Origin of the sequence: Pseudomonas xantholysinigenes (assembly GCF_014268885.2) — a bacterium.
Lineage (GTDB): Bacteria > Pseudomonadota > Gammaproteobacteria > Pseudomonadales > Pseudomonadaceae > Aquipseudomonas > Aquipseudomonas xantholysinigenes.
The window spans coordinates 3,130,114-3,187,784 of the sequence record NZ_CP077095.1; the positions used below are offsets into that span (position 1 = coordinate 3,130,114).

Below are 57,671 nucleotides of genomic sequence, written 5' to 3' on the forward strand. Positions count from 1 at the left end.
ATGCTGGCGTAGGTGGGCAGCAGCCCGAGCAGGAAGGTCGAGCCGGCCATCATCACCAGCACCGTGACCAGGGTCTTGCGCCGGCCGATCTTGTCGGCCAGCGGCCCGAAGAACAAACCACCCAGGGGGCGGATGAAGAAGCTCAAGGCGAACGCCGCGAAACTGGCCAGCAAGCTGGTGGTCGGGTCGTCGGAAACGAAGAAGGCCTTGCCGATGTACAAGGCCAGGAAGCCGTAGACGCCGTAGTCGTACCACTCGATCAAGTGGCCCGAGGTGGCGCCGAGGAACGCCCGGCGCCGCTGGCGCAGGGTATTGGAAGATGACATGCCCATCTAGGGAACTCCTGTCGTGAAACTGTCCATGAAATGCAGCGCGTCAGCGATCGCCCAACGGCGTGTCCGGCGCCTGCAACCACTGGCGCAGGCGGGTTTTCAAGACCTTGCCGTAGCTGTTCTTGGGCAACTCGTCGCAGAACAGGTACTTCTTCGGCTTCTTGAACGAGGCCATGCGCGCCAGGAACCAATGGTTCAGCACCTGGGCATCGAGGCTACCGGGCGCACGTGACACCACGAAGGCCACCACCGACTCGCCCCATTCGGCGTCGGCTTCGCCCACCACGCAGGCCTCGAACACCTCGGGGTGCTGCATCAACACCTCCTCGACCTCGCGCGGATAGATGTTGCTGCCGCCAGAGATGATCACATCCTTGCTGCGGTCGGTGAGTGTGAGGTAGCCCAGGGCATCCAGGCAACCGATATCGCCGGTGCGCAACCAGCCATCCACCAGGGTGGCCGCGGTGGCCTGCGGGTTGGCCCAATAGCCCTGCATCACCGCTGCACCGCGCACGGCGATCTCACCCGCGACGCCGGGCGCCTGGGGTTGACCGTCGGCATCCAGCACGCGCACCTCGACGCACGACTGGGCCCGACCCACCGAGGCGGCGCGGCTCGCCCAGTCGGGCTGGGCACGGTCGGCAATGACCGCGCGGGGCAAGGCGGTGATGGTCATCGGGCACTCGCCCTGGCCGTAGATCTGCACCAGGCGTGGGCCGAAGGTGTCGAGGGCTTCGCTCAGGTCGGCGAGGTACATAGGCCCACCGCCGTAGACAATGGTCTTGATGCCATCGCCGGCGTAGCCCTGGCGACGGGCCTGCTCGACCATGCGCTTGACCATGGTCGGTGCCGCGAACAGGCTGACCTGGCCCAGCTGCCGCGCCAGGCCGAACAACTCCTCGGCCTGAAATCCGTGTGACACGGGCACCACATGGCGGGCGCCGCAGCGCACATGAATGAAGTTGTACAGGCCAGCGCCATGGGACATCGGCGCGGCGTAGACCACCGCGTCATCGGCCGACACCGGGTCGACATCCAGCGGATAGCACAGCGACATGGCCATCAGGTTGCCATGAGAGAGCATCACGCCCTTGGAGCGCCCGGTGGTGCCAGAGGTGTAGAACAGCCAGGCCAGGTCGCTGTCCTGGCGTGGGAACGGGGCCTGCAGCTCATCGCCGGATACCGGGGCGTCCTGCGTGGGCGCCACCAGTTCGCGGCACTCGCCTGGCAGTTCGGTGAAAACATCGCCGGTATCGGTGTAGACCAGCCGCGCCCCGGCGTTCTCGGCAATCCAGGCGGCCTCCAGGGCGTGCAGCTTGCTGTTGATCGGCACGGCCACTGCCCCGCTCCACCAAATGGCGTAGAGCAGTTCGAGGTAAGCGCAGCTGTTTTTCATCAGCAACGCGACCCGGTCGCCCGGGCCTATGCCGTGGGTATCGCGCAGCGCCTGGGCCCGCGCCCTGACCCGTGAAGCGAAGGCCTGGTAGTCGGCGACCTGGCGGGTCCCCTCGAACAGCGCCGGGCGCTGGGGCCAGCGTTGCGCGGCATCAAGCAGCCAGTGGGCAATGTTCATGGGCTAGACCCGCACCGCCTGCAACACGCTGGCATAGTTGGCCACGGCCATCCCGCCCATGTTGAACAGCAAGCCGAACTCCGCGCCTGGTACCCCCAGACCGATGGGGTTGCCAGTCAGCTGGGCAAAGCCCAGGGCATGCATCGACACCCCCGTGGCCCCGACCGGATGGCCCTTGGCCTTGAGCCCACCGGACAGGTTCACCGGCAAGCGCCCGCCCTGGCGCACGGTGCCATCGTCCAGCGCCCGATGCCCTTCGCCGCGCGGCGCCAGGCCCATGGCCTCGTAGATCAGCAGCTCGGCGATGGTGAAGCAGTCGTGCACCTCGGCGAAGCTCAGGTCGTTCAGGGTCACGCCCGCCTCGCGCAGGGCCCCATGGATCGCCCGCTGCGGCCCCTCGAAGGCCAGCACGTCGCGTCGCGCCAGCGGCAGGAAATCATTCACCTGGGTCATCGCGCGGATCGCCACCTGCCGACGCAGGGTGCGAGCACGCTTGGGCGAAGCGAGAATGATCGCCGCCGCGCCGTCGCTGATCAGCGAGCAATCGGTCAGGCGCAACGGCGCCGCGATCAGCGGGTTGCTCGGCGACACGTTGTTGCAGTGTTCGAAATCCATCACCCGGTGCATCTGCGCCAATGGGTTGGCCATGGCATTGGCGTGGTTCTTCACCGCAATCGCCGCCATCGACGCCAGCGGGCTGTGATAGCGCTCGGTATATTGCTGCGCCACCTGGCCGAACAACTGGGGAAAGCTCAGCCCGGTTTCATCCAGGCCGTGCTGGTAGCCAGCCCCGGCCAGGGCCTGGGTGACTTCAGCGGTGCTGTTGCTGGTCATTTTCTCCGCGCCGACCACCAGCACCAGTTCGGCGGCGCCGCTGCGGATGGCATTGATGCCCGCCTGGATTGCCGCCGCACCAGAGGCGCAGGCGTTTTCACAGCGGCTGGCGGGTTTGAAGCGCAGTTGCGGGTCGGCCTGCAGCATCAGCGAAGCGGGGAAGCCATCGGGCACCAGGCCCGAGTTGAAATGACCGAGGTACAGTGCGTCGATCTCGGCGGCGTCGATCCCGGCGTCCTTGAGCGCATCGCGGGTGACTTGCACGACCAGGTCTTCGAGATTTTGCCCATCCAGGCGACCGAACGGGCTGTGAGCAGCGGCGACGATGGAGACTGAATCATGAAACATGGTGATTTTCTTCTGTCCTTGAAGCGAGTATTCCCTACAATGGCGCAGCGCCCGAACCCCATGCTAGTTGGGGCAACTACGTACGCGAATACGTAGTGAGTCATACGCGGCATGACCCCAAGTACCGAGGCAGGATGCCCGATGACCGTAGACAGCCTTCCCTTGCAGGACCTCGAGCGCATGGCGTTCCAGGCCTCCCCCGCGCCGCAGATGGTCACTGCCCATCGGCGCATGCTCGATTGCAACCAGGCGTTCGTGCGGTTGTTCGGCTACCAGCGGGACGAACTGCGCGGCAACCTGACCCTGCTGCTGTACCCCTCCCATGCCGATTACCAGAGCATTGGCGAGCGCAGCGAGCATTGGCTCAAAGCCGGGCCGGGCGCGTTCTATACCGATGAGCGTTTCATGCAGCATCGCAACGGCGAGGTGTTCTGGGCCCGGGCCCATGGTTTCACCCTGACCCTGGATGATCCATTCAAACTGATGGTGTGGCATTTCGAGCGCATCGACCGCCAGCCCGCGCCCACGGTGCAACTGACGGCGCGGGAGCGGGAAATATCCTTGCATATCGTCAACGGCCTGACCTGCAAGGAAGTGGCACGCCAACTCGGGATTTCTCATCGCACGGTGGAAGTGCATCGGGCGCGGTTGATGAAGAAATTGCAGGCCAAGAACAGCGCGGAGCTGGTGTCGAAGATCATTTTCATCAGCTGATCAGGCCCGCCCCCACAAGATTCGCACCAGATTGAGAGATCTTGGCAGCAGCAAACACACCAGGCTCAAGCCAGGCCCTGTCGCTGTGGGAGTAGGCTTGCCCGCGAAGCAAGGCAGGGGCGATTTGTTCCTTACAAACCAACGGCTCTAACCCGCCTGTTTCATCGATCACACTGATGATTACTATCAACCCACTCAGCTGTTGAGCCCGGCAGACCGGCTCTTATAATCGCGTCCACTTTCCCCCCCTCCCCATCGCCTGCTCCAGGCGACTTTCCCTTTTGGAAACCCAGACCATGCCCAACCACTCTCCCCACAGCCCTCCCGAACATAGCCAACAAAGCCTCAAGCAACAGTGGCTGGCGATCCTCTCGGTCGCCGTGGGTGCCTTCGCCCTGGTGACCAGCGAGTTCCTGCCGGTGGGCGTGCTCAACGATGTCGCCGGCGACCTGGGCATCAGCGCGGGTCACGCAGGCCTGATGGTGACCCTGCCCGGCATCATGGCTGCCCTCGCCGCGCCGCTGCTGTCGGTGGGCATCGGCACCCTGGACCGGCGCTACCTGCTCAGCGCCCTGACACTTATCATGATCATCGCCAACTCGGTGGTGGCCTATGCCACCGACTTCAACCTGCTGCTGGTCGGTCGCGTGCTGCTGGGCATCAGCATCGGCGGTTTCTGGGCCACCGCCATTGCCCTGAGTGGCCGCCTGGCCCCCAAGGGCGTGGGTGTCGCCCAGGCCACCTCGATCATCATGGTCGGCGTGACCCTGGCCACCGTGCTGGGCGTGCCCGTGGGCACCTGGCTCAGTGGCCTGATGGGCTGGCGCATGACCTTCCTGGTCACCGCACTGCTGGGTGTACCGGTGTTGCTGGCCCAGGTGCTGCTGCTGCCCCGCCTGACCCCGGACAAGGCGATCCACGTCAGGGACCTGCCGGCGCTGTTCGTCAACCCCCTGGCCCGGGTCGGCCTGATCGCCGTGCTGCTGATCGGCCTGGCACACTTTGCCGCCTACACCTACGTCGCGCCGTTCTTCAAGCACAACGCCAGCTTCGATGGGCCGACCATTGGCTCGCTGCTGTTGCTGTATGGCGTGGCCGGGGTGATCGGCAACCTGTTCGCCGGCTTCGCCGCCAACCAGAGCGTGCGTCACACGCTGATGCTGGTGGCGTTGCTGATCGGTGTCGGCACGGCCCTGTTCCCCTACTTCGCCACCAGCCTGACCGGCGCCGCCATGTTGATCGCGCTGTGGGGCTTCGCCTTCGGCGCCTTCCCGGCCTGCGCCAGCATCTGGATGTTCGTCGTCGCGCCCAAGGATGTCGAACGCGGCATGCCGCTGTTCGTCGCCATGTTCCAGGTGATCATCGCCCTGGGCTCGTTCTTCGGTGGGCAGATCGTCGACCAACTGGGCAGCGCGGTGTTGTTCAGCCTGGCCACCGCCCTGGTGGGCTGCGGTTTCGTCACAGTGCTGGTGCTGGGGCGCAATGTCAGCAATCGTCTGGTGGCCGAACCGTCCTGAACGGCCAGGATGAACTTGGTGCTACTGGCTAGATCTGCCCCAGCCAGTAGCCCACATCCACCTCATCGATCTGCTCGGGCCGCAGGAACCGCTCGGCATACTCGCGGTACACGCCACTGCCGAGGAACAGCCGCAACAGCTGGGCGTCGATATGGTTGTCGCGGGCCATGAACACCAGGATCTTCACCGACTCGGACAAGGTCTTCGGTGCTTTGTAGGGACGGTCCGCTGCAGTCAGTGCCTCGAAGATATCGGCAATCGCCATCACTCGTTCGGCTATGCCCAACTGCGCCTCGCCCAGCCGCCGCGGGTAGCCGTTGCCATCCATCTTCTCGTGGTGGTTACCGGCGATCGCCGGCACTCGACGCAACTGCCGCGGAAACGGCAGCGAGGTGAGCATGATGATGGTCTGTACGATGTGTTCGTTGACCTTGAAGCGCTCCTCGTCATTGAGGGTGCCCCGGCGAATCGCCAGGTTGTACAGCTCGCCATGGTTGCTGGCATGGCTCGGCAGACGCATGTCGAAGCCCCAGGTGTTGCGGGGATCGTCCCTGGCCACCGGCGGCTTGCGCTCGCCCCAGGGCACGCGGTGTTCAGGGCGGTCCGCGAGCAAGTGCTCCTCGACAGGCAGCGGCGCGCTTACCTGGCCGGCAAAGCGGCTCTCCTCGTCACGGGAGATCCCCAGGCGGTTATCGAAGTGCCGCCACCAGCGGCGCTGACCAATACGCTGCAAGCGGGCGACATCGTCGTCGGCCATGAACTCGCCACCGATATTGGCCTCGGCGACGAAGGCGAATTCCTCGTGCAGCTCGGCGCGGCATTGCGCCAGCGCCTGCTGCAGCGCAGGCTGCGCCTCGCCATTGGCCAGCCCTTGCCAGTAGGCGATCTCGGCGTCGCGCCAGAGCACCTCGAAACGCATGCGCACTTCGTGGATGCGGTTGTACAGGGTCTCCAGCTTGGTGGCCTTGTCCACCACGTATTCGGGGCTGGTGACCTTGCCGCAGTCATGCAGCCAGGCCGCCACGCGGAATTCGTAGCGCTCGGCCTCGCTCATGGTGAAATCGGCGTAGGGGCCACGGTCGGCCTGCACGGCCTTGTCCAGCAGCATCTGCGCCAATTGCGGCACGCGCTCGCAATGGCCACCGGTGTAGGGGCTCTTGGCGTCAATGGCGTCGGCCAGCAACTTGATCATGCCGTCCAGCAGGCGCTGCTGCGCCTCCACCAGCTGGCGGGTCTCGATCGCCACGGCAGCGGCACCGGACAGCTCTTCGACGAAACGGCGGAACGGCTGGCTCAACTCACCTGAGCCACCCTGGGTGTTTTCAAGCTGCAAGACCAGAATGCCGAGCAACTGCTCGCTGCGATCGTTGAGCACCACGGCCAGGCTCTGCCCTTGCAAGGCCAGGGCCTGGGTCACGCTGGCCGCCAGGTCCTCGCTGGCCTCGACCCGCAGTTGCGTGGGGTAGGCTTCGCCTCGACAGCCTGCGGCCAGGTGCAAGTCGCCCCGGTCGGCATCGAACAGGTACACCGCCCCCGCACTGACGCCGGCGGCGTCCACCAGGTGGCGCAGCACGCCGTCGAGCATGCGCTCGAGCTGGGTCTCGCGGCTGAGCGTGAGGGTGATCGCCTGGAAGCTGCGGATCGTGCCGGACATGCGGCTGAGCACGCGGCTCAGTTCGCGTACCTCGCTGACCCGCGAGGTCACGCCCACCTCGCGGCTGAAATCGAAATCGGCCAGGCCTCGCACCTGTTCGGCCAGCAACCGCAACGGGCGGCCGATGCGTTGCCCGAGCAGCCCGCCGAGCAACAACAGCAGCGCCATCAGCGCCGCCGTCCACAGCAACTGGTCGAACAATACCTTGCGCGCGCCGGCCAGCAGCTCGTGGGCCGGCACCGCAATCAGCACCTGCAGGTTCTGCCCGGCCAAGGCCAGCGGCACGCGCATGCCGTACCAGGTCTGCCCATCCACCTGGTACGGCTGGGGCCGCCCGCCCGCAGGCAGCACCGCCTGGATCTGCTGCAAGCTCGGCACCCCAAGCTCGGCGATATGCGTCAGGCGCACCGCCTCGCCCTCGCGCACCACCACCCGCTGCAGGTCCGGATACGCCACCACGCTGCCCTGGTCATCGACCACGGCGATCTCGGTGCCGGGGGTGATACGCAGGTCGCGACTTTCGCTGGCCAGGTCGTTGACCGAGACATCCATGCCGATCACCGCCGCGCCATCGGCACTGCGCAGGGCCATGGTCAGGCCGATCTCACGGGTGGTGAAAAACACGTAAGGCCGGGTAAGCACGGTACTCGCTTGCCGGGAGGCTTCGACGAACCACGGGCGCAAGCGCGGATCGTAGCGGTAGTCCGGCTTGACCTGGGTCTTGAGCAAGACTTGGGCTCGGTCATAGAAGCGCCACTCGCCAAGCGGGGCGCCGGCGGCGTCGTGGCTGACACTTTGCACGAGGAAGACCGTGTCCGGTGGCGCTTCGAGCCGCTGCAGCAACTGTGGGTCGCGCAAGCGCCGCACCAGCAGGAAGTCACCGTTGGGGTAGCCCACATAGGTGGCGCTGAGCATGCGGTTGGCGTTGAGGCATTCGACCAGCTGCGGCAACTGCTCCAGGCGTTGCGCAAGGTTGCCGGCGACCGGGTCGACCGCCAGCAGGCGCAGGCTGCTCTGCGCCGGATCGACCAGGCGGCGAGCGCGCTCCTCGATGGTCTTGCCGACCTGCTGGGCAGCGTCGCCCGCAGCCGCCACCAAGGTCTGGCGCACGCCCAGATAGCCTTGCCAGGCCAACGCCGCACCGAGCACCAGCATGCCGAGCATGATCGCCAGTGCCACCAGCAGTTGCAGCGAGATGCTGCGCCCTCGGTTGTTCATGGCTGTTCGCCCCACGCCTGCAGCACGACGCACCGAGGTGCCAGCCAGGCTGCACGATCAATCAACACGCAACCCATCCCAGGTACTCTCTGTGTGGCGGTTTCAACAGTGTAATCAGCCAATGCGATCGTGCTTGGCCGAAATGCGTCGTCGGCAGCCAGGCCACGCCGAATAGTTGCATAGCGCCACACATCATCCAGCACCTGCCGACGACCATATATCGGAAGCGAGCAGCCACCCCAAGCTATCATTTTGCCACCTGCCACTGCCTGCCCTACGCTGGAGCTTGAGCCGTACCTGAAAACGCCTCTGCGGGGTAGCGTCCATGCACGCAAGCAAAGGGTTTGCCCTCCTTTTTCTCTGTGTTTGCTGCATCGCCACTGCGCGGGAGACACCACCGCAGGTCTGGTCGGCCACCAGCGCCACCGAACCGAGCATCCAGTACCTGGGCGTGGGCGGCTGGCTCATGCACTGGCGCGGTGAAGGCGTGATGCTCGCCCCCTCCTTCAGCAACCCGGCAACGCTGTTCGAGGGTGTACCGCCGCTGTGGGTCAAGGCCGACAAGCAGCGCATCAATACCTACATGCGCCGCGCCCCCGCGGACGACGTCACCCTGCTGCTGGTCGGCCACGGCCATTACGACCACCTGCTCGACGTGCCTTGGGTGATGCACTGGTACGCGCGCAACGCCGAAGTCTACGGCTCGGATACCGTGGTCCACATGCTCCGTGCGTTCAAGGATCCCCGCCAAGTCGGCCAACACAATTGGCTCGACCCTGCCCGGGTCAGGAGCGCCCGAGGCTACATGGCAACCGTGCCCGGCTGCGCGGGCCGTAAACCACCTGCCCGACCCGGTTACTGGATCACCTCCAAGGGCGGGCATATCCGCGTCATGCCGATCGAGAGCATGCACGCGTCGCATCTACTGGGTCATACCTTCGCCCAGGGCGACTACCACGCCGACTTGCGCACGCCGCCCAGCAGCGTGTTCGGCTGGAAGCAAGGCCAATCCATGGCCTGGTTGATCGACCTGCTCAATGAGGACGGCAAGCCGGCCTACCGTATTCAATACCAGGACAGTGCCGCCTCCTCCCCATGCGGCATTCTGCCAACGCCGCCGGACGCCACGCCGGTCGATGTGCTGGTGCTCGGCGTGGGCTCCTGGCGCCATGCCAGGCTCTACCCGCAACGGGTACTGGCCGCGACCCAGCCACGGATGGTGCTGCTCGGTCACTGGGAAAACTTCCTAGGCAACGACCCCGACGCCCCTGAGCCGATGAAAGGGCAGGAAGTCGCCGAGATGCAAGCTACCGTCGAAGACCTTGCACGCCAGCAGACACCACCGGCCACGGTGTATCTACCCAGCCCGTTCACGCGCATAGCCCTGCCTGCACCGCTAACCCTCCCCGCCGACCGATAGCTGCCATGGCATTCGAGCAGACCCGACTGGCGTTCCCGGCACACTGGCGAAGGAGTCAGCCATGAATGACAGCGTCCCTCCACCTGCAAACCCGACACCCCCTGCCAACCCGTCGCCGCCCAATCACTCCGCCGACCTGATCAAGATTCGGCGCACGAAGCTGGATCAGGACGGTGCCTGCATCGCCGACAAACTGCGGGGTAATGGGGCGGACGTCTGGGGACTGGCGTTGTCCGGCGGCGGCATTCGCAGCGCAACGTTCAGCCTGGGTTTGTTGCGCGAGCTTGCCAAACATAAGCTACTCAATCGCTTCGACGTGCTCTCGACGGTCTCGGGCGGGAGCTACGTGGGCAGCATGCTGGGACGCCTCTACGACCGCACCCGCCAACAGCCGTCACAGCACAGCGGCAGGGCGGCCGCCGACCGGGTGCAGGAAGCGGTGGCGCAGGCCGATCGTCGCTGGTTCGGCTGGTGGATGCGCACCAACGGCCGCTACCTTGCGCCAGCAGGGTTCCTCGACCGACTGTTTGCCATCACGCTCTACCTGCGCAACCTGCTGGCGTTGCACTTCGAGTTCGGTCTGCTGGCCGTCCTGCTCGGTGGCGTGCTGGCAGCATTCGACCTGCTTGTGTGGGGGACCCTCAGCGAAGTGGGCACTCGAGCGGCCACCCCTGCCCTGTTCGACGGGTTGAGCCTCCTGCGACCCTGGCTCCCGACCGCTTGGCTGATACTGCTACTGGTGATTCCAGTGGCACTGCACCTGGTGTTCACCTACTGGGACTCACAGTGGATACAGCGGCGGCTTCGCTGCTATTGCGCCGCGAAAGTCGCAGGCGCCGGGGTACTGCTGGCCGCAGCCTGGCAACTCGGCCAGACATTGCGGCACTTCGACCCCGGCCCTGGCACCGAAGGCCTGGACATCTTGCTGCCCACGTTTGCCGGGGTAGTCGTCGTACTATCCTTCACCTCGTTGTCGCACTGCTACCTGGCCTTGAAGGCCTTGCTCGAAAAGAATGAACAACAGCTTGGCAGCGGCAAACCGGAAATGGATGCGATGGCCGAGCTGCGCAACCGTTTGACCTTGTACTTGATGTACTGCCTGAGGTTCAGTCTGCTGGTCCTGGTACTGGGCATCGCCGAACGCCTGGCCTGGCTGCTGGCTTTCCAGACCCGGAGCTTCGAGACAGTCGACCTGGGGATCACTTTGGCGGTCGTATCGGCCGTCGCCCAGGCGCTGATGCTCAACCTCCGGACGGCCAAAGGGCAGCAGCAAGACGGCAAGGCACCCAGTCGCCTGCTGCCGCTCGTGCTGCAGCTGGTGGGCTACCTGCTCACCGCCGCGTTGCTCGTCTGGTGGCTGTCGCTGGTCCTGAAAATCATCTTCACCCCGGTCTTTCCCGAACTGGTCAGATCCGACGGCTCGTCGCCGGACCTCATTGCGCCGCAGTTTGCCGCAGGCTGGTTGGCGCTGCTGTACCTGTGCATACCTCCAGCACTCTACGTGGCCGCGACCGGAACCAACCTGGGGTTTCTCAACCTTTCGTCCCTGCATACCTTCTACAAGGCACGACTGGTGCGCAGCTACCTCGGGGCGGCCAACGACTGGCGTTTCAGCGAGGAGCGCAGCGTCTCGGCCCTCGACCCCGTCGACCCGCACGACCAGACCACCAGCAAAATACGCAATGTCGGCCGGGTAGCCCCCAACGACGATGTCGCCCTTGCGGATTACGCGCCGCATGAAGCCGGCGGGCCGGTCCACATCATCAACACCTGCGTGAACCAGACCGCGGATCCCAAAGGCCGGTTGTTCAATCGCGACCGCAAGGGGCTGCTGCTGAGCGTGCGTGCCGGCGGAGGCTCGCGCCTGAGCCAGGAAGGCTGGCGCCAGGAATTCACCGGTATCGGCCGGCTCAGCCTGGGTGCCTGGATGGCGATCTCGGGCGCGGCGGCGGCGCCTGGGCTTGGCTATCGCACACAACGCGGCCTGGCGGCGCTGCTCACTTTCGCAGGTGTGCGGCTAGGCTATTGGCTGACGCAACATGAACGGGGCGGCGCCGAGATCGCGGGCAGCATCATTGGCCGAAGGTTCGCAAAGTCCAACGCGCTGCTGTCGGAGTTGTCCGCAACATTCGACGCGGGCCCCAAGGACAACTGGTTCATCACCGATGGCGGGCACTTCGAAAATACCGGGGTCTACCCGCTGTTGCTCGAACGGGCACGTGTCATTGTTCTCGCCGATTGCGGCGCCGATCCAGGCTTCTCGTTCGAGGACGTCGAGAACCTGGTTCGCAAGGCACGCATCGACATGGGTGTCAGCATCACGTTCCGCCGTCCCCATGACGCCGCGTTCTGGGGTTCGAGCATTCCCCGTGAACTCATGGATAAATGGCGCGAGTGCAGGAAGTACTTCGGCACGCTGCAGGATCTGGCCAAGGACGACAACGAAACCTGCCTGGCGCTAGCCACCATCGATTACCCGGACGATACCTCCCCCCGGCCGGCCATTCTCATCCTGGTCAAACCGAACATCTGCCGCTCCGTGCCAATGGATGTGGCCAACTACAAGCGCCAGAACCCGGTGTTCCCGCAAGAAACCACGGGCGACCAGTTCTTCAGCGAAAGCCAGTGGGAATCCTATTTCGCCTTGGGAAGCGACCTGGGCAAGCACCTCTCGAACGAACTGTTCACACTGCTCAAGCTGCACCTGAAATTGCTGTTCGACCTGGGCCCCAGCAAGATCACCTCGCATCCAAGCGTACCCGGCAAGCCACTGGCCGACCAAGCCTCGCGAAGCATCTGGGGACGTCAGGTCGGCACTGTCGGCGCGACCGTCGGCGCCGGTGTCGTGCTGTCGCTGGCAGTCGCGGGCTGGCAAGCCTATGACGGTTACCGCGCATCGCTGAACGCGCGCCTCGCCGGCGAGCGCCAGGCGCTGCAGGAAATCTCGCGGCTCTGGGGCCAGCTGCCTCGCGGCGAGCAGCGCGCGGACAGCGCCAGCACGGCCAACCGGCTTGCCGTCGAGCTGCTGCGCAACGCGGACGCGTATTGCATGAAGGGCGAGGCTGGCTGGCTCATCCAATCCGAGTTGGGCAAGCGAGTGATCCAGGATGTGGTCGCGACCTGCTCGGCACTGAAGCAGAACATGGGACGCGCCTGCCAGGCACTGGTCGAGGCCCGAGCGGGGCTGGAATCGCTGGATGCGGGAGCTTGCCTGGTCCAGGCGCCACCGCGTTCACCCGCGGTGTACTGGGGGCACGATTACAGTGTGCAGGGCCTTTGGGAAAGGTTGCACCCCTGCGCATTTCGGCGCAATGAGATGGTAGAACGTAACCAGAGCTTCAGCGAAACCTACTGGATCGTGGCAGATGACTCGCACTCAGCGAAGGAGTTGGCTGAGCTACAGGCTGGATGCCGTGATCCGGAGAGAGAAAAATCCGACGACGCTGCCCAACAGCTACCTGGCACCATCACCATGGCAAGCAGCAGCGAAGCCGAACCGACGGCGGCACCTGCACCTGCACCTGCACCTGCACCTGCACCTGCACCTGCACCTGCACCTGCACCGAGCTATCAGATCGAGGCCAGCGACATCTGCAAGGACACGACCATCTACATGCAGATCTACGGACCTGAAATGCGCGATGAGGTACGCGCATTCAGGCCATGGTGGCATGGCAAGTGGAAAGCCAGCGTGCCCCCCATCGAGGACGTGACCGCCACGGCCTACCGTGCTGCGCGGCCCGCACCGGCGCAGGTCCAGACCACGACCGTGCGTTACCACGATTCGCAAGGGGCCGCCTGCGCGGACGCCATCGTCAAGCGGGTGAACCAGGAGTCAGGCGTCAGCTGGCGCCTGGAGCCACTGTCCAGCGCCTTCAAAGGTTCCAAAGGCGTGATCGAGGTCTGGTTCAGCAAGCATGACGAAGTGGCGCGGGACCTGCCGGCAGAACCGCAAAAATAATGACCGCCGGGAAGGTGAAGGAACTTTCATGTTGGCCAAAGCCCCCGGTCAGCCGGGGCGCAAGCAGGGCAAGCCACCGTCCCCCAGGGCGGCTTGCCTTGAGCCGACGCACCGGCTTGCGTAGCATCGCCGCCCCGAACAACGCCCGTGCCTCTTCTGGAGCGGGCAGGCGCGACCTCACGAGCCCCCATGCCCCAACCCATCCCCCTCAAGGACCACGAAACGGAAAAGCACCTGGTCAACCGCCGGCTACTGGCCTGCGCCATCCTGGTGATATCCCTGTGCGCGGTGCTGGTGGGGCGTCTCTATGTGCTGCAGGTGCTGCAACACGACCAACAGAGCGCGGTGTCGGAAAACAACCGCGTGCACGTGCTGCCGATCCCGCCCGAACGCGGGCTGATCTACGACCGCAACGGTGTGGTGCTGGCCGATAACAAGCCCAGCTTCAATCTGACCATGACCCGCGAGCGCGCGGGCGACTCGGCCAAGGTGCTGGACAGCCTGGCGCAGATCCTCGGCCTGGGCGACGACGACCGGCATCAGTTCGACAAGGACCTGCGCCGTGGTCGCAAGCCGTTCGAACCGGTCACCTTGATGGTCGGCCTGAGCGAGGAACAGATCGCCCTGATCGCCGTCAACCAGTTCCGCCTGCCGGGGCTGGAGGTCGAGCCGCAGTTCATTCGCGAATACCCGCTGGCCGAGCACTTCGCCCATTCGGTGGGCTATGTCGGGCGGATCAACGAAAAAGAAGCCAAGACCCTCGACAACACCGAGTACCGCGGCACCCAGTCGATCGGCAAGACCGGCATCGAACGCTTCTACGAAAAGGAGCTGCACGGCCAGGTGGGCTACGAAGAAGTCGAGACCAACGCCCAGGGCCGGGTGATGCGGGTGCTGCGCCACCACGACCCGGTACCGGGCAAGGACATCGTGCTGAGCCTCGACGCCCACCTGCAGCAGGCCGCTGAAAAGGCCCTGGGCGAGCGCCGCGGCGCGGTGGTGGTGCTCGACCCGGCCAACGGCGACGTGCTGGCGATGGTCAGCAACCCCAGCTTCGACCCCAACCTGTTCGTCAAGGGCATCAGCTACAAGCAGTATTCGGCACTGCGCGACTCCATCGACCGACCGCTGTTCAACCGCGTGCTGCGCGGCCTGTACGCGCCGGGTTCGACGGTCAAGCCGGAGGTGGCCATCGCCGGCCTGGACAGCGGCGTGATCACCCCCGGCAGCCGGGTGTTCGACCCCGGCTACTACGAGCTGCCCAACTACGACCACAAGTACCGCAACTGGAACCGCACGGGTGATGGCTGGGTGGACATGTACAGCGCGATCATGCGCTCCAACGACACCTACTTCTACGACCTGGCGCACAAGCTGGGCATCGACCGCCTGCACGACTACATGGCCGAGTTCGGCCTGGGCCAGAAAGTCTCGCTGGACATGTTCGAGGAAGCCCCCGGGTTGATGCCGTCCCAGGCCTGGAAGCGTGCCACCCGGCGCCAGGCCTGGTTCCCCGGCGAGACGCTGATCCTCGGCATCGGCCAGGGCTACATGCAAGTCACCCCGCTGCAACTGGCCCAGGCCACCAGCCTGCTGGCCAGCAAGGGCGCCTGGCACCGCCCGCACCTGGCCATGACCGTCGGCGGCGACAAGCCGGTCGACCCCAACCCGATGCCGGACATCGTGCTGCACGACAGGCACGCCTGGGACCAGGTCAGCCTGGGCATGCAGATGGTCATGCATGACCCGCGCGGCATCGCCCGCGCCGCCGCCGCCGGCGCCCAGTACCGCATCGCCGGCAAGAGCGGCACCGCGCAGGTGGTGGCCATCAAGCAGGGCGAGCGCTACAACCGCGACAAGACCCTCGAGCGGCATCGCGACAACGCCCTGTTCGTCGGCTTCGCCCCGGCCGAGCATCCGGCGCTGGTGGTGGCGGTGATGATCGAGAACGGCGAGGCCGGTGGCCGGGTGGCCGGGCCGGTGGTGCGCGAGGTGATGGATGCCTACCTGCTGGATGAGCAAGGGCACCTGAAAGCGCAGTATGCCGGTGCGACGCAGGCCCATGCCGTGCCGCACACCTAAATAAAAACACATAAGAATATAAATTCTTATTCTTTTTTATCGATCAACAAACCCTCTATAACGTCTGTAACTGTGCAGCCGCCAACACCCGGCCAACTGTTCGCAGCGCAACACTTGTTCAACAGGCAACGCCCACCAGGCTACAGCGGTCGCCAGCTGAAGACCGCAACCTGTTGATCCATAAAGCAATAACAACCCGGCACGACGATTGCTCAAGCAAAGTCCCCCGCTCACCAAGAACCGGAGACCTGCCCATGAGCACCCCGTTGAACGTCGTTGCCCTGTCCGGCGGCACTGCCCGCCCCTCGCGCACCCTGGCCCTCACCGAAGCGATCCTCGCCGAACTGGGCCAGCACCTGCACATCAAGCCGCAGCTGATCGAACTGGGCGATATCGCCCGGCCGCTGGGCGCCGCGCTGTGGCGTGGCGAGCTGCCCGACAGCGTGGAGCAGCAACTGCGCCTGGTGGAAAAGGCCGACCTGCTGGTGGTGGCGACGCCGGTCTACCGTGGCAGCTTTCCTGGCCACTTCAAGCACCTGTTCGACCTGATCGGCCAGGACGCCCTGGTCGACACCCCGGTGTTGCTCGCCGCCACCGGCGGCAGTGAACGCCACGCCCTGGTGCTCGATCACCAACTGCGTCCGCTGTTCAGCTTTTTGCAGGCGCTGACCCTGCCGATCGGCGTCTACGCCAGCCAAGCCGAGCTGGCCGACTACCGCGTCAGCAGCGACGCCCTCGGCGCGCGCATTCGCCTGGCCGCCGAACGCGCCGTGCCGCTGTTCGCCGCCCACCACGCGCTGCGCAAGAGCGCCTGAGGAGCGATCATGAACGCACCTGTGACCCCAACCCGACGCCCGCCACTGGTCGTTGCCCGTGAACTGGCCGGGCAGTTCGCCGCCAGCGCCGTGGAACGCGACGAACGCGGCGGCACCCCCAAGGCCGAGCGCGACGCCTTGCGCGCCAGCGGCCTGCTGTCGTTGGCCATTCCCCAGGCCCAGGGTGGCCAGGGCGCCAGCTGGCGCGACACCTTCGAAGTGGTGCGCACCTTCGCCCGCGTCGACAGTTCCATCGCCCATGTGTTCGGCTTTCACCACCTGATGCTGGCCACCGTGCGCCTGTTCTCCCGCCCCGAACAGTGGCAACCCTGGTTCGAGCAGACCGCCCGCAAACAATGGTTCTGGGGCAACGCCCTCAACCCGCTGGACACCCGCACCCTGGTCAAGCATTTCGACGGCTGGTGCGAGTTCTCCGGCAAGAAAAGCTTCTGCTCCGGTGCCAGCGACTCGGAAATGCTGATCGCCTCGGCAGTGGATGAGCGCGCCGGCGGCAAGCTGCTGATCGCCGCCATCCCCAGCGGACGCACCGGCATCACCCTGCACGACGACTGGCGCAACATCGGCCAGCGCCAGACCGACAGCGGCAGCGCCAGCTTCGAACGGGTCCGGGTCGAACACGACGAGTTGCTGCTCGACCCTGGCCCGCTGAGCACGCCATTCGCCGCCCTGCGCCCGCTGATCGCCCAGTTGCACTTCGCCAACCTGTTCCTCGGCATCGCCGAGGGCGCCTTCGACGAAGCCCGCCAATACACGCTCAAGGAAAGCCGGCCATGGTTCCGCTCCAACGCCGCCAGCAGCGCCGAGGACCCTTATGTGCTGCGCCACTATGGCGAGTTCTGGGTCGGCCTGGAGAGCGTGCGCCTGTTGATCGAGCACGCCCTCGAGCAGTTGGACGCCGCCTGGGCCCATGAGCATGCCCTGGGTGCCGAGGCGCGCGGCGACCTGGCCCTGGCCATCGGCACCGCCAAGGTCGCGGCCACCCGTCACGGCCTGGATATCTGTAACCGCCTGTTCGAGGTGACCGGCGCCCGCGCCACCCATGCCTCGCTGCGCTTCGACCGCCACTGGCGCAACCTGAGGACGCAAACCCTGCACGACCCGGTGGACTACCGCATCCATGAACTCGGCGAATGGGCCCTCGGCGGCAAGCGTCCCGTCCCCTCTTTCTACTCCTAAGGACTGCCCATGCAACTGCTGACCCTCCCCCCGTCGCCGTCATTGGCCACCTCGATCAGGGCCACCGCTCAGGTCTTCGAAGACCCCAGGTCGCAGGCACTGCTCGCCCACCTGCAGCAGGTCGCGCCCAGCGAAGCCAGCGTGCTGATCATCGGCGAGACCGGCACAGGCAAGGAGCTGGTCGCGCGCCACATCCACAACCTCAGCGGCCGGCGCAACGGCCCGTTCGTCGCGGTCAATTGCGGCGCGTTCTCTGAGTCGCTGGTCGAGGCCGAGCTGTTCGGCCATGAAAAAGGCGCCTTCACCGGCGCCCTGGCGGCCAAGGCCGGCTGGTTCGAGGAGGCCAACGGCGGCACGCTGTTCCTCGACGAGATCGGCGACCTGCCGCTGCCCATCCAGGTCAAGCTGCTACGCGTACTGCAAGAGCGCGAGGTGGTACGCCTGGGCTCGCGCAAAAGCCTGCCGATCAATGTGCGAGTGCTGGCGGCGACCAACGTGCAACTGGAGAAAGCCATCAACGCCGGGCACTTCCGCGAGGACCTCTACTACCGGCTGAATGTGGTGAGCCTGCGCCTGCACCCGCTGCGCGATCGCCCCGGCGACATCCTGCCACTGGCCCGGCATTTCATTCGTAGCTACAGCGAGCGCCTGGGCTATGGCGCCGTGGAGCTCAGCGCTGGCGCCCAGGCCAAGCTGGTCGACTACGCTTGGGCGGGCAATATCCGCGAACTGGAGAACGTGATCCACCACAGCCTGCTGACCTGCGCCGCTGGCGTGATCCACGCCCAGGACCTGCGCCTGTCCAACCTGCGCCTGGAACGCCAGCACACGCCCGCCGGCACCGGCAACACCGTCGAAGACCTGCTGCAACAAGCTTTCAGCCGGCTGTACGAGGAACAACCGGGCGATCTCTACGAAAAGGTCGAACAGGCGCTGCTACGTTCGGCATATCAGTTCTGCCACTACAACCAGGTGCATACCGCGCAGTTGCTCGGGCTGTCACGCAATGTCACGCGCACCCGGCTGATCGCCATTGGCGAGCTGGTGGTGAACAAGCGTCGGGCAGAAGTACCGCCCGCCCTGGATAGCCGGGTGGTGCGCTTGTCGATTTGAATCCGTGCCTGCGCAACCCGGCAGTAATCAGCCCGCCAGGCGCCGGAACACCAGCCCCGAGGCCCCGCACAGCAACGCACACAGCAGCATTACCGTGGTGACATCGCCCACCGAGGTTTCACCGCGTCCGTCCAGGCCGGCGAGGACACTGAGCAGCACCCCCGCCAGGCTCACCGCCATGGCCATGGTCAACTGCACCGACATCGCCGACAACGAACTGGCCGCCGCCGAGCGCTCACCGGGCACGTCCTGGTAGCTGGCAGCGCCCAAGGTAGAAAACTGCAACGAACGCACCAGGCCCGCAGCGAACAGCACCAGCGCCATCAGCCAGAGCGCGGTGTCCTGGTCGAAGGCCGCGCAGGCGGCGATCCCCAGGCCGCTCAACGCCGCGTTGCCGCTCAACACCCGGCGATAGCCGTAACGGCGCACCAGCGGCACCGCCAACAGTTTCATCAGCAACGCGCCGACACCGCCGCTGACCACCAGCCAACCGGCCGCCAGCGGGCTCATGCCCAGGCAGTTCTGCAGCAACAGCACCAGCAGGAAGGGCTGCGCGGCGGAGCCCAGGCGAAACAGCCCACCACCAGCCTGGGCCACGCCAAAGCTGCGCAGGCGCAGCAGCGTCAGGTCGAGCAACGGCGCGGGATGGCCGCGGGCATGCAGCAGGTAGCCCAACGCGCAGGCCACGCCGCCGGCCACCAGCGCCAGCGCCCAGGGCCAAGGCAGTTGGCCCAGGCCCAACGATTCCAGGCCGAACACCAGCAGCGCCAGGGCGCCGCCGCTGAGCAACAGGCCACGCAGGTCCAGTGGCGGTACCGGGCGTGCCGGGTAATCCGGCACATGGCGCAGGATCAGCCAGCTGCCCAGCAGGCAGATCGGCAGGTTGATCAGGAAGATCCAATGCCACGACAACACCGTCACCAGCAGCCCGCCCAGCAAGGGCCCGACCAAGGGCCCGAGCAGCGCTGGCAAGGCCAGCCAAGACATGGCCTGCAGCAGTTGCTGTCGGCTCGACCAACGCAGGATGATCACCTGCCCCACCGGGGTCATCAGCGCCCCCGCCGCCCCTTGCAGCATGCGCCCCAGGCACAGTTGCCAGAGCGATCCGGCCAGGGCGCAGGCCAGCGACGCCAGAGTGAACAGCGCCATGGCCACGAGCATCACCCGGCGTGGCCGAAAACGCTCGGCGGCCCAGCCGCTGAGCGGCACGCACAACGCCAGGGCGAGCATGTACAGCGACACCACCAGGTTCATGCGCAGCCCGGGCTCGCCGAAGTCGCGGGCCATCTGCGGCAAGGCGGTCAAAACAGCCGTGCCATCGACCAACTCCATGAACAGCGCCGCACCAACGATCACCGGCACCTTGGGGCTTTGCGCCTGGCCGGCGAAGGGCGCCGGCTGGGCGGTCAAAACAGCCCCGAGACAGGTGGCCGGGTGCCCTTGAGCTGCCAGGCACCGACTACCGCCGCCTTCCACTGGCGCGGGTTGTGATTGGCCACGGTACGGGCGTTGCGCCAATGGCGATCGAGGTTGTGCTGGCGGCCGGTGGTGGAGGCGCCACCGACCTCGAACAAGGTCTCGGCGGCCTTGAGCGCCAACTCGGCGACCAGGTATTGCGCCTGGGCCACTTCGATGGCGGCCTGTTCCACCGCAGGTTCGGCCAATTGCGCGGCCCAGGCCTGGTCGATACTGGCCGCGGCCTTGAGCACCAGCGCCTCGGCGCCATAGGCGCGGGCGGCGATATCGCCCACCGCCAGCGCCACGTACGGGTCATCCACCGAGCGACTGGCCGTGCTGTGCTTGATTGGCCGGGCATGCTCGCGGGCGAATCGCGTCGCGTCATCCAGCGCATTGCGGGCGATACCGGCCAGCACGGTGGCGAGGAACAGTTGCAGGAATGGCGTGACAAGGGTGCGCTTGCCCTCCTCCACGGTGCGCGTGCGGATCTCGCTGGCCTCGACCCGCACATTACGCAAGTGGGTGGTACCGCTGGCCGTGAGGCGCTGGCCCATGGCATCGAAGTCGTCGACCAGCTCCAGGCCTTCGCGATCACGCGGCAGCACGAACGACACCGGCTGCTCGTCCTCGTCCAGGGCCACGGCGCTGACATAGTCGGCAAACAGCGCGCCGGTGCTGTAGAACTTGCTGCCGTTGGCGCGATAGTGCCGGCCTTCGCGCACCAGGCGCGCGGCGATGACACCGTTGGCGCCGCCCAGCTCCCAGCCGGCGTTGCCGATCACCGCGCCGTCGAGGTAGCGCGCGAACCAGCGTTCGCGTTCCTGCTCGGCGCCCTCGCCCTGCGCCAGCAGCAGCCCTTCGACGAAAGCGAAACCCGGGCGCAGGGCCTGGGCGATGTTGGAATCGACCGCGGCGATCTGCAGCAGCAGCTCGATCACATCGCTGACACTACCGCCGGGGCCGCCGTACCGCCTGGGAATGCGCACGGTGTAAAGCCCGGCGGCGGCGAGTCGGGCGATGGCTTCGTGAGGCAGCTGGCGTTCACGTTCGCGCTGGGCGGCGCCCGCGCCGATGTCGGGTAGCAATGCCGAGATGCGCGCCTTTAGCGCATTGAGGTCGGGGGCTGGCGGTTGGTTGGGAAAACGTTGGAAGGTGGTCATGTTCTGTCCATTGGCTGGAGAAGGAAAATACGCTGGGGTTGGTCAAGGGGGCGGTCGAAAAGGGGCGCCCAGTGGCCCCAGATTCCGAGCCACCCTCGAAATTGCAGGGGGCTGCTGCGCAGCCCTTTCGCGACGCAAGGCTGCTCCCACAGCGGGACTGTTCCCTGTACGACAACGCATCCCCCACAGGGATCGCGCTTGGTGGTCATACTGCGATCCTGCTGGCCCAGGCCGGCCGCGCCGCGGGCAGGTGCGGTACCGCCTCCAGCAGCGCCCGGGTATAGGCATGCCGCGGCTGGCTCAGCACCTGGCGCGCCGGGCCTTGCTCCACCACCCGTCCGCCCTGCATCACCAGCACCTGGTCACTGACCTGCTCGACCACGCCAAGGTCATGGGAAATGAACAGGCAGGCCAGGTTCAGTTCGGCCTTGAGCTCGGCGAGCAACGCCAGGATCCGCGCCTGCACCGACACATCCAGCGCCGATACCGGCTCGTCCAGCACCAGCACCTTGGGCTTCATGGCCAAGGCGCGGGCAATGGCGATGCGTTGCCGCTGGCCACCGGATAACTCCAGCGGCCGGCGGTCGAGCAAGGCCACCGGCAACTGCACCCGCTCCAGCAGCGCGGCCGCCTCGGTCCGTCGCAACCCGCGAGGCACGCCGACCTGAGCCAGGGCCTCGGCCAGCACCCTGAGCACGGTGTAGCGCGGGTCGAACGAGGCCAGTGGATCCTGGAACACCACCTGGATACCTTGCCGAGCCTGCCGGCGCTGCGCCGCCGAGAGCGCCAGCCAGTCTTGCCCGGCCAAGCGTACCTGGCCTTGCTCTGGACGCTCCAGGCCGAGCAGGATACGGCCCAGGGTGCTCTTGCCGGACCCGGACTCGCCCACCACGCCCAGGGTCTGTCCGGCCCGCAGCTGCAGCGACACATCGTGCAGCACAGGTCGCGGTTGGCCATCGGGCCCGACAAACGCCTTGCTCAGGCCTTGCGCCTCCAGCACCACCGGTCGTTCCTCCACCGCGTCCTCCACCAGCGCCAGCACAGGCGCCGCCGGGCGCTGGAAATGCACCACCCGCGCCGCGCTCAGCAGGCGTTGGGTATAGGGGTCCTGCGGGTCCTGCAGGATCTGTTCGGCACTGCCCTGCTCCACCACTCGGCCATGTCGCATCACTAGCACCCGGTCGGCCAGGCGCGCGACCACCGCCAGGTCGTGGCTGACCATCAGCAGGCTGTTGTCGCGCTCGCGCAGCTGCTCCAGCAGGTCGAGAATCTGCGCCTGCACCGTGGCGTCGAGCGCGGTGGTCGGCTCGTCGGCGATCAACAGGCGCGGCTGGCAGGCGATCGCCGAGGCGATCAGCGCGCGCTGGCGCAGGCCACCGGACAACTGCCACGGATACTGTTGCGCGCGAACCTCGGGCTCGGGTACCCCCACCTCGCGCAACAGCGCCAGGACCCGCTGGCGCCGCTGTTCGGCCTCCAATGCGGTATGCAGCCGCAGTGGTTCCTCGACTTCGGCGCCGACTCGGCGCAACGGGTCGAGCGAGCCAAGGGCGTCCTGCATGACGAAGCCGATACGCCCGCCCCTGAGCCGCTGCCAGGCGGCTTCGGACAGCCCCTGCAAATCCTGGCCGGCAAACGCCAGGTGGCGGGCGCGGACCTGGGCGCCGGCCCCGGTCAGCCCCACCAGGGTCCGGGCGGTCACGCTCTTGCCCGAACCCGACTCACCGACCAGGGCCAGGCATTGGCCAGCCTGCACTTGCAGGTCGACGCCATGCACCACCGGCACGCCGTGGAAACTCACCCGCAGGTCCTGGATATCCACCAGCGGTGCCGGGATGTTCTCGAAGATGCTCATAGGCTTCTGCCCTCGCTACGGCGCAGCCAGTCACGGCCAATGACGCTGATGGCAATGACGGTCAGGGTGATCGCCAACGCGGGCCAGGCCATCAGCCAGGGCGCGTTGGCCATGAAGTTGCGTGCCACGGCCATCATCGCGCCCCATTCCGGCGCCGGTGGCGGCGCGCCGAAACCAAGGAAGCTGAGCACCGCGGCGGCGGTGATTGCGCCACCCAGGCCCAGGCAAGCCAGGATCAGCACCGGTTGCACGGCATTGGGCAGCACATGCCAGGCAACCACTGCCAGTGGCCGCCGGCCCAGGGTCACCGCGGCCTCGACGAAGCCGGCGTGGCGGATGCTCAGGGTCTGCGCGCGGACCAGCCGAGCATAGCGCGGCACCGAGGCGACGCCCACGGCCAGGATCAGGTTGCTGGTGCCCTGGCCGAACAGGGTGATGATCACCAGCGCCAGCAGCAGGTCGGGAAACGCCAGCAGCACATCGACGGCGCGCATCAGCAGGTTGTCCAGCCAGGCCGGTGCGAGACCGGCGAGCAACCCCAGCAGCGTGCCTGCGCCCAGGCCGACCAGGGTGGCGGCCAGGCCGATGAACAGCGATGGCCGGGCGCCATGGATCAGGCGGCTGAGGACATCGCGGCCATTTTCATCGGTGCCCAGCCAAAACGCCGGGCTTGGGGGCTGGTAGGCCAGGCGCGCGTCGGCGGCCAGGGGGTCGACGGGCGATAGCCAGTTGGGGAAGGCAACTGCCAGCAGCAGTAGGCCCAGAGTGGTCCAGGCCAATAACAGGCCCGGGCGCAATTGCAAACCCTGCCTGCTGATCAAGGTGGTGGGTGTCGAAATGATCGCGTTCATAACGGTCCTTCTGGGTTGCCTGTTCCGGCCTCTTCGCGGGCAAGCCCGCTCCCACTGGATCACCACCAGCCCGGAGCCAGTGAGATCCCTGTGGCCGCAGGCTACGGAGCCGGGTTTGGAATGCGCTGGTGCACGGCCTGGATCTCGGCCAGCACCTCATCACTGAGCTGCACATCCAGTGCACTGAGGTTTTCCTGCAACTGCGCCAAGCTGGTCTGCCCGGTAATCGCGCTGGCCACGAACGGCTGGCGAATGACGTAGGCCAACGCCAGCTGCGCCGGGGTCAGCCCATGCTCGCGGGCAATCTGCACATAGCTGCCAATGGCGCTGTTGGCCTCGTCGCTGCCATAGCGGTTGAACCTGCGGTACACCGACGACAACCGCGACCCCTCCGGCCTGGCCCCATTGAGGTACTTGCCGGTCAGCGCGCCGAAGGCCAGTGGCGAATAGGCCAGCAGGCTGACCCCCTCGCGATGGCTGAACTCCGACAGGCCGTTTTCGTACAGGCGGTTGAGCAGGCTGTACGGGTTCTGGATGCTGGCGATACGCGCCAGGTGCTGCTGTTCGCTGTGCCGCAGAAACTGCGCCACGCCCCAGGGCGTCTCGTTGGACACGCCGATATGGCGGACCTTGCCGGCCTTGACCTGCTCATCGAGCACCGCCAGGGTTTCTTCAATGGCGGCGGTTTGCGGGTGATCATCGACGTAGGGGTATTCGCGGATGCCGAAGAAGTTGCTGCTGCGGTCGGGCCAGTGCAGCTGGTAAAGGTCCAGGTAGTCGGTGCGCAGCCGGCGCAGGCTGCCGTCCAGGGCCGCGACGATGTTCTTGCGGTCGTGGTGCGACAGGCCATCGCGAATATGTGCCTGGGCCCCGGGCTCGCGGGACGGGCCGGCGATCTTGCTGGCCAGGACCAGCCTGTCACGCCGGCCGCGGCTGGCCAGCCAGGTGCCGATGTAGCGCTCGGTGGTGGTCCAGGTGTCGGCGCGGGTGGGCGTGGGGTACATCTCGGCGGTGTCGATCAGGTTGATGCCGGCATCGAGAGCGGCATCCAGTTGCTGGTGGGCATCCTGCTCGGTGTTCTGGTGGCCCCAGGTCATGCTGCCAAGGCTGAGCAGGCTGACCTGGAGGTTGGTGTGGCCGAGTGGGCGGTAGTGCATGGGGGCCTCCTGATGAATGGGGTTTGGGCTTGAGGCCCTGGGGCTGCTGTGCAGCCCTTTCGCGGCACGAGGCCGCGCCTACAAGGGCTCGCGCAGCGGCGCTTGCTGGGCAGCGAACTGGTTCGCCGCCTTCGGCAATCCCAGGTGATCGCGCAGGGTGGTGCCGGTGTATTCGGTCCGGAACAGCCCGCGCTTCTGCAGCAACGGCACCACCTCCTCGACGAACACCCGCGCCCCGGAGGGAAACATGTCGGGCATGATGTTGAAGCCATCCCCGGCGCCCGCCAGGAACCACTCGGCCAAGGTGTCGGCGACCTGCTCCGGGGTGCCCACGGCCAGGCGATGACCGACCAGGATGCGCCGCGACAGTTGGCGAATGCTCAGGTTCTCGCGGCGCGCCAGGTTCAGCTGCGCCTCGAGAAAGCCATGGGAGCCCCGCTCGAACTCCGCCACCGCGCCAATCCGCGCCCAGGGCAACGGCGCGTCCGGGTCCAGCTCGCTGGCGTCGATACCGATGCGCCCGGCCACCTGCTGCAGCAGGCCATGCTCGCCATGCCAGGCATTGAGCGCGTCGAAACGCGCATGGGCCTCGGCCTCGCTGCTGCCGATCACGGTCGACAGGCCCGGCATGATCTTCAGGTGCTGGGGGTCGCGCCCCCAGGCCTTGGCCCGGGCTTTCATCTCGCGGTAGAACGCCAGGCCATCGGCCAGGGTGGTCTGGGTGGTGAAGATCGCATCGGCGTAGCGCGAGCCCAGCGCCTTGCCACCTTCGGACGAACCGGCCTGCACCAGCACTGGCCGGCCCTGGGGCGAGCGTGGCAGGTTCAGCGGCCCCTTGACCTGAAAGTGCTTGCCCTGGAAGTCCAGGGTGTGGACCTTGCGCGGGTCGGCGAAACGGCCGGCGGCGCGATCGCCGATGATCGCGTCGTCCTCCCAGCTGTCCCACAGTTTGAGGGTCACATCGACGAATTCCTCGGCGCGGCCATAGCGGTCCACATGCAATGGCGCGCCGCTCAGGCCGAAGTTCTGCGCCGCCGCGTCGCCGGCATTGGTGACCACGTTCCAGGCCGCGCGCCCGCCGCTGACATGGTCCAGCGAGGCAATGCGCCGGGCCAGGTTGAAGGGTTCGTTGTAGGTGCTCGAGCAGGTGGCGATCACGCCGATGCGCTCGGTGGCTGCGGCCACCGCGGTCAGCAACACGGTCGGCTCCAGGCGCCCGCCCGGCTGGCTGGCGACGTCCGGCGGCAGCGCCGGGCCATCGGCGAGGAAGATCGCGTCCAGGCAACCACGTTCGGACAACCGGGCGATATCGCGGTAATAGCCGACATCGATATAGGCATCCAAGGCTGCCTCGCCCTGGCGCCAGGCACCGGAGTGGGCACCGAAGCCAAGGATATTCATGCCCAGGCTCATCTGTTGGTCAGACATTCAGTTTCTCCTGTTCAGACCGCGCTGGCTTCATCGCCCGCGCCCTGCCCTTCGCTGGCCGCGGCATGCCGGGCACGCCAGGCCTGGGCCGGGCTGATGCCGTTGAGGTAATAGTCGCCCAATGCCTGTTCGCGGTAGATCGCCGGGTTGTGCGAGGCCAGGGTGCGGGCGTTGCGCCAGTGGCGATCGAGGCGGCGGTTGTTGCTGGTGGCCGAGGCGCCGCCCACTTCGAACAGCAAGGTGCTGGCTTCCAGCACTTGCGGCAGGACGATCTGCTGCGCCTGGAACGCCTGGATTTCGGCATCGGTGTACAGCTGCTCAGGCACCGCGCCCTGCTGCCCGGCCTCGTACACCAGCTGCAGGCCCTGGCCCACGGCCGCGACCTGGGCCTCGGCGGCGAAGGCCAGGCTCGACAGGCTGCCGACCACGGCTTGCACCAGGGGATCGGCGGCCGGTCGCGACTGGCCCGGCACACCGAAGGCACGGCTGCGGCCCTGGACAAAGGCCACGGCATCGGCCAGCACGGCCCGGGCAATGCCCGCCAGGGTGGCCAGGTGCACGGCCTGGTAGAAGGCAGTGAGGTACGACTCGGCACGCAGCTCGCCCTTGGCAAAGCGCCGCAGCACATGCTCGCGCGGCACGCGGACCTGCTTGAAGCGCGTCGTGCCGCTGCCGGTCAGACGCTGACCGAAGCCGTCCCAGTCATCGAGCACCTCCACCCCGGGCGCCCGGGTCGACACCGCCAGGCTGACCAACTCATCGCCGTGGTTGGCCACCGCCGCCACCCAGTCGGCATACAGCGTGCCGGTGCAGTAATACTTCTCGCCATCGAGCCGGTAGCCATCACCGTCGTCACTCAGTTGCACGCTATTGCCGGTGCTGTCAGTACGCTCGGCCATCGCCGCGCCCCACAGCTCGCCGGCCACCACCCGGGCGAACCAGTAGTCCTGGGAGGCGGCGTCGTTGGCGGCCAGACGCCCTTCGACGAAGCCGAAATGGGCGCGGAAGATCTGCGGCAGGTTGGAATCGGCCTGGCCCAGGCGCACCAGTTGGCGCAGCAGTTGGGGCAGGCTCGCGCCCAGGCCGCCGTGGCTGCGCGGCACGCGGATCGCGCCGAGACCGGCTTGGCGCAGCCAGGCCACGGGTTCGTGGGCCAGGCTGCGTTGCTGTTCGCGGGCTACCGCGCCCTCGGCGATACGTTGGTAGATCGGCGCGAAGCGGGCATCCAGTTCGGCGTCGGTAATGGCAAGTTGGCTCATGGAGGTTCCTTTGTCTGAAATCAGTGGCGCGCGGTGCGCGGGTCGATGGCCTGGGTCGCCAAGTCCACCAGCAGGTTGACCAGCACGTAGAGGGTCGCCGCCAGCAGGGTCACGCCAAGCACCAGCGGCACGTCCTTGTTGGTGGTGGCGTCGAGCATCAGCCGGCCAATGCCCTGGCGGCCGAACAGCAGCTCCAGCACCACCGCGCCGCCGAGCAGGCTGGCGAACACGAACCCGGCCAAGGTCACCAGCGGCACCAGGGCGTGGCGCAGGGCATGGCGCAGGTGCACGGCGGTATCGCCCATGCCACGGGCGCGGGCCTGGGTGATGAAGGGCTGCTCGAGCACCTGCTCCAGGGACTGGCGCAGCACCTGGGCCAGCACCGCCGCGATCGGCAGCGCCAGGGCCACGCTGGGTAGCACCAGCGAGCGCCAACCGTGCGAGCCGGACGGCGGCAGCAGGTGGAAGTGGAAGGCAAACGCCAGCAACAGCAGCGTGCCGATGACGAAGTTGGGCGCCGACGACAGCACCAGTTCGATACCCGAGACCAGCGCGCGCAGACGTCGCCCGCGGTTGGCGGTGAGCAGCGCCGAGCACAGCGCCAGCAAGACCGCGAGCAAGGCCGCGCTGCTGGCCAGGGCCAGGGTCGCGCCGACCTGCTCGCCGATGGCCTGGCCCACCGGTACCCGCAAGCGGTACGACTCGCCCAGATCGCCCTGGGCCAGGCGCGCCAGGTAGTGGCCGTATTGCACCCACAGCGGTTGGTCGAGGCCGTACTCGGCGCGTACCTGGGCGAGCATTTCTGGGGTGGGCATGGCATCCGGGCCGCCGAGGATGGCCAGCGCGGTGTCGCCACCACTGTGCTGCACGCCGAGGAAGGTCAGGCTGGCCGCCGCCCACAGCACGATCACGCCGTCGCGCAGGCGGCGCAGTAAAATCGTCAGCAGGTTCATGGTTGCTCCTTTGCCAGCCACACGCTGGTGAACAGGGGAACGTTGTGCGAACCGTCGAACAGCACGCCTCCCACCGCGTTGCGGTAGGCCACCAGCATCTGGCTTTCCACCGAGGGCACCGCCGGCACGGTCTCGCCCAGGCGCTGCTGGGCCTGGCGATACAGCGCGCGACGTTGCGCCGGATCGGTGCTGCGACGAGCCTCGCCGAGCAGGCGGTCGAGGCTGGCGTCGCGGAAATGGCCGACGTTCTGGCCCAGCATCCGTGCCGAGGGAATCGAGTCGCTGTGGTAGAGAATGAACAGTCCATCGGCCGTGTTGGTATGCCAGTAGCCGCCGCCGAAGGCGTCGAACTGGCCGGCATAGCGCAGTTCCATGACCTTGGAGATGGGCAGCAGCTCGATCTGCAGGTCAAAGCCGACCTTGCGCAGGTCGGCCTGGGCGGCGACCGGGACATTGGCCGGGAACGCCGGGTTGTCATAGGTCAGCAAGGTGGCGCGCAAGCGTTGGCCGTCACGGGTACGAAAGCCCTCACGGTCACGCCCGGTCCAGCCTGCTGCATCAAGCAGGCGGCCGGCGGCCAGCGGATCGTAGGCCAACGCATCACGGGCCACCGGGTCGTAGCCCGGGGTGTTGACGGCGAGGAAGTCGCCCTTGGCCAGGTATTCGCCAAAACCCGAGACCCACGCCAGCCCGTCGCGGTCGACGGCCTTGGCCACCGCCTGGCGTACCCGTACATCGTCGAACGGAGGGCGCTCGACGTTGAAGGTGATGCTGCGCGACGGATTGCCCTTGCGGATGCGGTTGCGCAGGGTCAGCGCCGGGTTGGCGCGTATCGCCGCAGCGTTCTGTGCCGGGGCGTCCAGGGCCATGTCGCTGTCGGCGGCCTCCAGCGCGGTATAGCGGATCATCGCTTCGGGCACGTAGCTCAGTTCGATGCTGTCCAAGTAAGCCTCGCCGGGGTGGTTGATCGCCGCGGGCGCCCAGCGATAACCCTCACGCCGCTCGAAGCGCGCGCCCTGGTCACGAGTCCAGGCGCTGAGCACGAACGGCCCGGTGCCGATCGGCTGGCTGGCGATGGTCTTTGGCGCCTCGAGGATCTGCCGCGGCGAAATCATCCCCAGCCAGGCCTGGGCCAGCACATCGAGGAACGGTGCATAAGGCGCGCGCAAGGTCGCTTCGAAGGTGTATTCATCGATCACCCGGCCACTCAGGTAGGGCGCGATGTAGGCGGCGGTCAGCGGCGATTTGGTGCGTGGGTCGCGCATGTGCTCGAGGTTGACCCGCACCGCCTCGGCATTGAAGCGCTCGCCGTCGCTGAAGGTGACGTCGTCGCGCAGGTGGAAGGTGTAGGTCAGGCCATCGGCGCTGATGTCCCAGCTTTTCGCCAGCCACGGCGTGAGGCTGCCGTCCTCGGCCTGGTACACCAGGCAGTCGAACAGGATGCGGCCCAGCCACTGGATATTGCCGTTGGACAAGGCATGGATATCGAAGCTGCCGGCATCACTGGCGGCGGAAACGCGCAAGGTGCCGCCACGCACACCGGGGCGCTGTTCGACGAAGTCGCTGGCGGGATAGCGCAGCACGCCGCTCGCCTCGCTGACCGCCTCGCCCTTCAGGCCACTGGAGGTGTCCGCTGGCGTGGCGGGGGAGCAAGCGGTCAGGCAGAACAGACTGGCCAATGTTGCTCGCTGAATAAAGTGCCTCATGTAATACCCACACTTTCGCTGATCGACAGCTGGGGTATTGCACTAGTCGTGCCAGGATTTAAAAGCCTTATTTATTGATCAGGCGATGCGAAAATCATCTTTAAACACGACAAACTGTTCAATCGGTGTTGCCTGGACAACATCCAAACCACCCGCACAGACCGCTCTATGGCAATACTTTCATGGCACGACCGAAAACCAGGAGTGACGAAAAAGGCCGCGAACGATTTGGGCATTTATATATAACCGCTGCTGTTCGCCAAACAACATCCGTTCAACAATTCGTCGCTGACTGTTCAGGCTTATTGTTCGACAACATGGTGATTGCCCATAACTTCAGGGCACCCACTCAGCTGGCACAGAACCTGCTCTGCACCTTCCCCGACTGGCCTGACTATTCCCATAGAACGCCGAGGACCTACGATGTTTTACAAGGAATACAACGATGCGTGCGATCCATCCCCTCCCCTTGCGCCTGGCGATCCGCCGCGCCGCCCTGGCCGCCACCGCACTACTGGCACCGCTCCCGGTGCTGGCCGCCGACCCGACTCTCGGCACGGTGACGGTGCAAGGCGCCAAGCAGACTGAAGTACAAAAAGCCAGCAGCGCCCTGGCCGAGGTACCCGGCGGCACCAGCGTCGCCGACAGCGAAGAGGTCGCCAAAGGCCGTACCGCCACCTTGCAGGACACCCTCGCCTACCAGCCCGGCGTATTCGTGCAGTCCACCGGCGGCAACGATGCGGCGAAGATCTCGGTGCGCGGCTCGGGCGCCAACACCTCCCCGGGCTACTTTCGCGAAGGGCTCAAGTTCCTCTTCGATGGCCTGCCGCTGACCGGCCCCGGCGGCACCCCCTATGAGTTCCTCAACGCCAGCGGCGTCAACTACACCGAAATCCTGCGCGGTGCCAACGCCTTCCAGTACGGCGCCCTGACCCTCGGCGGCGCGGTCAACTTCGTCAACCACAGCGGCTACACCGCCCCCGGCCTGCGCCTGCGCGCCGAGGCCGGCAGCTATCACTACCAAAAGCAGAGCATCAGCTACGGCGGCGTCGAGGGCGACCTCGACTATTACCTGCAGGCTGACAACTACCGCAACGACGGCTACCGCGACTACAGCCTGTCGCAAAGCTCCGGCATCGTCGCCAACGCCGGCTACCGCTTCAGCCCGAAACTCGAGACCCGCGTGCTGCTGCGCTACCGCGACGAGGTCCATAACGACCCCAGCGCCACCACCCTCGATGCCGCCCTGCATCACCCGCGCCGTGCCAGCGCCACCGCCGAAAGCAGCGGCAACGGCGCCCGCCGCCCCGGCAGCATCTGGCTGGGCAGCAAGACCACCTACACCTTCAACGACGACGCCCGCCTGACCGTGGGCCTGTCCTACCACGACTACCGCCACGCCAACAGCCCGCGCAGCCCGAGCAACCCCAGCTACTGGGACTGGCACGACCTCGGCCTGCTGCTGGGCTACGACCGCACCGACTACCTGTTCGGCCATGAAAGCCGCAGCAATATCGCCTTCACCTCCACCCAGCACCTGCGCGGCGGGGTCAACTCGGCGACCGGCGACAAGGTGCCGCTGAAGAAGGTCGACTACACCGACTCGTTCGACCGGGTCATCGCCCTGGGCAACGACCTCAACCTGGTCGATGGCCTGTGGCTGACCAGCGGCGTGTCGTTCATCAACGTGCGGCGCAAGATCGACATCGACTACGCGGTGAACGCCAACCGTACCGATTTCCCGCAGAACGTCGACTACGACAACTGGAGCGTCGCCCCACGCATCGGCCTGCGCTATGAGTTCGCGCCGAACTTGCAGGTGTTCACCAACTTCAGCCGCAGCATCGATCCACCCGCCACCTGGGAATATTCCGGCTCTGGCCCGACCCTGCCCTATGTGCGTCCGCTGGTCGAACAAAAGGCCAATACCTTCGAGATCGGCATCAAGGGCTCCCAGGGCATCTTCGACGGCAGCCTGGCGCTGTACCGCTCGTGGATTCACGACGAGCTGCTGAATGTGCAGATCATCCCCGCCACCGCCACCTCGGCGGCGGTCACCGGTGCGTTCAATGCCTCGCCAACCATTCACCAGGGCATCGAGGCCGGGCTCAACACGCGACTGTGGGAAAACGACCAAGGCGACCTGGTGCGCTGGCGCCAGGCCTACACCTACAACGACTTCTACTACCGGCACGACAGCACCTTCGGCGACAACCAGTTGCCTGGCGTGCCCAAGCACATCTACCAGGGTGAGTTGCAGTACCAGGACCACAGCGGCTGGTACACCGGCGTCAATGTGCAGTCGGCGTCGCGCACGGCGGTGGACTATGCCAACAGCCTGTATGCGCCGTCCTACACGATCTGGGGGGCGAACCTGGGCTACGAGGCGCCCAAGGGCAACTGGAAGGTCTCGCTGGACCTGAAGAACCTGGCGAACAAGGCCTACGTGACGGCGGTGACGCCGGTATACAACGCCCAGGGGCAGGACACCGCGTCGTTCTGGCCAGGGGATGGGATTGGCGCGTATGTGGGGCTCGAGCTGAGGTACTGACATTCAGTGCCTGTCGCCTGCTCCGCCAACAAGGCTGGCGCCTACGGGCTGCGGTTGCCACCGTAGGGCCGGCCTTGCCGGCGAACACCGCAGTGACCACTACCCCTGGGCAGCGCGCTCCTGCAGTTCGCGACGGTAGCTGTCCAGCGAGGCGAGACGCTGCGTGCTGACAGCATCACGTGCTTCGGCGATGGTATTGAGTTGATGCGCGGCCTGGACCAGGTAGTCCTGCAACTCCTCGCCAATGATGTAGCTGCCGGAAAGCTTGTTCAACTTGCTCCAGCCGTCATTGAATAGTTGCACGAAGTCCTGCGATACCGCGCTGACCGCATGCCACTCAGCCGTCTGGGTGATGAAGAAGCAATCAGTGGTCAGCAACAGCTGCTGCAGCCGGTTGCGGCGCAACGACTCGCTGTTGCCGGCTCGGTCGTAATCCTCAACTCGCTCCAGCGCTTCATCGATAATCAATTGCATGAAATCGACAAAGGCTCTGAAGAAGAACGCGATTTCTTCGACGATCTCCTTGCTGCGCTTGAGCGCCGCCACACTCAAGTTCAGCGACTTCACCGCCAGCTCGATGCTCTGCTGCTCACTGCGTTTGCCACCGAGCAGCACCGTGATGCGCACCAGTTCGGCGGCCTGTTCACGCCTGACATTCTCGTAACGCTCGACGTTATCGAGCATCTGGAATTCCAGTTGGCGCAGCGAGGCCGCCTGCTCCTTCATCTGCTCGCTCACATCACTGGCCGCTTGCGCCAGCTCGCGCAGCAGTGCCCCCAGTTGCTGCTCGACACCGGCCAGCTTCGTTTGTGCCTCGCGCAGTGCGCCACGCTCTTGCTCCAGGCCTTTCTCCAGCTCTTGCTTCACCAGCTCGCCAGTTGCCGCCGCATATTGCGCCGCCAGATCAGACACTCGACGCTTGTGCTCCTCGACAACACCGAGCTGCACCTGGCGTTGCCCCTCCAGGTTAGCCTGCTCCACCAGCTTGCCGGGATCGATGTCGGCGTTCGGCTGACGATTGAGGGCGCCTACAGTTACCGCGCCAAACAGGGCCGAGGAACCACCGGTGGCCCCCAGAGCAGCCAGGGGCAGGACGGCGGCCAGTACCTGGGTGGCACTTTTCAGCAGCCCGGCCCAAAACGATTTCTGCTCGGCGCTGTTGGCTTGCTCGCCATAACGACGGGCCAGCACCTCGAAGCGCTCGACCTGCTGCTGGAGTTCGCTGACCAACTGGTCCAGTTGCTCCCGACGGGCCGTGGCCTCAACGATTTCCTGCTTGATCTTGCGGTTGGCCTCGATCGTCTCGCTCAAAGCCAGCTCGCTGGAAGCCATGACCGCCTCGATATCAGCGAGGATCCGCTCATAACGATTGACAATACTGGTCAGGTCGGCGCGAACCTCACCCGCGCTGGCGGCGATATCACGGGCCATCGCCAGCAAATCGGTGCTGACGAAGTGCCTGATCTCCTCAGCGTCATTGGTCTCCTTCACATCCAGCCAATCGGGCAACAGGTTGCGCAACTGGCGAGTAATACGTTCGGCTATGCGCACGGCACCCTTGATGCTGCTCTCGCTGTCCTGCTGCGCGCGAATCAGCGCATGCATGATACCGGCGATGCGCACGCGGATTTCGCCTTGCTCCTGAGGCGTGGTGTTGTAGGCGATGTACAGCAGTTCGATGGCGTGGTCGGTATCGGTCTTGATCCGTTCGACCTCGTAACTGCCTTCAAGCTTGCTTCTGAAGCTGGTGACCAGTGGAGCATTGGCCTCAGGCAAGCGCAGTGGCTCGACTTTGACCAGAGCCTCTATCTGCTCGGCGATCTGATTTTCCAGCAGGGCATTTCGGTTGGTAAAGGAGACAATTTCAGACATGGGATTATCACTTATCAGTAGGTATGGAGCCGGTGTTTCTGGTCAAGACCCGAGCACTCGGCCGACTTACCTGGGCCGCTGAATCCTGTAGGGATGCTGCTGGCCAGGCAGGGCGAATGTGACAGTGGCGTCCAACTCTGATTAAGCAGGAAGCAATCCCTTATGGCGTAAGAATGCCTGAGCCAGGTAGGTAGGAAATGCGATCGAAAAACACGCAAGCAACGCTTTATCCCGCAGATAACGCAAGACTGTTACAAGCAGAGGGGAGGAAGTCGGCGGGCCGACAAGACAATCAGCCCAAATCGTTCGATCTGGCCGTGGGCCCCCTAGGGCCACGGCGCGCAACCTGTCACAGATCGGAGGTACGACAGTCGTCCTCCCATTGGCTCGGGTAGCGCACATCCTCGCCACGCAGCGGCGGCCAGGCATCGAAAAGCAATTGCCGGCTGGCCTGCAACGCGGCGGCCAACGGCTTGAGCAAGGGCTCTACCTGCTGCGCGTGGCACTGAGGTTGCTCGGCGCATTCCTCGATGGCAAACAGCACATCGTCCAACACCGCGACATTGCCTTGCCAGCGCACGCGCGTCGCGCTTTGCCAAGGCTTGATCAGCGCAATGCTCTGCTCGGCGCGGCGGGCGACGGCAAGGCTGCGTTGCAGATTGTCGACCTCGCTTTCCAGCCCCAGGAGGTATAAGCGATGCTCCGGCCGGCCCGGCGGGTTACCGTACAATGCCAATGCCTCCAGCAACTTTTGCCGGGCCTGCTCCAACATCTGTTGCAAGTCGTTTTTGCGTCGCAGCTCGGCACCAAAACGCCGCTCGATATCTTCAAGGCGCTCGATCATCAATTGCTCGACACTGGCCATACGGCTCTGGCACAGCGTCATTCGGGCCAATAGCGCATCCGTGGGCGTGGCGCTGGTATCAGCCACCACCGCCCCCGCGCAGATCACACCAATGGGTAACAACATCCGCAGTTTCATTCGTTTCATTGCGTATCTCCTGTAAGGGGTACGCAGTGAAACGCCATACATAACGCTTGATCAGCGGGAACCTGCTCCCTGCTCATTGTTGTGAGTTGCAGCGGTGATGACCTCTTCTCGCCATACATCGCCGTGAACCAGGGATAAAGCTGCGTGCGCTATTCGTAGTTCGCTCAGATTCAGCCAACCGTTTCGCCATTGGCGCGGACAATCCTGACTTCGCGCCCAAGGGCATCGGACACTTGGATCACGCCTTCGATGCAAGCTATCACCCGGTGCCGGGCGAAAATACCGGCAGAAATGGTAGGCCGGTGGGCCTCGCGCAAAGGCGCCGGAACTCCCAGCCATCGGCAGGGTTCTTAACAACATGCAGTAATTCCCTTGGGCTTCACCCTTTCGGAGGACTCGCCATGCGCCGTTTACTGCTCGTTCCCTCGCTACTGCTCCTGCTACCCGCCGGGGCCGCCCTGGCTCGCGTCGATGCCGGTGACGTCGCCACCTCGGCTGGGGTCTCCGCCTCGCTGTACTCGACCTTCAAGGACGACAAGCGGATCATTCCCGCCCACGACGAACTGGCGGCCTTCGTCGCCAGCGGCGGCGCCATTCGCGGCGCCTACCTGGAGTCGGCGCTGGCCCAGGTGCGCCAGGCGCATCCCGGCATGCAGGCCAGCGACGAAGAGCTGGCACGCGCGCTGCTGTCGCAGGACGACACCATCGTCCCGTGACGCAACGCAATCACCCCGGCGCAGGGCCACGGTCTACGCTGTACGGTTCATGACAACAATATTCATCATGGACCGAGGCCCTGCTTATGCGTTTGCTGCTTTCCACCCTCACCCTTGCCCTGGCCTGTAGCATCGCCCACGCCGCCGACACTTCGCCCCAAGACCTGTTCAAACAGGCCCAGGCCGAGCAACCACGCTACCTGGAAACACTCAGGACGCTGGTCTCGGTGGACACCGGCACCGGCACCGAGGCAGGTCTGGTCCAGATCGGCGCCGAACTGGAAAAACGTCTCAAGGCCCTGGGAGCCGACGTGCGGACACACCCCGCTACGCCTTCGGTTGGCAACAACATCGTCGGCACCTTCAAGGGCACCGGCAGCAAGGACTTCCTGCTGATGGTCCACTACGACACGGTGTTCGGCCCCGGCACCGTGGCCAGGCGTCCGTTTCGCCTCGAAGGCGAACGCGCCTATGGCCCCGGGGTGGCCGATGCCAAGGGTGGCGTGGCGATGATCCTGCACGCGTTGACGTTGCTGCACGACCAGCAGTTCAAGGGCTACCGGACCCTGACGGTGCTGTTCAACCCCGACGAGGAAATGGGTTCGGCGGGCTCCAAGGCACTGATCGCCGAACTGGCGCGCCAGCATGATTTCGTCTTCTCCTACGAGCCGCCTGACCAGGATGCCGTGACCGTGGCCACCAACGGCATCAACCGCCTGAAGCTTGAGGTCAGGGGCCGGGCCGCCCATGCCGGATCAGCCCCTGAGCAGGGTCGCAACGCGCTGACAGAGCTGGCGCATCAGTTGCTGCAACTCGATGCGCTGGGCGACAAGGCCAAGGGCACCACGGTCAACTGGACCCTGGCCAAGGCCGGTGACAAAGCCAATATCATTCCAGCACTGGCCACCGCCGAAGCGGACATGCGCTATTCGGACCTGGGCGAGACCGCGCGCGTGGAGGCCGATGCCCGGCGAATCATCGCGCAACATCGCGTTGCCGATACCCAGGTGAGCCTGGTGCTGGAAAAAGGCCGGCCGCCCCTGGCCCGGAACACGGCATCGACACGGCTGGCCGCGACGGCACAACAGCTCTATCGCGAAATCGACCGCAAACTTGAAGCGATCGCCATGCGTTTCGGCACCGATGCCGGCTTCGCTTATGTGCCCGACAGCGACAAACCTGCGGTGCTGGAAACCCTGGGCGTGGTAGGCGCCGGCTTGCATGGCGACGATGAATACATCGAAGTCGCCAGCGTGGCGCCGCGGCTGTACCTGACCGTCGCCCTGATCAGGACGCTGGCCAGCCAGTGACCCGTCACTGCGCTAGCGGACGACAACCCGCATCCGCCGAGAAAACGCCATGAACATCCTCTACGACGCGCGTGTCGACGGCCCCCTGCCCGTCGTCGACAAACAAGCGCTGTTGCTGGCCCTGCGCACGGCCGTGCCCGACCTGGAAATCCTCCACCACGCCGAGGACCTCAAGCCCTATGAGTGCGACGGCCTGTCGGCCTACCGCACGATGCCGTTGCTGGTGGTGCTGCCCGAGCGCCTGGAGCAGGTACAGACCTTGCTCGGACTCTGCCACCAACACGGCGTGCCGGTGGTCGCCCGTGGCGCCGGCACCGGCCTGTCCGGCGGCGCCCTGCCCCTGAGCCAGGGCATCCTGCTGGTCATGGCCCGTTTCAACCGTATCCTCGAGGTCAACCCCCAGGGCCGCTTCGCCCGGGTCCAGCCCGGCGTGCGCAACCTGGCAATCTCCCAGGCGGCAGCGCCCCATGGGCTGTACTACGCACCCGATCCCTCGTCACAGATCGCCTGCACCATCGGCGGCAATGTCGCCGAGAACGCCGGCGGCGTGCATTGCCTGAAATACGGCCTGACCGTGCACAACCTGCTCAAGGTGGAAATCCTCACCATCGAAGGCGAGCGGCTGATACTGGGCTCCGACGCCCTGGACAGCCCCGGCTTCGACCTGCTGGCGCTGTTCACCGGCTCCGAAGGCATGCTCGGTATCATCACCGAGGTGACCGTCAAACTGCTGCCCCGACCGCAAGTGGCGCGGGTGCTGCTGGCCAGTTTCGACAGGGTCGAGGATGCCGGCCGCGCGGTGGCGGGCATCCTCGACGCCGGTATCATTCCCGGCGGCCTGGAGATGATGGACAACCTGGCGCTGCGGGCCGCCGAGGACTTCATCCATGCCGGCTATCCGGTGGACGCCGCGGCGATCCTGCTATGTGAGCTCGACGGTGTCGAAGCGGATGTGCGGGAAGACTGTGACCGGGTTGCGACCGTGCTGCGCCAGGCCGGCGCCCGCGAGGTGCGCCTGGCCTGCGACGAAGCCGAGCGTGCGCGCTTCTGGGCCGGGCGCAAGAATGCCTTCCCGGCGGTCGGACGGCTTTCCCCGGACTACTACTGCATGGACGGCACCATCCCCCGCCGCGAGCTGCCCCGGGTACTGCGAGGCATCGCCGAGCTCGCCGCCGAGTACCGCCTGCGGGTGGCCAACGTGTTCCATGCCGGCGATGGCAACATGCACCCGCTGATCTTGTTCGATGCCAACCAGCCCGGCGAACTGGAGCGCGCCGAGACCATCGGCGGCAAGATCCTCGAGCTGTGCGTGGCGGTGGGCGGCAGCATCACCGGGGAGCACGGCGTGGGGCGGGAAAAGATCAACCAGATGTGCGCCCAGTTCAACCGCGACGAAATCAGCCTGTTCCACGCGGTCAAGGCGGCCTTCGACCCCAAGGGCCTGCTCAATCCTGGCAAGAACATCCCCACCCTGCAGCGCTGCGCCGAGTTCGGTGCCCTGCACGTGCATCACGGGCAACTGCCCTTCCCTGACCTGGAGCGTTTCTGATGGACGCCGACCTCAGCCGACAGTTGCTCGAACAGGTCAACCTGGCGCTGCATCAGGCCACACCGCTGCGTATCCAGGGCGGCAACAGCAAAGCCATGCTGGGTCGGCCCGTCGCCGGCGAAATCATTGACCTGCGCGGGCACCGCGGCATCCTCAACCACGACCCCAGCGAGCTGGTGCTCACCGCCCGCGCCGGCACGCCGCTATGCGAGGTCGAGGCCGCGTTGCGCGAAGCCGGGCAGATGCTCAGTTGCGAACCGCCGCACCTGGGCCCCGCCGCCACCCTCGGCGGCATGGTCGCTGTCGGCTTGTCCGGACCGCGTCGGCCCTGGGCCGGGGCCGTGCGCGACATGGTGCTGGGCACGCGGCTGATCAGCGGCCAAGGCACCCTGCTGCGCTTTGGCGGCGAAGTGATGAAGAACGTCGCCGGTTACGATGTCTCGCGGTTGATGGCCGGCAGTTTCGGCTGCCTGGGGATACTCACCGAGGTGTCGCTCAAGGTACTGCCACAACCACGCCAATGCCTGAGCCTGCGCTTGTCGATGGCGCCGCAAGCGGCCTTGATCGAGCTGCAGCGATGGGGCCAGCAGCCGCTGCCCATCAGCGCCGCCTGCCATGACGGCGAGGCACTGCACCTGCGACTGGAGGGTGGCGAGGGGTCGGTTGGCTCAGCCCACGAGCGCTTGGGCGGCGAGGTGATCGACAACCACTACTGGCACGATCTGCGTGAACAACGCCTGCCGTTCTTCGACGACCCGGCGCCGCTGTGGCGCCTGGCGCTGCCCACCGCCAGTGGCCTGCTGGACTTGCCCGGGCGCCAGTTGCTCGACTGGGGCGGGGCCCAGCGCTGGCTCAAGTCCAGCGCCCCGGCGGCCTTGATCCGCGAGCAGGTGGCCAAGGCTGGCGGTCATGCCACCGCCTATGCCCCTGGCGACGACAGCAGCGCACCGCTATCCCCGGCGCTGCTGCGCTACCACCAGGCGCTGAAAGCGCAACTCGATCCCCAGGGCCTGTTCAACCCAGGCCGTCTGTACGCCGACCTGTGAGGCCCCGTCATGCAAACCCACTTGAGCGACGCCGCCAACCATCTCCCCCGAGCCAAGGAAGCCGAAAGCATCCTGCGCACCTGCGTGCACTGCGGATTCTGCAACGCCACCTGCCCCACCTACCAACTGCTTGGCGACGAACTGGACGGGCCACGCGGACGCATCTACCTGGTCAAGCAGGCCCTCGAAGGCGCACCGGTCGGCGCCAGTACCCAACAGCACCTGGACCGCTGCCTGAGCTGTCGCAACTGCGAAACCACCTGTCCATCCGGAGTGAAATACCACGACCTGCTCGACATCGGCCGCGCCTGGGTCGACCAGCAGGTGACGCGCCCGCCGGGCCAGCGCCTGCTGCGGCAAAGCCTGCGCGCCGTGCTGCCGCAGCCACGGCTGTTCGATGTCCTGGTTCGTGCTGGGCAAGCCTTGCGCCCCCTGCTGCCCGCCAGCCTCAAGACCAAGCTGCCGGCAGCCAGGGTCGCGCCCGGACAACGCCCAGTGCCCCGTCATCCGCGACGCGTGCTGCTGCTCGAAGGCTGCGTGCAGCAGGTGCTTTCGCCCAATACCAACGCGGCCAGCGCGCGCTTGCTCGATCGCCTGGGCATCAGTGTCGAACCTGTTACCGAAGCGGGCTGCTGTGGCGCCGTGGACTTTCACCTCGATGCCCAGGCCCAGGCGCTGGATCGGGCACGACGCAATATCGATGCCTGGTGGCCGGCCATCGAGGCGGGCGCCGAGGCGATCGTGCAGACGGCCAGCGGCTGCGGTGCGTTCGTGCGCGACTATGGTCACTTGCTGGAACGGGACCCGCGCTATGCGGCGAAGGCCGCGCGGGTCAGCGCCTTGGCGCGAGACCTGGTGCAGGTGCTGGAGGCCGAGCCCATCGAACAGCTGGGCTGGTGCGCCGAACAGCGGCTGGCCTTCCACTGCCCTTGCACCTTGCAGCACGCACTCAAGCTCGGTGGCGCGGTCGAGCGCCTGTTGCTGCGCCTGGGTTTTCACCTCGCCGACGTGCCCGACGGGCACCTGTGCTGCGGATCGGCCGGCACCTATTCGCTGACCCAACCAGCACTGGCGCGGCAACTGCGCGATCAGCGTCTCGAGGCCCTGGAAAGCGCCGGCCCCGACCTCATCGCCACGGCCAACATCGGCTGCCAGCTCCACCTGGCAGGTGCCGGGCGTACACCCGTGCGGCACTGGATCGAGATCGTCGAGGCCGCCCTGCTAGTCCGACAGGACTGATAGTCAGCTGTTCTGATCGATCACCAACGGCTCGCCAATGGCGTAAAAATGCCCTCCGGCCACGTAGTGCAGGCTACGCCAGGCCGGATCGGCATGCTCGTAGGCCCAGTGTCCATCGCGAAATACCCGGTCATCGGCCCAGGCCGCGACCACCTCGCCAATGAACAGATCGTAGGTCTGCTGGTTGTGCGGTTCATCGATCACTCGGCACATCAGCCATGCCGAACAATCGTTGACCAGTGGCGCGGGGTAGCCCTCGACACGCGCCAGGCCAACACCGATGCTGGCCAACTTGTCGGGGTGATCGAACAGGCTCTGGTTGCCCACCTGGTAGGTCAACCGGGCCTGGGCCGCGTTGGGGACTTGCAGCACGAACCAGCCGCTGCCCTCGACCAGTTGGCGGGTGCGCGCCGTCTTGTCGAGGACCACGGTCACCTTGGGTGGGTCGAAGTCCAGCGCACAGGCCCAGGCGGCGGCCATCACATTGTCGACGCCATCGTGGCTGGCCGAGACCAGTACGGTCGGCCCGTGATTGAGCAGACGATAGGCTTTGTGCAGGTCGACTGGCTGGAAATGGCTGTGCATGGGGCACCTCGGCAAAACGGCGTGGACTGAGGTGGAATTGTGCCGCACCTGACGCGTGGCTGACAGGGATCAAGGCATCGTTCAGGGCACCACCTATATTTTCGGAATACTCCTACCACAAGTACGGAAGCTTCGTGATTGCTGCCTTCCCCTCGGCAAAACATCATCCGGCCTGGAGACGTAACCACCGCCCAACGCGGCAGCCCCTGCCAGACGAGGCCATGCCATGCCCAGCGATAACCACCCTACTCGTGAACTGCGCCATACCCTGCGCCAACTGCTGGACCATGAGGTCAGCAACCCTGACGACAATCCACACCTCTCCGGCGTGCGTTTTTTCTGCGCCACCGACGAACACACCCGCCAGTTGATCGAGCAGGTCGAGTTGCTCGCCAGCGAAGCATTCTTCGATGCCAGCGGGCGGGCCATTCCCGCGCGCATGCGCGATGCCGCCATCGATGGCGTGTGCATCAAGCAAAAACGCAAGGTGGCCGAGGATGAAACGGTGATTCGCATCGCCCTGCCTGACAAGGGCTATATCACCATCAGCACGGCGCGGCTTTAGGCGCGAGCCTAGCGCCATGCGCGCCACCTACTAGGAGCCAAGGCAACGCGGTGTCTGGCACCGGCTGTGTCGGTGTTCGCGGCGGATAAATCCGCTCCCACGGCCCCAAGCCATGCACGTCGCCCCCTAGGACCATCCCTTTCAAGGTCTTCGGGCGCCAGGCTATTGGCCGAGTGAGGGTCTCCAGGTGTCCGCCGCAAGCACTGCAGCGCCTAGCAGATCGAGCGCCGCCCGCGCGGCGCATCGCGACGCAAGGCCGCTCCTACATTTGTTGCAACGTGCCGAACCTGTCAGGCCATTGTTGCCCGCCTTGATGCATGTCTTGAGACAGATGAAGCGTCAGTAGTGCCCACGCTGAAACCACGTCGAGTCAACAAGGCGGACCAGGAAATGGCACAGGAGAAATTGGCCCGAAACAGATGTAGGAGCGGCCTTGCGTCGCGATGCGCCGCGCGGGCGGCGCTCGATCTGGTAGGCGCTGCAACTCTAACGTGGAACACCTTGAAAGGATCGCCCCTTAGGCCCCAGCCCTCGATCCTGCCCCCTTGCACCTTCCCCAGCAAACCCCGAAGCTTGGCCATCCCCGCGTTTCGGACCTGCCCCGATGGAACTGCACATCCGCCTCGAAGGCCGCAAAGGCCTTGCCGACCAGCTCTACCAGCAACTGCGCGCCGGCATCGACAGCGGGCACCTGGCCGCCGGCACCCAACTGCCGCCCACGCGCCTGCTAGCCGAGCAACTGGGCGTGTCACGCAAGACCGTGGCCGAAGCCTACTCGCGCCTGACCTACGACAACCTGCTCAGCGGCGTGGTGGGCCGCGGCACCTTCATCACGCCACGTTTGCCGATCCGCGCGCCCCAGGCCGATACGGTCCCGCTGGCCGCCGCCACGACCCTGGAGCGCTGGAGCCAGCGCGCCACGGTCCTGGGCCAGCGCGCGCTGGACGCGCCGTCGCGCTACGACTTCGTCGGCGGCGCCTCGAGCAAGGCGCAGTTCCCCTACGACCAGTGGCGCAGTTGCCTGAACCACGCCCTGCGCCGCAGCCAGCGCCACACCGAGCGGCAGTTCTCGGCCCAAGGCTTGCCTGAGCTACGCGAAGCCATCGCACATCACATTGCCTTCGCCCGGGGCGTGCAATGCAGCCCGGCCGACGTGCTGGTGTGCAACGGTGCCCAGCAAGCGCTGGACCTGATCGCCCGGGTACTGGTCGAGCCGGGTTGCAAGGTGGCCATGGAAGACCCTGGCTATCCACCGGCCCGGCAGTTGTTCCTGGCCCTGGGCGCCCAGCTGCAATCGGTGCCGGTGGACGAACACGGTTTATGCGTGGAACAGATCGAGGATGGCACCCGGCTGATCTACGTCACGCCCTCGCACCAATTCCCGCTGGGCATGCCCATGGCCGAAACCCGGCGCCAGGCGCTGCTGGACCGGGCCGCCGCGCTGGGCGCGCTGATCATCGAGGACGACTACGACTGCGAGTTCCGCTACCAGGGCCCGGCCGCCGAGGCCCTGCAACGCCTGGATCGTCATGGGCTGGTGGCTTATGTCGGCACCTTCTCCAAGACCCTGCTGTCCGAACTGCGCCTGGGCTACGCAGTACTGCCGCCAGCGGTGCTGCAAGCCGCCTGCGTGGCCAAGCACCTGACCGACTGGCATAGCCCGAGCCTGCAGCAATGGGCGTTGGCGCGGTTCATCGGCGAGGGCCACCTGAACAAGCACATCCGCCGCTGCCACGAGGTGTACAGCGCCCGTCGCGAACGAATCCTGACGCGCCTGGACGGCGACCTCGCGCCCTGGTTCGATGCAGTGTCGGCCAGCGCCGGATTTCACCTGAGCGCCCTGGCCAAGCCTGGGGTGGATGTCGAGCTGCTGATCAGCTTGGCACGCAAGGTCGAGGTGGGGTTGTATTCGTTGGCGCCATTTTTCAGCGAGGCCCCGGTCAAGCCGGGGCTGTTGCTGGGGTTCGGCGCCATCGAGCTGCTGGATATCGACCCGGCCCTGGACCGGGTCCGCGATACCCTGCAGCGCCTCAGCTAAGCGCGGGCGCTACGCCTGGCTGGTCCGATCGAGCGATGGCCTTGGCGTAGCCGCGCGGAGCAAAGCACGCCGTCACCAGCAGCATGAGCAGCACGGTGCAGGCCAGCAGCGTCCACGAAGCCTGGAAATCGCCGCTGACATCGCGCAGCCAGCCGGTGATGTACGGCACGATACCGGTGACGATAAAGCCCACCCCTTGCACGAACGCCGCCAGGCTCCCGGCCTCGGCCGGCGTGCGCAGGTGCTCCAGGGTCAAGGTCAGGCTGAGGCTGAAACAGGCCCCCAGGCCCAGGCCGATCATCGCCACCCACAGGCCCATGGCGGCCGACGGGGCCAACAGCAAGCCGAGAAAGCCCGCCAGCTGGATCGTCAGGGCCAGCCACAGCCCCGGCCGGCGATCGTTCAGGCGACGCAGCAACAGCGGCAAGCCCAGGGCCCCGGCAACCTGGAAAATCGTCATCAGGCCGACCAGCTCGCCACCGCCCTGGGCCGTGCCACCGTGCTCCAGGTAATAGGCCGGCAGCCAGGCGACCATGCTGGTGTAGCCACCGTTGATCAAGCCGAAGTACAAGGCCAGCAGCCAGGCGCGGCGGTTGCCGAACCAGTGGCCACCGCTGGCGCCACCCAGCGTGGGGGCCTCCTGACGTGGACGCAGGGCGACCCAGGCCAGTAGCGCCAGCAGCGCAGGCAATGCCCATACTCCCAACCCCACCTGCCAGTGGCCGGTATAGGCGGTAAGCGACGGGCCGAGCACCGCCGCCAGGCCGCCTCCGCTCATCAACGCCGCCGAATACAGGCCCATGGTCGTGGCCAGGCGGGTGGGAAACCAGCGGTTGACCAGCCCTGGCATCATGCCCTGCACCACCGCAACGCCCAGGCCGGCGACCACCGCGCTGGCAATCAAGGCCCAGGCGCTGTCCAGTTGCCAGCGCCACAGGCAGGCCGCGGCAATCGCCATCAGGCCGCCGAGCATGCCGCCATGCTCGCTCAGCCAGCGCCGCAACCACGGTTGCAGCAACGGCACCAGGCCCATGCACAGTACCGGCAAGGCCGTCAGCAACGCCGCTTGCTGGTAGCCCAGCCCGGTACTCTGGCGCACGGGTTCGAGCAGTGGACCGATACTGGTGAGCATCGGCCGCAGGTTGAGTGCCAGCAGTACTATCAACAACAGATTCATTGCCGCTCTCATGGCCGGCTGGCCGGCTGCCATTGCGCGTACAAACCGGCCTCACCGGCAGGCTTCAGCGGGCGCAGCGGCAGGCTTTGCTGCTGCGCCGGCAACGCCATCTGCGCGTACACCGCGGCGGTGGACAAGCCATAGGGCTCGCCCTCGTCATTGTCATAGGCGAACCAGGCGCGCTCGATGCCGCACAGGTGCATGGCCGCCAGGCACATCGGACACGGATGACCGCTGGCATAGATTTGCGCGCCATCCAACCGCGCCCGGCCCAAGGCCTGGGCAGCCTGGCGGATCGCCTGCATTTCGGCGTGGCTGGTCGGGTCCTGGGTGCTGTGGATTTCATTGACGGCGCGGGCGATGACCTGGCCTTGGTACACCAGCACGGCGCCAAAGGGACGGCCGCCGGCCTGGATATTGGCGCGGGCAAGGTCGAGGGCCTCGCGCATGAAGTGTTCGGTGGGCATACAGCGTTACTCCAATCAAGACCGGGCCATTATCCCGGCTCCGGCGCCTGGGCAGAAATGAAGAGATTGGATGCCCATCAGTGGCCATCTGAATGACGACATTGGCCTCCCGGTAAAGCACGACATTGGCTATTCGGCCTGGTACGCGCTGGCGCTAAGGTAGCGTCACTTCCCCCGGATCACTGGAGTTTCAACATGCACGACCGTATCGAATGGGCCAAGCACTCGCCGGAGGCCTACAAGGCCATGGTCGGCCTCGAGCAGGCGCTGGTCAGCTCAGGGCTGGAGCACTCGCTGCTGGAGCTGGTGCGCCTGCGCGCCTCGCAGATCAATGGCTGTGCCTATTGCGTGAACATGCACGCCAACGATGCGCGCAAGGCCGGCGAAACCGAAGCCCGCCTGCAGACCTTGAGCGTATGGCGTGAAACCCGCTACTTCACGCCCCGGGAACGGGCCGCGCTGGCCTGGGTGGAAAGCCTCACCCGCCTGCCCGAACGCGGCGCGCCACAGGAGCAATACCAGGCACTGCTGGAGCATTTCGATGCGAAGGAGGTTGCCAACCTGACCCTGGCCATTGCCACGATCAATGCCTGGAACCGCTTTGGCGTGGGCTTTGCCATGGTGCCGGCGTAAATCCTGCGCGTTCACGGTCTTTGCGCATTGGGGATATGGCTGCTGCAACTCAGGATGGCCGGGGCTGCCAAGCAGCACCGGCAAGTCCAAATTGAAAGCGTTGCGTCGGCCTATCGGGATCAGGCTTTCGGCACGCGCCGTCCAGGCTCGACCTGAGCGGTCGCGGCCGTCACCGGCGCAGTCAGGTGCAACACCCGATCGCGCCCACCTTCGGCCAGCAGATAACCGCCCTTGCCATCCGGCACGATGGCCTGCGGCGCCTTCAGGTAGCTGAGTACCACATGCTGCGTGCCGCCGCCATCGATACGCAGCAGGCGTGCGCGATGGGTCGAGTCCTCGCTGATCCACAGCCCGCGCGCATCACACAGCAGGAATGTCGGATTGCGCAGCCCCTCGACCACCACCGGGTCGTTGCCCTCGGCGCTCAGTGCGCGGATCTTGCCGGTGCTCTTTTCGGTATACAGCAGCCGCCCATCGCTGCAGCGGGTCAAGCCTTCGGTCTCGGTCAGCCCCGAGCGCAATACTTCGAGCTGGCCGCTGCGCCAGTCATAGCGCATCAACCGGCCATCGCCCTTGCGGTCCTCGATGGCGTACAGGTAGTCGCCGTCGTTGTACAAGCCCTGGACATTGTTGCCCTGGAACAACGTGCTGACCTGGCCATTGCGCGACACACTGACCGGCGCCCCGCCGACTTCCTGGCTGAACGCCCAGCCGCCGTCGACCGCCACCATGCCGTCAGGCTTGGACAGACCATCAAGGATCACCACACGATCACCGCTGGCGCTGATCTGCAGAATGCTGCCCTTGCCGCCGTTGAGCTCACGGCTGACCAGCAGGCTGCCATCGGCCTGGGGCAACAGCGAAGCGGCGCGCGTCACCGAGTTGTGCAGTACCTGCACTTCCCAGCCGTCGGCGGCCTGTACCGGGTAGAAGGTCTGCCAAGCAAAGAAGCCCAGGGTACTGGCCACCAGGCCAGCCGTTGCGGCCAGGGCCAGGCGAACAACGCGCCTGCGCAGGATTTGTATCATCGGATCGGCTCCCAGGAAGAACCGGTGATCCTAGCAAGGCCATGTGAAAAATTTGTCGAAGAGGGACGTTGCCTTGACCCGGCAATACTGGACAGCTTCTGACTCCATAAATTCAAAAATCAAATACCGAGCATTTCAACATTTAATTTGTGGATGCCAGCAACAGGCTCTTATGCTGTCCACGCATCCCCTGCACGCACCGGCCGGTGTGGAGAAAGGCATGGGGAGAGAACAACAAGTCGAGACCGTTCATGTCGAAACCATCCTACTTCGCCCCCCACGGTGGGCACCCGGCTCAAACCGAGCTGCTGACTGACCGTGCCATGTTCACCGAAGCCTATGCCGTGATCCCCAAGGGCGTGATGCGTGACATCGTCACCAGCCACCTGCCGTTCTGGGACAAGATGCGCATGTGGGTCATCGCCCGCCCGCTGACCGGCTTCGCCGAAACCTTCTCGCAGTACATCGTCGAAGTCGCCCCCGAAGGCGGCAGCGAGCGCCCTGAACTGGACGCCAACGCCGAAGCGGTGCTGTTCGTCGTCGAAGGCGAGATCGACATCACCGTCGAAGGCAAGCACCACACCCTGGTCCCCGGCGGCTACGCCTTCCTGGCCCCGGGCGCCGACTGGAGCCTGCGCAACAACAGCAAGGCCAACGTCACCTTCCACTGGCTGCGCAAGCACTACCAGAAAGTCGAAGGGCTGCCGGTGCCGGAGTCGTTCGTCACCCACCGCGACAACGCCACCGTCATCGAGATGCCAGGCACCGAAGGCCGTTGGGTCACCACCCGCTTCGTCGACATGGCCGACATGCGCCACGACATGCATGTGAACATCGTGACCTTCCAGCCCGGCGGCGTGATCCCGTTCGCCGAAACCCACGTCATGGAGCACGGCCTGTACGTGCTGGAAGGCAAGGCGGTGTATCGCCTGAACCAGGACTGGGTCGAGGTCGAGGCCGGCGACTTCATGTGGCTGCGCGCCTTCTGCCCGCAAGCCTGCTATTCCGGTGGCCCAGGCCCGTTCAGCTACCTGCTGTACAAGGACGTCAACCGCCACGTGCACCTGACGCTCAATCCGCAGCGTTGATCCACACGGCGTGACCCGTGGGAACGGGGCAATCCCGTTCCCACATTGCTGAGCCATACTCAGCGTAATTCCCTCTCCTGGCATCCCGCCATGAACCTCCCCCGCGCCCTGCTTGCCCTGCTCCTGCTACCGGTGATCACGTCGTCGGCCGAGCACTGGCACCTCGCCCGCCAGCAAGACGGCATCGATGTCTACCTGAGCAGTGTCGAGGGTTCGTCCTACCAGCAATTTCGCGGCGTCACCCGGATCAAGGCGAGCGTGCGTACCCTCACCGACCTGCAGGAGAACCTGCGCGTGGCCTGCAAGTGGCTGTACGCCTGCGCCGACATGCGCCTGCTGGAGGTGGACGGCGATACCACCTGGGTCTACCTGAGCACCGCCCTGCCCTGGCCAGCCAAACCACGGGACATGGTGTTGAAGGTGCGTACCGAGCGCCTGGACGACGACACCCTGGTACGCCACCTGAGCGCCGAGCCCGGGCGAGTACCGGTTGACCCTGGGCTGATCCGCGTACGCCGGCTCAGCGGCGAATGGATCATGCGCCCGCTGGGCGAGCGCGACACCGAGGTCACCTACCAGCTACGCGCCGACCCGGCCGGCGACGTGCCGAGCTGGCTGGCCAACCAGTTCGTGGTCGACGCGCCGATGGTTACCCTCAAGACCCTGCGCGCCGTGGCCGAGCGCCAGCCCTGAGGCTCAACGGCTGCGCAGCAGCAACGCGGCCACCGCGCAGCCAAGCAGGGCCACGCACGACAGGTAGAACGCATCCGAGTAGGCCATCAGGTAGGCCTGCTGGCGCACGCTCTGGTCGATCAGGGCCAATGTCTGCATGACCTCGGGCGACTGCGGATCGACCATCCCTCCCGGCAAACGCTGCTGCAGCGCGCCGTCGAACAGCGTCAGGCCCTCGCCGACCCGCACCGAGTGAAAGCGTTCGCGCTGCGACACCAGTTGCGTCAACAGCGCCGTGCCCAGCGCACCGCCCAGGTTGCGCAGCATCGAGATCAGCGCCGAGGCCGAGCCGGCCTGGGCCTTGTCCAACCCCTTCACCGCCAGCACCGACAACGCCACCATGATCAGCGGCTGGCCGATGCCACGCACCACGGTCGAGGGAATGATCACGTTGCTGCCTGAATCCACCGTCAACTGCGAGCCCAGCCAGCAACCCAGGGCCATGATGGCGAAGCCGCCGGCCACCAGCAGCTTGGCGTTGAGCCAGCGCATCAGGCGTGGCAGCAGCGGCGCCAGCAACAACTGCACCAGGCCATAGGCGATCAGGCTCTTGCCAATCTCGCTGGCGCTGTAACCCTGCACCAACGACAGGTAATTGGGTACCAGGAACACCAGGCCGAAGGTCGCCGCGCCGAATACCGCCATGGCCAGGCTCGACACCCCGAAGTTGTAGCTGCCCAACAGACGCAGGTTGATAAAGGGTCGCCTGCCCCACAGCTGACGCTGGATGAACAGCGCCAGGGCGATGACCGCGATGATGCTGAAGCTGGTGATGAAACGCGAATCGAACCAGTCCTTGCGCCCGCCTTCCTCCAGCACGACCTGCAACGCCCCCAGGCCCACGGCCATGGCCGCGATGCCCAGCCAATCGGCCTGGCGCAGGGCGCCGCGATCGCCCGCCTGGGCCTTGATCGACCAGGCCACTGCCGCCAGCAAGGCCAACCCCGGCGGCAACTGCAGCAGGAAGATCCAGCGCCAGGAGTACATGTCGGTGAGCCAGCCACCGATCGATGGCCCGGCGGCCTGGGCCACGCTGTTGGACAGGCTGAACAGCGCCATGCCCAGGGCGATGCGGCTGGCCGGCAGCTCGGTGATGATCAGTTGCATCGACAGCGGGATCAACACCGCCCCCGAGGCGCCCTGGATCACCCGCAAGCTGATCATCGCCTCCAGGCTCGGGGCCAGGGCGCAACTCACCGAGCTGACCAGGAACACCGCCGAGCCCACCAGCATCACCCGCCGCAAGGAAAACACCTGCACCAGCCAGGCGGTCAACGGGATCATGCTGATCTCGGCCACCAGGTAGGCAGTGGAGATCCACGAGCCTTCCTCGAAACTCGCCCCCAGCGCGCCTTCGATTTCCGGCAAGGCGGCGCTGGTGACATGTACGTTCATGCCGGCCATGAAGCAACCGAACAGCCCGCCGATCACCGCGACCCAGGCACGGGTGGAAACCTTCTCCTCAGCGCTCATCGCCGGCCTGCCGAGTGTCCACGGTGGCGATCACCGACATGCCGGGCAGCAGCCGCGCAGCATCGTCGCGCTCAGGGTCGAGCTGGATACGCACCGGGAAACGCTGGACGATCTTGGTGAAGTTGCCGGTGGCGTTGTCCGGCGGCAGCAGCGCGAACACCGCGCCCGAGCCCGGCGACAGGCTGTCGACGGTGCCATGCCAGTGGCGGCCGAAGGTATCCACCTCCAGCGTCACCGGCTGCCCGGGACGCATCTGCGCCAGCTGGGTTTCCTTGAAGTTGGCCACCACATACGCCTGGCGCACCGGCACCACCGCCAGCAACGGCAAGCCCGGGGTGACGTACTGCTGCTGGCGCACCTTGCGCTGGCCGACCACGCCGTCGAACGGCGCGCGGATCGCGGTATCGGCCAGAGCGCTGCGGGCCAGGTCGGCTTCGGCGCGGGCCTGCTCGAAGTCGGCCTGGCGCTGCAGCATTTCAGCCTGCAACTGCTTGCCTTGCTCGGCCAGCACCGCCTGGCGCGCCTGCTGCCGGGCCAGCTCGGCGTCGGCGGCGCGGTGCAGGGCCTGGGCCTGGATCCGCGTGGCCCGGGCCTGTTCCATGCGCTGCACGCTCGCCGCCTGCCACTGTGCCAGGCGCTCGTAGCGCTGCCAGTCGGCTTCGGCCCGCTGCGCCTCGCCGCGGCTGCCGCCACGCTCGGCGGCGGCGCGGGCGATGGCCTGGACCTGCTCATGTTGTTCGGCGGCAAACCCGCGCAGACGCATGGCCTGCACCTGCACGGCTGCCTCGCTTACCGCCAGGCGCGCCTCGGCCTGGCGCAGCCGGTCACGAAAATCGCGCTCATCCAGACGCACCAGCAGGTCGCCGGCCTTGACCGTGGCGTTGTCCGCCACCGCCACCTCGGCCACGTAGCCGCTGACCCGCGCACTGATCGGCGCCCAGTCAGCCCGAACATAGGCGTCATCGGTCTGCTCCAGGAAACGGCCATCGAGCCACCAATACGCAGCATATGCCGCCAGCAGCAGGCCCAGCCCTGCAACCAGGCCGAAGCGCAGCAGGCGTTGTCGGCGCTGGGCGCGGGAGTGCTCGAGGGTGTGCTGGGGATCTGGGCTGACCGCCTGGTTCATGCTGGGCTCCATCCGATGGGGGGAGCGCCAGGGTAAGGAATCTGCGCTTGTCGTTCGCGCGTGATCAGGTCGGTGATCGTCGCGAAATGGACATCAGTGATTAAGTCTGCAGAAATGCCACGATCTGCTCGGCCGCCGCTGCCGGATCTTCCTGCATGAAGCAGTGCCCGCCGGCGACCTGGCGCACGCTGACCTGGCGATTGAGCTCGGCCAGGCGCCGTGCCGAATGCGGCACGAACGGGTAGGTATGCTCGCCGTGGAGGATCTGTGTCGGCGTCTGGATACTCGCCAGTTGCGACCACATGCGCTGAGGGAACGAGCTGAAGATTTCCACTTCGCGGCTGGGTCGGCACTTGAGCACCACGCCCTCGCCACAGTCGCCGATGGCGTGCTCCACATAGGCCTGCAACGCAGCATCATGCCAGCCCTTGAAGATACCCCGCCCGTGCAGCGAGGCCCGCGCCGCCTCGCGGTCGGGCCAATGGCTGCGCCGGGTCGCGGCCTTGCGCGCCAGGGCATGACGACGATGCAGGCCAACCAGGGCCGCAGCGCCCATCACGCCGATCATCGGGCGGCTGAACAGCACCGGGTCGAGCAACACCGCGCGCTGGAACAGACCCGGTTGCGCGGCCAGCATCAACCCGGTCAGCACCCCGCCGAAGCTATGGCCGACGGCCAGGCAAGCTACCGCGCCATACTCGCCGCGCCCGGCCTGAAAAGCTTCGAGGGCCAGCGCCGCAGTACGGTTCCAGCCACGAAACGCGCCGCCATGGTCACTGTCGCCATGGCCCTGGACATCACTCAGCCACAGGTCGAAATGCGCGCCAAGACGCAGCAGCATGGGTTCATAGGCCAGGCTGCAGAAGCCATTGCCGTGCAGGAAGTGCAGCAGCGGCCGGCCACTGGCCGGCGTGCGCCAGCCGCGCAAGGTGAAGCCTTCGGCACATTCATGGGACCAGGGGATCAACTCCATCTACGGCACTCATCGACAATCAGGAAAACGTCGATTCTACAAACAGCAGCGGATAGAGCGAAATCACCAGCAACACGGCCATCAGGACATTGAACAGCACCACTGCGCGCGGATTGCGCAGCACGTTGCGCAACGCACTGCCGAACATCACCCAGACCCCGACGCTGGGCAGGTTGACCAAGGCAAACACCACAGCAATGACAATGACATTGAACACATAGCCCTGGGCCGGCGTGTAAGTGGTGATCGCCCCCACCGCCATCACCCAGGCCTTCGGATTGACCCACTGGAACGCCGCCGCGCCCCAGAATCCCAAAGGCTTGCGCGCGCCCACGGCTTCGCCCGACAGCGGCCCGGAAGTGGCGATCTTCCAGGCCAGGTACAGCAGGTAGGCAGCGCCCGTGTAGCGCAGGATCGTGTACAACGGCGGCCATATCTTGAACACCTCGCCCAGCCCCAACCCTACCGCCAGCACCATCACCATGAAGCCGACGCTGATGCCGAGCGCATGCGGGATCGAACGGCGCACGCCGAAGTTCACCCCCGAAGCCAGCAGCATGGTGTTGTTCGGACCAGGGGTGATGGAAGAAACGAAGGCAAACAGCACAAAGGCGCTGAGCAGATCGAGCGAGGCAAGCATGGCGGCGTATTCCGGCGGGGTTGTTGTGTTGCCACACTAACCGGGCCAGGGTGATTGCAACCGGTACAGTTTAGATAAATTGCGTAGATACACATTATTGATATGGTCGTGTTATCCATAGGAGCCCAAGAAGCGCTGGCACGGTGCAAGCCAATTGCACGACACTGCCTATCGCCCCAGAGCCCCACACAAGGAAGCCCCAGCATGAGCCTGACCATCCGCCCCGCAGCGCGCGCCGATGCCGCGCAGATCCTCACCTTCATCACCGAACTGGCGGACTACGAGCGCGCTCGCCACGAAGTGGTGGCGACTCTTGCCGATATCGAACACAGCCTGTTCGACGCCGGTAGCACCGTGCACAGCCTGATCTGCGAGCGCGACAGCCAGGCGATCGGCTTTGCCGTGTATTTCTACAGCTACTCGACCTGGCTTGGGCGCAACGGTATCTACCTCGAGGACCTCTACATCACCCCACAACAACGCGGCGACGGCGCCGGCCGCCAGTTGCTGCGGCATATCGCCCGGGAAGCCATGGCAAACAACTGCGGGCGCCTGGAGTGGAGCGTGCTGGACTGGAACGAGCCGGCCATCGGTTTCTACCAGTCCCTGGGCGCGCAACCGCAGGATGAATGGGTCCGCTATCGCCTGGATGGCGAGCGCCTGCGTCAGTTCGCCGAGGCATGATCAGCAACCACGCCCGTTGCGCCCACGCTCAGCCGCACAGTTGACGAGTGGTCCGATGGGAGTACTACCCCATAAAAAGGAATCGCCCAGGACATGAAGACCACTGCCATCGACGATAACCCACGCAGGACATTCACCGCGCTGGCGGAGTTCGAGCGCAACAATGAGGACAAGGAAAATGGTGGTTGGGTCACCTTCGACTGCTTTACCTACCCGTCCAGCTATCTCATTCCTGGCGAGTTGGAGCTGCTTGCGCTCAGGGCACCCTTTCACTCCATCGCACGGTTCCTCTCGCTCGAGGACTCGGACAGTCAGTGGCTGAAGATCGAAGTCGGTGCCCACGCCACGACAGACTCTGTCCCGATGCAGGTCATCCTGTTCGGTGACAACACAGAACGGGTGACCCTACACCTGCTGAATGCCTCGCCAGTACGATTGTCAATCGATGCGTTCGAACGCTTCATGCTGGCGCACGAGGACCGCGTCCCCAAGACGTTGATTTCCACAATCCTGGACCTTTCCCTGCGCAACGCTGGCACCCTCGCGGTGGCGGCTTATGATGTGGGCCAAGGCAACTGCAATGCCATCGTCGATCAGTATGAGCACCCGCGTGTGTTCTTCGACCTGGGATGGGCGCCGAACTTTCACGCAACGTCGCGCCCGCCGTGCCAGCCGCGACTGTTCGACTGCGATCCGATCACTGTTGCGCCTGTCGTCCTATCACACTGGGATATGGATCACTGGTCCTACGCCATTGCCCGCAGCGACTTCGATCCGGCAAGCCTGACCACTCGCCACCAATGGAACCCGCAAGCGCTCCAACGGTTCTGGATTGCCCGCGCGCCCGAGATCGACAAGCACGCAATAGGGCCGCTCGCGAGAAGCTTCTTCGACGCACTGTCAAACGTCAGGCTGATGCCAGGCGTCGGCGCCATGTTGCTGTGGCCTGACGGGTGTGATCGCATCACCTTCGCCCACGGCTGGCTGGAGGCCTGCGGACGTACCCCCGGTGCAGTACAGGACCGCAACAACACCGGGATCGCCCTGTTCGTCCAGCCTCACTTGCGGGGGCCAGCGATCCTCCTGACCGGCGACGCCGACTTCGTTTCCATTCCCGGCCTGGCCAAAAAGACGACACCCAGGCTCGCCGGCATGGTCGCGCCTCATCATGGCTCGGATGTCACCACCACAGCCATCCCTGCGCCCAGGGCAGACAGCCCCGCGAAAATGGTGATTTCCGTTGGTCGGGACAATACCTATGGCCATGCCAAGCAGGTCGCGCTCGATGCCTACAAGGCTGCGGGCTGGGCGCTTGCCATGGCACTGACCCAGGACCGTCATCCCTGCGCCACGCACCACCTCGGAGCATCGCACGAGCACGGCAATCACCTGCTCAAGTTCTCGCATGCCGATGCCGATCCCCGATGCGGCTGCGAACGGGTCCAGCATGCCCATCTGTGCCTGACACCCAGTTCTCTACCGTTGATCACACCCAGCGCAGGGGTGAGGAAAATACGCAGACGCAAGCGAAAAACAACGGCCCCGACGCCCTGAGCTTCACTCGTGCGTCGCAGCCTCCCCCCAGAATGAGGCCAGCGCCGGAACCGGCACCTCGACCCGGCTGCGCTGGCCAGCCTGCTCGATCAGTAAACCACCACGCTCGATGGCGACCAGGCGCACGCCGCGCGCCAGGTCCTCGCCGCTGCGTACTGCGCGGGCCGGGCCACCGTCCAGGCTGACGATGGCCACCGCACCCTGGCTGCCGGCCAGCACCCCGCTGACCTTGATCTGCACCTGCAGCGGGATGTCCGCGAACCAACGCGCCACTGGCGTATTGGCCGACACCGCGGCCCCCCCCTCCGCTGCCGGGGCAGCCTGCGGCGCAGGCTGCAACAGCAAGGGGGCCCAGGTCAGCAACCCGGCGACAGCGACCAGTACACCCAGCCCCTGCAACAACAGGCCTGGTGACAGCGTGGGACGGACAATTGGCATGTTCACGGGCTCCTTGTGTGCCTGCGCCCGAGCATACCGGGCAATTCTCACGGTTTTGTTTCATCACGCGATCATCTTTCCCCGGCAAGCTGACGAGCGTGGACAAGGAGCGCTGCCGTGCCGGAACAACGAGGTTTCACCCTGATCGAACTGATGGTGGTGCTGGTGATCGTCGGTATCGCCAGCGCTGCCATCAGCCTGAATATCCGCCCCGACCCGGGCAAGCAGCTGCGCGCCGATGGCGAGCGCCTGGCACGCTTGCTGGAACTGGCGCAAAGCGAGGCCCAGGCCGCAGGCCAGCCGCTGCGCTGGCAAAGCGACCGCGACGGCTACCGCTTCGTCCGCGCAGATGGCCAGGCGCTGGCCGACGGCCCGCTCAAACCCCGGCGCTGGCAAGCCGAAACGGTCAAGGTGCGAGTCGAGCCACGCGGCCCGGTGTGGTTGGACGGCGAGTGGATCGGCGCACCATTGACCCTGCGCCTGCACAGCGCCAACGTGCGGGTGGACCTGGCGCGCAGTGCCGCCGGCACGATCAAGGTCAGCCAACCGTGAAGCGTCAACAGGGTTTCACCCTGATCGAAGTGATGATTG

Annotated in this window: 47 protein-coding genes (2 of these 47 only partly in view); 23 read left to right on the forward strand and 24 right to left on the reverse strand. The window is 65.8% G+C overall.

All coding sequences use genetic code 11. From position 1 onward, the window contains the following. The 3 genes in view from HU772_RS13835 to HU772_RS13845 are tightly spaced (at most 43 nt apart) and all read right to left on the reverse strand, a layout consistent with a single transcriptional unit that may run on beyond the window. Positions 1–332, reverse strand: partial view of an MFS transporter gene (locus HU772_RS13835; RefSeq protein WP_186655044.1) — the start only. It extends 1,009 nt beyond the left edge of the window; only the first 332 of its 1,341 coding nucleotides appear in the window; its start codon is at positions 330–332; the stop codon falls past the left edge of the window. Between the two features lie 43 nt (positions 333–375). After that, entirely contained in the window at positions 376–1,905 is a 1,530-nt protein-coding gene (locus HU772_RS13840) for a class I adenylate-forming enzyme family protein (protein WP_186655036.1), read from the reverse strand. A 3-nt stretch (positions 1,906–1,908) separates the two neighbouring features. Further along, positions 1,909–3,087, reverse strand: a complete 1,179-nt coding sequence (locus HU772_RS13845; RefSeq protein ID WP_186655020.1) for an acetyl-CoA acetyltransferase — start codon at positions 3,085–3,087, stop codon at positions 1,909–1,911. Between the two features lie 141 nt (positions 3,088–3,228). Between HU772_RS13845 and HU772_RS13850 the strand changes: the two genes are divergently transcribed. Both HU772_RS13850 and HU772_RS13855 read left to right on the forward strand, forming a co-directional pair. Next, complete coding sequence (locus tag HU772_RS13850) at positions 3,229–3,801, forward strand: LuxR C-terminal-related transcriptional regulator (RefSeq protein ID WP_186655015.1); 573 nt, start codon at positions 3,229–3,231, stop codon at positions 3,799–3,801. A 296-nt stretch (positions 3,802–4,097) separates the two neighbouring features. Next, on the forward strand, positions 4,098–5,318 hold the full coding sequence (locus HU772_RS13855) for an MFS transporter (RefSeq protein ID WP_186655010.1): 1,221 nt from the start codon (positions 4,098–4,100) through the stop codon (positions 5,316–5,318). 28 nt (positions 5,319–5,346) lie between these two features. Here the strand turns inward: HU772_RS13855 and HU772_RS13860 are convergent, their stop codons facing one another. Then, complete coding sequence (locus HU772_RS13860) at positions 5,347–8,190, reverse strand: HD domain-containing phosphohydrolase (RefSeq protein ID WP_186655006.1); 2,844 nt, start codon at positions 8,188–8,190, stop codon at positions 5,347–5,349. A gap of 325 nt (positions 8,191–8,515) precedes the next feature. Between HU772_RS13860 and HU772_RS13865 the strand changes: the two genes are divergently transcribed. From HU772_RS13865 to HU772_RS13890, 6 genes are all read left to right on the forward strand, one after another. Then, positions 8,516–9,610 carry an MBL fold metallo-hydrolase gene (locus tag HU772_RS13865; RefSeq protein ID WP_225923020.1) on the forward strand — a complete coding sequence of 365 codons (1,095 nt, stop codon included), beginning with the start codon at positions 8,516–8,518 and terminating at the stop codon, positions 9,608–9,610. A 61-nt stretch (positions 9,611–9,671) separates the two neighbouring features. After that, positions 9,672–13,571, forward strand: coding sequence for a patatin-like phospholipase family protein (locus tag HU772_RS13870; protein ID WP_186655003.1), 3,900 nt, complete (start codon positions 9,672–9,674; stop codon positions 13,569–13,571). Between the two features lie 189 nt (positions 13,572–13,760). Further along, positions 13,761–15,653, forward strand: a complete 1,893-nt coding sequence (gene mrdA, locus HU772_RS13875) for a penicillin-binding protein 2 (RefSeq protein ID WP_186654998.1) — start codon at positions 13,761–13,763, stop codon at positions 15,651–15,653. Positions 15,654–15,907: 254 nt separating this feature from the next. Further along, positions 15,908–16,468, forward strand: coding sequence for an FMN reductase (gene msuE / locus HU772_RS13880; RefSeq protein ID WP_186654983.1), 561 nt, complete (start codon positions 15,908–15,910; stop codon positions 16,466–16,468). Between the two features lie 9 nt (positions 16,469–16,477). Further along, the gene (locus tag HU772_RS13885; protein ID WP_186654968.1) at positions 16,478–17,665 is read left to right on the forward strand and encodes an acyl-CoA dehydrogenase family protein; all 1,188 of its coding nucleotides are present in this window, start codon (positions 16,478–16,480) and stop codon (positions 17,663–17,665) included. A 9-nt stretch (positions 17,666–17,674) separates the two neighbouring features. Continuing rightward, positions 17,675–18,778: a sigma-54 interaction domain-containing protein gene (locus HU772_RS13890; RefSeq protein WP_186654963.1), complete on the forward strand. Its 1,104-nt coding sequence runs from the start codon at positions 17,675–17,677 to the stop codon at positions 18,776–18,778. A gap of 27 nt (positions 18,779–18,805) precedes the next feature. Here the strand turns inward: HU772_RS13890 and HU772_RS13895 are convergent, their stop codons facing one another. The 9 genes from HU772_RS13895 to HU772_RS13935 form a co-directional block, all read right to left on the reverse strand. Next, complete coding sequence (locus HU772_RS13895) at positions 18,806–20,188, reverse strand: MFS transporter (RefSeq protein WP_225923021.1); 1,383 nt, start codon at positions 20,186–20,188, stop codon at positions 18,806–18,808. Then, positions 20,185–21,396 carry an acyl-CoA dehydrogenase family protein gene (locus HU772_RS13900; protein WP_186654955.1) on the reverse strand — a complete coding sequence of 404 codons (1,212 nt, stop codon included), beginning with the start codon at positions 21,394–21,396 and terminating at the stop codon, positions 20,185–20,187. Before HU772_RS13900 ends, HU772_RS13895 begins: the two co-directional genes overlap by 4 nt. 205 nt (positions 21,397–21,601) lie before the next feature. Continuing rightward, positions 21,602–23,251, reverse strand: a complete 1,650-nt coding sequence (locus tag HU772_RS13905) for a dipeptide ABC transporter ATP-binding protein (RefSeq protein ID WP_186654949.1) — start codon at positions 23,249–23,251, stop codon at positions 21,602–21,604. Continuing rightward, positions 23,248–24,102, reverse strand: coding sequence for an ABC transporter permease (locus HU772_RS13910; RefSeq protein ID WP_186654945.1), 855 nt, complete (start codon positions 24,100–24,102; stop codon positions 23,248–23,250). Before HU772_RS13910 ends, HU772_RS13905 begins: the two co-directional genes overlap by 4 nt. A 101-nt stretch (positions 24,103–24,203) precedes the next feature. Continuing rightward, complete coding sequence (locus tag HU772_RS13915) at positions 24,204–25,259, reverse strand: NADP(H)-dependent aldo-keto reductase (RefSeq protein WP_186654939.1); 1,056 nt, start codon at positions 25,257–25,259, stop codon at positions 24,204–24,206. Positions 25,260–25,337: 78 nt separating this feature from the next. Then, a complete protein-coding gene (locus HU772_RS13920; protein WP_186654933.1) occupies positions 25,338–26,687 on the reverse strand; it encodes an LLM class flavin-dependent oxidoreductase in 1,350 nt (449 codons plus the stop codon). Between the two features lie 14 nt (positions 26,688–26,701). Beyond that, positions 26,702–27,946: an acyl-CoA dehydrogenase family protein gene (locus HU772_RS13925; protein WP_186654926.1), complete on the reverse strand. Its 1,245-nt coding sequence runs from the start codon at positions 27,944–27,946 to the stop codon at positions 26,702–26,704. Positions 27,947–27,966: 20 nt separating this feature from the next. Next, positions 27,967–28,899 (reverse strand): ABC transporter permease, encoded by a 933-nt coding sequence (locus tag HU772_RS13930; RefSeq protein WP_186654911.1) that lies wholly within the window; start codon positions 28,897–28,899, stop codon positions 27,967–27,969. Beyond that, positions 28,896–30,605: an ABC transporter substrate-binding protein gene (locus HU772_RS13935; protein ID WP_186654909.1), complete on the reverse strand. Its 1,710-nt coding sequence runs from the start codon at positions 30,603–30,605 to the stop codon at positions 28,896–28,898. Before HU772_RS13935 ends, HU772_RS13930 begins: the two co-directional genes overlap by 4 nt. 445 nt (positions 30,606–31,050) lie before the next feature. Here HU772_RS13935 and HU772_RS13940 point away from each other — a divergent pair, with 445 nt between their 5' ends. Continuing rightward, positions 31,051–33,156, forward strand: coding sequence for a TonB-dependent receptor family protein (locus HU772_RS13940; protein ID WP_186654906.1), 2,106 nt, complete (start codon positions 31,051–31,053; stop codon positions 33,154–33,156). Between the two features lie 99 nt (positions 33,157–33,255). On the opposite strand, the gene HU772_RS13945 is transcribed toward HU772_RS13940, so the two are convergent. Together HU772_RS13945 and HU772_RS13950 are read right to left on the reverse strand one after the other, a co-directional pair. After that, positions 33,256–35,028, reverse strand: a complete 1,773-nt coding sequence (locus tag HU772_RS13945; RefSeq protein WP_186654903.1) for a coiled-coil domain-containing protein — start codon at positions 35,026–35,028, stop codon at positions 33,256–33,258. Positions 35,029–35,377: 349 nt separating this feature from the next. Next, positions 35,378–36,019, reverse strand: a complete 642-nt coding sequence (locus tag HU772_RS13950; RefSeq protein ID WP_186654901.1) for a hypothetical protein — start codon at positions 36,017–36,019, stop codon at positions 35,378–35,380. Between the two features lie 401 nt (positions 36,020–36,420). Between HU772_RS13950 and HU772_RS13955 the strand changes: the two genes are divergently transcribed. From HU772_RS13955 to glcF, 5 genes are all read left to right on the forward strand, one after another. Beyond that, a complete protein-coding gene (locus HU772_RS13955) occupies positions 36,421–36,735 on the forward strand; it encodes a DUF2388 domain-containing protein (protein WP_186654898.1) in 315 nt (104 codons plus the stop codon). An 86-nt stretch (positions 36,736–36,821) separates the two neighbouring features. Beyond that, on the forward strand, positions 36,822–38,045 hold the full coding sequence (locus tag HU772_RS13960; protein ID WP_186654895.1) for a M20/M25/M40 family metallo-hydrolase: 1,224 nt from the start codon (positions 36,822–36,824) through the stop codon (positions 38,043–38,045). Positions 38,046–38,094: 49 nt separating this feature from the next. Next, positions 38,095–39,594 carry a glycolate oxidase subunit GlcD gene (gene glcD, locus HU772_RS13965; RefSeq protein WP_186654892.1) on the forward strand — a complete coding sequence of 500 codons (1,500 nt, stop codon included), beginning with the start codon at positions 38,095–38,097 and terminating at the stop codon, positions 39,592–39,594. After that, on the forward strand, positions 39,594–40,640 hold the full coding sequence (gene glcE / locus HU772_RS13970) for a glycolate oxidase subunit GlcE (protein WP_186654889.1): 1,047 nt from the start codon (positions 39,594–39,596) through the stop codon (positions 40,638–40,640). The genes glcD and glcE overlap by 1 nt, the downstream gene beginning before the upstream one ends. Before the next feature lie 9 nt (positions 40,641–40,649). Next, complete coding sequence (gene glcF, locus HU772_RS13975; RefSeq protein ID WP_186654886.1) at positions 40,650–41,879, forward strand: glycolate oxidase subunit GlcF; 1,230 nt, start codon at positions 40,650–40,652, stop codon at positions 41,877–41,879. A 3-nt stretch (positions 41,880–41,882) separates the two neighbouring features. On the opposite strand, the gene HU772_RS13980 is transcribed toward glcF, so the two are convergent. Next, on the reverse strand, positions 41,883–42,464 hold the full coding sequence (locus HU772_RS13980; protein WP_186654879.1) for a flavin reductase family protein: 582 nt from the start codon (positions 42,462–42,464) through the stop codon (positions 41,883–41,885). 226 nt (positions 42,465–42,690) lie between these two features. Here HU772_RS13980 and HU772_RS13985 point away from each other — a divergent pair, with 226 nt between their 5' ends. Together HU772_RS13985 and pdxR are read left to right on the forward strand one after the other, a co-directional pair. After that, positions 42,691–43,029 (forward strand): hypothetical protein, encoded by a 339-nt coding sequence (locus HU772_RS13985; RefSeq protein WP_186654873.1) that lies wholly within the window; start codon positions 42,691–42,693, stop codon positions 43,027–43,029. 604 nt (positions 43,030–43,633) lie between these two features. Next, positions 43,634–45,067, forward strand: a complete 1,434-nt coding sequence (pdxR, locus tag HU772_RS13990; protein WP_186654866.1) for a MocR-like pyridoxine biosynthesis transcription factor PdxR — start codon at positions 43,634–43,636, stop codon at positions 45,065–45,067. Here the strand turns inward: pdxR and HU772_RS13995 are convergent. Continuing rightward, the gene (locus tag HU772_RS13995; RefSeq protein WP_186654860.1) at positions 45,060–46,256 is read right to left on the reverse strand and encodes a cyanate transporter; all 1,197 of its coding nucleotides are present in this window, start codon (positions 46,254–46,256) and stop codon (positions 45,060–45,062) included. The two genes, pdxR and HU772_RS13995, sit on opposite strands and share 8 nt — an antisense overlap. Beyond that, positions 46,253–46,711, reverse strand: coding sequence for a nucleoside deaminase (locus HU772_RS14000; protein WP_186654854.1), 459 nt, complete (start codon positions 46,709–46,711; stop codon positions 46,253–46,255). Before HU772_RS14000 ends, HU772_RS13995 begins: the two co-directional genes overlap by 4 nt. Positions 46,712–46,906: 195 nt before the next feature. On the opposite strand from HU772_RS14000, the gene HU772_RS14005 reads away from it, so the two are divergent. Beyond that, complete coding sequence (locus tag HU772_RS14005) at positions 46,907–47,344, forward strand: carboxymuconolactone decarboxylase family protein (RefSeq protein WP_186654849.1); 438 nt, start codon at positions 46,907–46,909, stop codon at positions 47,342–47,344. Positions 47,345–47,463: 119 nt separating this feature from the next. On the opposite strand, the gene HU772_RS14010 is transcribed toward HU772_RS14005, so the two are convergent. Continuing rightward, entirely contained in the window at positions 47,464–48,372 is a 909-nt protein-coding gene (locus HU772_RS14010; RefSeq protein ID WP_186654845.1) for an NHL repeat-containing protein, read from the reverse strand. Between the two features lie 251 nt (positions 48,373–48,623). Here HU772_RS14010 and HU772_RS14015 point away from each other — a divergent pair, with 251 nt between their 5' ends. Both HU772_RS14015 and HU772_RS14020 read left to right on the forward strand, forming a co-directional pair. Beyond that, on the forward strand, positions 48,624–49,460 hold the full coding sequence (locus HU772_RS14015; RefSeq protein ID WP_186654840.1) for a bifunctional allantoicase/(S)-ureidoglycine aminohydrolase: 837 nt from the start codon (positions 48,624–48,626) through the stop codon (positions 49,458–49,460). Positions 49,461–49,550: 90 nt separating this feature from the next. Further along, positions 49,551–50,153, forward strand: coding sequence for an START domain-containing protein (locus HU772_RS14020; RefSeq protein WP_186654835.1), 603 nt, complete (start codon positions 49,551–49,553; stop codon positions 50,151–50,153). Between the two features lie 3 nt (positions 50,154–50,156). Here the strand turns inward: HU772_RS14020 and HU772_RS14025 are convergent, their stop codons facing one another. The 4 genes from HU772_RS14025 to HU772_RS14040 form a co-directional block, all read right to left on the reverse strand. After that, positions 50,157–51,665 (reverse strand): MDR family MFS transporter, encoded by a 1,509-nt coding sequence (locus tag HU772_RS14025; RefSeq protein WP_186654828.1) that lies wholly within the window; start codon positions 51,663–51,665, stop codon positions 50,157–50,159. Further along, positions 51,655–52,791: an HlyD family secretion protein gene (locus tag HU772_RS14030; protein WP_186654820.1), complete on the reverse strand. Its 1,137-nt coding sequence runs from the start codon at positions 52,789–52,791 to the stop codon at positions 51,655–51,657. Before HU772_RS14030 ends, HU772_RS14025 begins: the two co-directional genes overlap by 11 nt. A gap of 100 nt (positions 52,792–52,891) precedes the next feature. Beyond that, the gene (locus tag HU772_RS14035) at positions 52,892–53,764 is read right to left on the reverse strand and encodes an alpha/beta fold hydrolase (protein ID WP_186654814.1); all 873 of its coding nucleotides are present in this window, start codon (positions 53,762–53,764) and stop codon (positions 52,892–52,894) included. Between the two features lie 19 nt (positions 53,765–53,783). After that, positions 53,784–54,404, reverse strand: coding sequence for a LysE family translocator (locus HU772_RS14040; RefSeq protein ID WP_186654809.1), 621 nt, complete (start codon positions 54,402–54,404; stop codon positions 53,784–53,786). 204 nt (positions 54,405–54,608) lie between these two features. Here HU772_RS14040 and HU772_RS14045 point away from each other — a divergent pair, with 204 nt between their 5' ends. After that, the gene (locus HU772_RS14045) at positions 54,609–55,088 is read left to right on the forward strand and encodes a GNAT family N-acetyltransferase (protein ID WP_186654805.1); all 480 of its coding nucleotides are present in this window, start codon (positions 54,609–54,611) and stop codon (positions 55,086–55,088) included. Positions 55,089–55,181: 93 nt separating this feature from the next. After that, complete coding sequence (locus HU772_RS14050; RefSeq protein WP_186654800.1) at positions 55,182–56,642, forward strand: ComEC/Rec2 family competence protein; 1,461 nt, start codon at positions 55,182–55,184, stop codon at positions 56,640–56,642. A gap of 3 nt (positions 56,643–56,645) precedes the next feature. Here HU772_RS14050 and HU772_RS14055 read toward each other — a convergent pair whose 3' ends face one another. After that, positions 56,646–57,080, reverse strand: coding sequence for a general secretion pathway protein GspC (locus HU772_RS14055; RefSeq protein WP_186654793.1), 435 nt, complete (start codon positions 57,078–57,080; stop codon positions 56,646–56,648). A 153-nt stretch (positions 57,081–57,233) separates the two neighbouring features. Here HU772_RS14055 and HU772_RS14060 point away from each other — a divergent pair, with 153 nt between their 5' ends. Beyond that, positions 57,234–57,632, forward strand: coding sequence for a GspH/FimT family pseudopilin (locus HU772_RS14060; protein WP_189664896.1), 399 nt, complete (start codon positions 57,234–57,236; stop codon positions 57,630–57,632). 32 nt (positions 57,633–57,664) lie between these two features. Continuing rightward, positions 57,665–57,671: the 5' end (the start) of a PulJ/GspJ family protein gene (locus HU772_RS14065; RefSeq protein WP_189664895.1), read on the forward strand. The gene runs 551 nt beyond the window's last position; 7 of the gene's 558 nt are visible here — the first part of the coding sequence; its start codon is at positions 57,665–57,667; the stop codon falls past the right edge of the window.

Excerpts from the sequence above, each read along its gene's own strand:
- HU772_RS13865 (WP_225923020.1), top strand. The coding sequence starts at position 8,516 with ATGCACGCAAGCAAAGGGTTTGCCCTCCTTTTTCTCTGTGTTTGCTGC.
- HU772_RS13945 (WP_186654903.1), bottom strand. The coding sequence starts at position 35,028 with ATGTCTGAAATTGTCTCCTTTACCAACCGAAATGCCCTGCTGGAAAAT.
- HU772_RS13905 (WP_186654949.1), bottom strand. The coding sequence starts at position 23,251 with ATGAGCATCTTCGAGAACATCCCGGCACCGCTGGTGGATATCCAGGAC.
- HU772_RS14000 (WP_186654854.1), bottom strand. The coding sequence starts at position 46,711 with ATGCCCACCGAACACTTCATGCGCGAGGCCCTCGACCTTGCCCGCGCC.
- HU772_RS13860 (WP_186655006.1), bottom strand. The coding sequence starts at position 8,190 with ATGAACAACCGAGGGCGCAGCATCTCGCTGCAACTGCTGGTGGCACTG.
- HU772_RS14010 (WP_186654845.1), bottom strand. The coding sequence starts at position 48,372 with ATGATACAAATCCTGCGCAGGCGCGTTGTTCGCCTGGCCCTGGCCGCA.
- HU772_RS13995 (WP_186654860.1), bottom strand. The coding sequence starts at position 46,256 with ATGAGAGCGGCAATGAATCTGTTGTTGATAGTACTGCTGGCACTCAAC.
- glcE (WP_186654889.1), top strand. The coding sequence starts at position 39,594 with ATGGACGCCGACCTCAGCCGACAGTTGCTCGAACAGGTCAACCTGGCG.
- HU772_RS14050 (WP_186654800.1), top strand. The coding sequence starts at position 55,182 with ATGAAGACCACTGCCATCGACGATAACCCACGCAGGACATTCACCGCG.
- glcF (WP_186654886.1), top strand. The coding sequence starts at position 40,650 with ATGCAAACCCACTTGAGCGACGCCGCCAACCATCTCCCCCGAGCCAAG.
- HU772_RS13925 (WP_186654926.1), bottom strand. The coding sequence starts at position 27,946 with ATGAGCCAACTTGCCATTACCGACGCCGAACTGGATGCCCGCTTCGCG.
- HU772_RS13985 (WP_186654873.1), top strand. The coding sequence starts at position 42,691 with ATGCCCAGCGATAACCACCCTACTCGTGAACTGCGCCATACCCTGCGC.
- HU772_RS13940 (WP_186654906.1), top strand. The coding sequence starts at position 31,051 with ATGCGTGCGATCCATCCCCTCCCCTTGCGCCTGGCGATCCGCCGCGCC.
- pdxR (WP_186654866.1), top strand. The coding sequence starts at position 43,634 with ATGGAACTGCACATCCGCCTCGAAGGCCGCAAAGGCCTTGCCGACCAG.
- HU772_RS14020 (WP_186654835.1), top strand. The coding sequence starts at position 49,551 with ATGAACCTCCCCCGCGCCCTGCTTGCCCTGCTCCTGCTACCGGTGATC.
- HU772_RS13855 (WP_186655010.1), top strand. The coding sequence starts at position 4,098 with ATGCCCAACCACTCTCCCCACAGCCCTCCCGAACATAGCCAACAAAGC.
- HU772_RS13980 (WP_186654879.1), bottom strand. The coding sequence starts at position 42,464 with ATGCACAGCCATTTCCAGCCAGTCGACCTGCACAAAGCCTATCGTCTG.
- HU772_RS13910 (WP_186654945.1), bottom strand. The coding sequence starts at position 24,102 with ATGAACGCGATCATTTCGACACCCACCACCTTGATCAGCAGGCAGGGT.
- mrdA (WP_186654998.1), top strand. The coding sequence starts at position 13,761 with ATGCCCCAACCCATCCCCCTCAAGGACCACGAAACGGAAAAGCACCTG.
- msuE (WP_186654983.1), top strand. The coding sequence starts at position 15,908 with ATGAGCACCCCGTTGAACGTCGTTGCCCTGTCCGGCGGCACTGCCCGC.
- HU772_RS13845 (WP_186655020.1), bottom strand. The coding sequence starts at position 3,087 with ATGTTTCATGATTCAGTCTCCATCGTCGCCGCTGCTCACAGCCCGTTC.
- glcD (WP_186654892.1), top strand. The coding sequence starts at position 38,095 with ATGAACATCCTCTACGACGCGCGTGTCGACGGCCCCCTGCCCGTCGTC.
- HU772_RS14040 (WP_186654809.1), bottom strand. The coding sequence starts at position 54,404 with ATGCTTGCCTCGCTCGATCTGCTCAGCGCCTTTGTGCTGTTTGCCTTC.
- HU772_RS13955 (WP_186654898.1), top strand. The coding sequence starts at position 36,421 with ATGCGCCGTTTACTGCTCGTTCCCTCGCTACTGCTCCTGCTACCCGCC.
- HU772_RS13900 (WP_186654955.1), bottom strand. The coding sequence starts at position 21,396 with ATGACCACCTTCCAACGTTTTCCCAACCAACCGCCAGCCCCCGACCTC.
- HU772_RS14030 (WP_186654820.1), bottom strand. The coding sequence starts at position 52,791 with ATGAACCAGGCGGTCAGCCCAGATCCCCAGCACACCCTCGAGCACTCC.
- HU772_RS13960 (WP_186654895.1), top strand. The coding sequence starts at position 36,822 with ATGCGTTTGCTGCTTTCCACCCTCACCCTTGCCCTGGCCTGTAGCATC.
- HU772_RS13885 (WP_186654968.1), top strand. The coding sequence starts at position 16,478 with ATGAACGCACCTGTGACCCCAACCCGACGCCCGCCACTGGTCGTTGCC.
- HU772_RS13950 (WP_186654901.1), bottom strand. The coding sequence starts at position 36,019 with ATGAAACGAATGAAACTGCGGATGTTGTTACCCATTGGTGTGATCTGC.
- HU772_RS13935 (WP_186654909.1), bottom strand. The coding sequence starts at position 30,605 with ATGAGGCACTTTATTCAGCGAGCAACATTGGCCAGTCTGTTCTGCCTG.
- HU772_RS14055 (WP_186654793.1), bottom strand. The coding sequence starts at position 57,080 with ATGCCAATTGTCCGTCCCACGCTGTCACCAGGCCTGTTGTTGCAGGGG.
- HU772_RS13890 (WP_186654963.1), top strand. The coding sequence starts at position 17,675 with ATGCAACTGCTGACCCTCCCCCCGTCGCCGTCATTGGCCACCTCGATC.
- HU772_RS14060 (WP_189664896.1), top strand. The coding sequence starts at position 57,234 with ATGGTGGTGCTGGTGATCGTCGGTATCGCCAGCGCTGCCATCAGCCTG.
- HU772_RS14025 (WP_186654828.1), bottom strand. The coding sequence starts at position 51,665 with ATGAGCGCTGAGGAGAAGGTTTCCACCCGTGCCTGGGTCGCGGTGATC.
- HU772_RS13840 (WP_186655036.1), bottom strand. The coding sequence starts at position 1,905 with ATGAACATTGCCCACTGGCTGCTTGATGCCGCGCAACGCTGGCCCCAG.
- HU772_RS13850 (WP_186655015.1), top strand. The coding sequence starts at position 3,229 with ATGACCGTAGACAGCCTTCCCTTGCAGGACCTCGAGCGCATGGCGTTC.
- HU772_RS14035 (WP_186654814.1), bottom strand. The coding sequence starts at position 53,764 with ATGGAGTTGATCCCCTGGTCCCATGAATGTGCCGAAGGCTTCACCTTG.
- HU772_RS13920 (WP_186654933.1), bottom strand. The coding sequence starts at position 26,687 with ATGTCTGACCAACAGATGAGCCTGGGCATGAATATCCTTGGCTTCGGT.
- HU772_RS14045 (WP_186654805.1), top strand. The coding sequence starts at position 54,609 with ATGAGCCTGACCATCCGCCCCGCAGCGCGCGCCGATGCCGCGCAGATC.
- HU772_RS13930 (WP_186654911.1), bottom strand. The coding sequence starts at position 28,899 with ATGAACCTGCTGACGATTTTACTGCGCCGCCTGCGCGACGGCGTGATC.
- HU772_RS14015 (WP_186654840.1), top strand. The coding sequence starts at position 48,624 with ATGTCGAAACCATCCTACTTCGCCCCCCACGGTGGGCACCCGGCTCAA.
- HU772_RS13915 (WP_186654939.1), bottom strand. The coding sequence starts at position 25,259 with ATGCACTACCGCCCACTCGGCCACACCAACCTCCAGGTCAGCCTGCTC.
- HU772_RS13870 (WP_186655003.1), top strand. The coding sequence starts at position 9,672 with ATGAATGACAGCGTCCCTCCACCTGCAAACCCGACACCCCCTGCCAAC.
- HU772_RS14005 (WP_186654849.1), top strand. The coding sequence starts at position 46,907 with ATGCACGACCGTATCGAATGGGCCAAGCACTCGCCGGAGGCCTACAAG.